48 protein-coding genes and 1 pseudogene are annotated in these 57671 nt (G+C 65.8%); 24 read left to right on the forward strand and 25 right to left on the reverse strand.

From position 1 onward, the window contains the following. The first annotated feature begins 339 nt into the window (after positions 1 to 339). The 4 genes from CV770_RS23780 (at position 340) to CV770_RS23795 (ending at position 4344) form a co-directional block, all read left to right on the forward strand. Complete coding sequence (locus CV770_RS23780) at positions 340 to 2073, forward strand: adenylate/guanylate cyclase domain-containing protein (RefSeq protein ID WP_104464069.1); 1734 nt, start codon at positions 340 to 342, stop codon at positions 2071 to 2073. Positions 2074 to 2414: 341 nt separating this feature from the next. Continuing rightward, positions 2415 to 3614, forward strand: coding sequence for a SorA family sulfite dehydrogenase catalytic subunit (gene sorA, locus CV770_RS23785; protein WP_104464070.1), 1200 nt, complete (start codon positions 2415 to 2417; stop codon positions 3612 to 3614). Positions 3615 to 3626: 12 nt separating this feature from the next. Next, positions 3627 to 3935 (forward strand): SorB family sulfite dehydrogenase c-type cytochrome subunit, encoded by a 309-nt coding sequence (gene sorB, locus CV770_RS23790; RefSeq protein WP_165637415.1) that lies wholly within the window; start codon positions 3627 to 3629, stop codon positions 3933 to 3935. A 208-nt stretch (positions 3936 to 4143) separates the two neighbouring features. Continuing rightward, positions 4144 to 4344 (forward strand): cold-shock protein, encoded by a 201-nt coding sequence (locus CV770_RS23795; protein ID WP_008134691.1) that lies wholly within the window; start codon positions 4144 to 4146, stop codon positions 4342 to 4344. A 169-nt stretch (positions 4345 to 4513) separates the two neighbouring features. Here the strand turns inward: CV770_RS23795 and CV770_RS23800 are convergent, their stop codons facing one another. After that, the gene (locus CV770_RS23800) at positions 4514 to 4975 is read right to left on the reverse strand and encodes an Lrp/AsnC ligand binding domain-containing protein (protein ID WP_018317238.1); all 462 of its coding nucleotides are present in this window, start codon (positions 4973 to 4975) and stop codon (positions 4514 to 4516) included. A 114-nt stretch (positions 4976 to 5089) separates the two neighbouring features. Here CV770_RS23800 and putA point away from each other — a divergent pair, with 114 nt between their 5' ends. The 3 genes from putA (at position 5090) to CV770_RS23815 (ending at position 10527) form a co-directional block, all read left to right on the forward strand. Beyond that, positions 5090 to 8089, forward strand: a complete 3000-nt coding sequence (gene putA / locus CV770_RS23805) for a bifunctional proline dehydrogenase/L-glutamate gamma-semialdehyde dehydrogenase PutA (RefSeq protein ID WP_104464071.1) — start codon at positions 5090 to 5092, stop codon at positions 8087 to 8089. Between the two features lie 327 nt (positions 8090 to 8416). Continuing rightward, positions 8417 to 9622 (forward strand): CaiB/BaiF CoA transferase family protein, encoded by a 1206-nt coding sequence (locus CV770_RS23810; protein WP_091958009.1) that lies wholly within the window; start codon positions 8417 to 8419, stop codon positions 9620 to 9622. 257 nt (positions 9623 to 9879) lie between these two features. Next, positions 9880 to 10527, forward strand: a complete 648-nt coding sequence (locus tag CV770_RS23815) for a glutathione S-transferase family protein (RefSeq protein WP_091958013.1) — start codon at positions 9880 to 9882, stop codon at positions 10525 to 10527. A 4-nt stretch (positions 10528 to 10531) separates the two neighbouring features. Here the strand turns inward: CV770_RS23815 and CV770_RS42730 are convergent, their stop codons facing one another. The 6 genes from CV770_RS42730 to CV770_RS23845 all read right to left on the reverse strand — a co-directional run bounded on the left by CV770_RS42730 (position 10532) and on the right by CV770_RS23845 (position 15923). Further along, positions 10532 to 10696 (reverse strand): hypothetical protein, encoded by a 165-nt coding sequence (locus CV770_RS42730; protein WP_165637416.1) that lies wholly within the window; start codon positions 10694 to 10696, stop codon positions 10532 to 10534. 75 nt (positions 10697 to 10771) lie between these two features. Next, positions 10772 to 12283: a hypothetical protein gene (locus tag CV770_RS23820; protein WP_104464072.1), complete on the reverse strand. Its 1512-nt coding sequence runs from the start codon at positions 12281 to 12283 to the stop codon at positions 10772 to 10774. Positions 12284 to 12375: 92 nt separating this feature from the next. Further along, positions 12376 to 13362 (reverse strand): hypothetical protein, encoded by a 987-nt coding sequence (locus CV770_RS23825; protein WP_201760014.1) that lies wholly within the window; start codon positions 13360 to 13362, stop codon positions 12376 to 12378. Positions 13363 to 13773: 411 nt separating this feature from the next. Then, complete coding sequence (locus CV770_RS23830) at positions 13774 to 14271, reverse strand: TPM domain-containing protein (protein ID WP_104464074.1); 498 nt, start codon at positions 14269 to 14271, stop codon at positions 13774 to 13776. Between the two features lie 5 nt (positions 14272 to 14276). Continuing rightward, positions 14277 to 15176 (reverse strand): TPM domain-containing protein, encoded by a 900-nt coding sequence (locus tag CV770_RS23835; protein WP_201760008.1) that lies wholly within the window; start codon positions 15174 to 15176, stop codon positions 14277 to 14279. Positions 15177 to 15314: 138 nt separating this feature from the next. Then, complete coding sequence (locus CV770_RS23845; protein WP_104464076.1) at positions 15315 to 15923, reverse strand: LemA family protein; 609 nt, start codon at positions 15921 to 15923, stop codon at positions 15315 to 15317. 270 nt (positions 15924 to 16193) lie between these two features. On the opposite strand from CV770_RS23845, the gene CV770_RS23850 reads away from it, so the two are divergent. From CV770_RS23850 to CV770_RS23860, 3 genes are read left to right on the forward strand one after another with little or no spacing between them, the layout of a single operon-like run. After that, on the forward strand, positions 16194 to 17048 hold the full coding sequence (locus CV770_RS23850; protein WP_104464077.1) for an enoyl-CoA hydratase: 855 nt from the start codon (positions 16194 to 16196) through the stop codon (positions 17046 to 17048). Between the two features lie 5 nt (positions 17049 to 17053). Next, positions 17054 to 18193, forward strand: a complete 1140-nt coding sequence (locus CV770_RS23855; RefSeq protein ID WP_104464078.1) for an acyl-CoA dehydrogenase family protein — start codon at positions 17054 to 17056, stop codon at positions 18191 to 18193. 15 nt (positions 18194 to 18208) lie between these two features. Next, positions 18209 to 19405, forward strand: coding sequence for an acyl-CoA dehydrogenase family protein (locus CV770_RS23860; protein WP_104464079.1), 1197 nt, complete (start codon positions 18209 to 18211; stop codon positions 19403 to 19405). Positions 19406 to 19622: 217 nt separating this feature from the next. Here CV770_RS23860 and CV770_RS23865 read toward each other — a convergent pair whose 3' ends face one another. The 3 genes from CV770_RS23865 to CV770_RS23875 form a co-directional block, all read right to left on the reverse strand. Next, positions 19623 to 21947 carry a xanthine dehydrogenase family protein molybdopterin-binding subunit gene (locus CV770_RS23865; protein WP_104464080.1) on the reverse strand — a complete coding sequence of 775 codons (2325 nt, stop codon included), beginning with the start codon at positions 21945 to 21947 and terminating at the stop codon, positions 19623 to 19625. A gap of 306 nt (positions 21948 to 22253) precedes the next feature. After that, complete coding sequence (locus tag CV770_RS23870) at positions 22254 to 23129, reverse strand: dihydrodipicolinate synthase family protein (RefSeq protein ID WP_091958049.1); 876 nt, start codon at positions 23127 to 23129, stop codon at positions 22254 to 22256. A 56-nt stretch (positions 23130 to 23185) separates the two neighbouring features. Next, positions 23186 to 24151, reverse strand: coding sequence for a VOC family protein (locus CV770_RS23875; protein ID WP_104464081.1), 966 nt, complete (start codon positions 24149 to 24151; stop codon positions 23186 to 23188). A 184-nt stretch (positions 24152 to 24335) separates the two neighbouring features. Between CV770_RS23875 and CV770_RS23880 the strand changes: the two genes are divergently transcribed. Beyond that, complete coding sequence (locus CV770_RS23880; RefSeq protein ID WP_104464082.1) at positions 24336 to 25202, forward strand: S1C family serine protease; 867 nt, start codon at positions 24336 to 24338, stop codon at positions 25200 to 25202. Beyond that, positions 25199 to 25570 (forward strand): response regulator transcription factor, encoded by a 372-nt coding sequence (locus tag CV770_RS23885; RefSeq protein WP_104464083.1) that lies wholly within the window; start codon positions 25199 to 25201, stop codon positions 25568 to 25570. Before CV770_RS23880 ends, CV770_RS23885 begins: the two co-directional genes overlap by 4 nt. Here CV770_RS23885 and CV770_RS23890 read toward each other — a convergent pair. The 4 genes from CV770_RS23890 to CV770_RS23905 all read right to left on the reverse strand — a co-directional run bounded on the left by CV770_RS23890 (position 25565) and on the right by CV770_RS23905 (position 30369). After that, a complete protein-coding gene (locus CV770_RS23890) occupies positions 25565 to 26635 on the reverse strand; it encodes a sensor histidine kinase (RefSeq protein ID WP_104464084.1) in 1071 nt (356 codons plus the stop codon). The genes CV770_RS23885 and CV770_RS23890 overlap by 6 nt on opposite strands. Then, complete coding sequence (locus CV770_RS23895; protein WP_104464085.1) at positions 26622 to 27314, reverse strand: response regulator transcription factor; 693 nt, start codon at positions 27312 to 27314, stop codon at positions 26622 to 26624. The genes CV770_RS23890 and CV770_RS23895 overlap by 14 nt, the downstream gene beginning before the upstream one ends. A 100-nt stretch (positions 27315 to 27414) precedes the next feature. Continuing rightward, a complete protein-coding gene (locus CV770_RS23900; RefSeq protein ID WP_091958066.1) occupies positions 27415 to 27873 on the reverse strand; it encodes a hypothetical protein in 459 nt (152 codons plus the stop codon). Between the two features lie 159 nt (positions 27874 to 28032). After that, positions 28033 to 30369, reverse strand: a complete 2337-nt coding sequence (locus CV770_RS23905) for a Tex family protein (RefSeq protein WP_104464086.1) — start codon at positions 30367 to 30369, stop codon at positions 28033 to 28035. Positions 30370 to 30601: 232 nt separating this feature from the next. On the opposite strand from CV770_RS23905, the gene atzD reads away from it, so the two are divergent. Both atzD and CV770_RS23915 read left to right on the forward strand, forming a co-directional pair. Further along, positions 30602 to 31711 carry a cyanuric acid amidohydrolase gene (gene atzD, locus CV770_RS23910; protein WP_104464087.1) on the forward strand — a complete coding sequence of 370 codons (1110 nt, stop codon included), beginning with the start codon at positions 30602 to 30604 and terminating at the stop codon, positions 31709 to 31711. A gap of 129 nt (positions 31712 to 31840) precedes the next feature. Then, positions 31841 to 33310, forward strand: coding sequence for an amidase (locus tag CV770_RS23915; protein ID WP_201760009.1), 1470 nt, complete (start codon positions 31841 to 31843; stop codon positions 33308 to 33310). A gap of 177 nt (positions 33311 to 33487) precedes the next feature. Here CV770_RS23915 and CV770_RS42735 read toward each other — a convergent pair whose 3' ends face one another. Continuing rightward, positions 33488 to 33808 (reverse strand): hypothetical protein, encoded by a 321-nt coding sequence (locus CV770_RS42735; RefSeq protein ID WP_165637419.1) that lies wholly within the window; start codon positions 33806 to 33808, stop codon positions 33488 to 33490. A gap of 117 nt (positions 33809 to 33925) precedes the next feature. Here CV770_RS42735 and CV770_RS23925 point away from each other — a divergent pair, with 117 nt between their 5' ends. Beyond that, the gene (locus CV770_RS23925; RefSeq protein ID WP_104464089.1) at positions 33926 to 34834 is read left to right on the forward strand and encodes a PaaI family thioesterase; all 909 of its coding nucleotides are present in this window, start codon (positions 33926 to 33928) and stop codon (positions 34832 to 34834) included. Between the two features lie 67 nt (positions 34835 to 34901). Next, the gene (locus CV770_RS23930) at positions 34902 to 35267 is read left to right on the forward strand and encodes a hypothetical protein (protein WP_201760010.1); all 366 of its coding nucleotides are present in this window, start codon (positions 34902 to 34904) and stop codon (positions 35265 to 35267) included. Here the strand turns inward: CV770_RS23930 and poxB are convergent. The 3 genes from poxB to CV770_RS23945 form a co-directional block, all read right to left on the reverse strand. Continuing rightward, a complete protein-coding gene (poxB, locus tag CV770_RS23935) occupies positions 35264 to 37000 on the reverse strand; it encodes a ubiquinone-dependent pyruvate dehydrogenase (RefSeq protein ID WP_104464090.1) in 1737 nt (578 codons plus the stop codon). The two genes, CV770_RS23930 and poxB, sit on opposite strands and share 4 nt — an antisense overlap. Positions 37001 to 37109: 109 nt before the next feature. Beyond that, a complete protein-coding gene (locus CV770_RS23940; protein WP_104464091.1) occupies positions 37110 to 37742 on the reverse strand; it encodes a 2-dehydro-3-deoxy-6-phosphogalactonate aldolase in 633 nt (210 codons plus the stop codon). 1 nt (position 37743) lies between these two features. After that, positions 37744 to 38670: a 2-dehydro-3-deoxygalactonokinase gene (locus CV770_RS23945; protein ID WP_104464092.1), complete on the reverse strand. Its 927-nt coding sequence runs from the start codon at positions 38668 to 38670 to the stop codon at positions 37744 to 37746. A gap of 237 nt (positions 38671 to 38907) precedes the next feature. Here CV770_RS23945 and CV770_RS23950 point away from each other — a divergent pair, with 237 nt between their 5' ends. Both CV770_RS23950 and CV770_RS23955 read left to right on the forward strand, forming a co-directional pair. Further along, on the forward strand, positions 38908 to 40005 hold the full coding sequence (locus tag CV770_RS23950; RefSeq protein WP_104464093.1) for an LLM class flavin-dependent oxidoreductase: 1098 nt from the start codon (positions 38908 to 38910) through the stop codon (positions 40003 to 40005). Between the two features lie 58 nt (positions 40006 to 40063). Continuing rightward, on the forward strand, positions 40064 to 40633 hold the full coding sequence (locus CV770_RS23955; RefSeq protein ID WP_201760011.1) for a flavin reductase family protein: 570 nt from the start codon (positions 40064 to 40066) through the stop codon (positions 40631 to 40633). A 230-nt stretch (positions 40634 to 40863) separates the two neighbouring features. Here CV770_RS23955 and CV770_RS23965 read toward each other — a convergent pair whose 3' ends face one another. The 4 genes from CV770_RS23965 to CV770_RS23980 form a co-directional block, all read right to left on the reverse strand. Further along, positions 40864 to 42726 (reverse strand): sigma-54-dependent Fis family transcriptional regulator, encoded by a 1863-nt coding sequence (locus CV770_RS23965; RefSeq protein WP_201760012.1) that lies wholly within the window; start codon positions 42724 to 42726, stop codon positions 40864 to 40866. Between the two features lie 235 nt (positions 42727 to 42961). Then, a complete protein-coding gene (locus CV770_RS23970; RefSeq protein ID WP_201760013.1) occupies positions 42962 to 46267 on the reverse strand; it encodes an acetyl-CoA carboxylase family protein in 3306 nt (1101 codons plus the stop codon). 12 nt (positions 46268 to 46279) lie between these two features. Continuing rightward, positions 46280 to 48001 (reverse strand): AMP-binding protein, encoded by a 1722-nt coding sequence (locus tag CV770_RS23975; RefSeq protein WP_104464096.1) that lies wholly within the window; start codon positions 47999 to 48001, stop codon positions 46280 to 46282. Positions 48002 to 48163: 162 nt separating this feature from the next. Beyond that, a complete protein-coding gene (locus CV770_RS23980) occupies positions 48164 to 49846 on the reverse strand; it encodes a methyl-accepting chemotaxis protein (protein ID WP_104464097.1) in 1683 nt (560 codons plus the stop codon). 286 nt (positions 49847 to 50132) lie between these two features. Here CV770_RS23980 and CV770_RS23985 point away from each other — a divergent pair, with 286 nt between their 5' ends. Further along, on the forward strand, positions 50133 to 50633 hold the full coding sequence (locus CV770_RS23985) for a hypothetical protein (protein WP_104464098.1): 501 nt from the start codon (positions 50133 to 50135) through the stop codon (positions 50631 to 50633). Positions 50634 to 50644: 11 nt separating this feature from the next. After that, positions 50645 to 51105: pseudogene (locus CV770_RS23990) on the forward strand (hypothetical protein). A 60-nt stretch (positions 51106 to 51165) separates the two neighbouring features. Here the strand turns inward: CV770_RS23990 and CV770_RS23995 are convergent. Beyond that, the gene (locus CV770_RS23995) at positions 51166 to 51765 is read right to left on the reverse strand and encodes a TetR/AcrR family transcriptional regulator (RefSeq protein WP_104464099.1); all 600 of its coding nucleotides are present in this window, start codon (positions 51763 to 51765) and stop codon (positions 51166 to 51168) included. Positions 51766 to 51925: 160 nt separating this feature from the next. Between CV770_RS23995 and CV770_RS24000 the strand changes: the two genes are divergently transcribed. Further along, complete coding sequence (locus CV770_RS24000) at positions 51926 to 52303, forward strand: tautomerase family protein (RefSeq protein WP_104464100.1); 378 nt, start codon at positions 51926 to 51928, stop codon at positions 52301 to 52303. 76 nt (positions 52304 to 52379) lie between these two features. Here CV770_RS24000 and CV770_RS24005 read toward each other — a convergent pair whose 3' ends face one another. Further along, on the reverse strand, positions 52380 to 53309 hold the full coding sequence (locus CV770_RS24005; protein WP_104464101.1) for a CobW family GTP-binding protein: 930 nt from the start codon (positions 53307 to 53309) through the stop codon (positions 52380 to 52382). Positions 53310 to 53312: 3 nt separating this feature from the next. Continuing rightward, entirely contained in the window at positions 53313 to 54803 is a 1491-nt protein-coding gene (locus tag CV770_RS24010; protein ID WP_104464102.1) for an amidohydrolase family protein, read from the reverse strand. Between the two features lie 787 nt (positions 54804 to 55590). Between CV770_RS24010 and CV770_RS24015 the strand changes: the two genes are divergently transcribed. The 3 genes from CV770_RS24015 (at position 55591) to CV770_RS24025 (ending at position 57597) form a co-directional block, all read left to right on the forward strand. Next, positions 55591 to 56025: a HigA family addiction module antitoxin gene (locus CV770_RS24015; protein WP_104464103.1), complete on the forward strand. Its 435-nt coding sequence runs from the start codon at positions 55591 to 55593 to the stop codon at positions 56023 to 56025. After that, positions 56016 to 56447 (forward strand): hypothetical protein, encoded by a 432-nt coding sequence (locus tag CV770_RS24020; protein ID WP_104464104.1) that lies wholly within the window; start codon positions 56016 to 56018, stop codon positions 56445 to 56447. The genes CV770_RS24015 and CV770_RS24020 overlap by 10 nt, the downstream gene beginning before the upstream one ends. A 196-nt stretch (positions 56448 to 56643) precedes the next feature. After that, positions 56644 to 57597 carry an alpha/beta hydrolase gene (locus tag CV770_RS24025; protein ID WP_165637424.1) on the forward strand — a complete coding sequence of 318 codons (954 nt, stop codon included), beginning with the start codon at positions 56644 to 56646 and terminating at the stop codon, positions 57595 to 57597. The last annotated feature ends 74 nt before the right edge of the window (positions 57598 to 57671 follow it).

Here is a 57671-nt window from a genome sequence, read left to right on the forward strand (position 1 = left end):
TTCAGGTTGGTAATGGAACGGGCGGGAGACCGAGCCGGCTCACGGCGTCAAGCGCCAAGGACCCAACGGCTTCCCGCCCAACCCCATCCTGACAGACTTCCAAGACACAGGGACCCATAACCACAGGGAGGAGTTTGGCGAAGATTCGGAGTTGCCAGCCCGCCACAAACCACTCCCTGGGGCTATGGGTCCCGGATCGGCGCGCGCCTGAGGGCGCGCTTGTCCGGGACGACAGCGGAGTGTGGCTCCCTTGCCGCGCATGTGATCCCACAGCCTGTCCACGTCGGGAATTAAACGCTACGCTGGCTGTTCTCCTTCATGAACTGATACAACCGAATCATGGCCACCGCTGCTGCATCCATCTCCGAACTCGTCCGCGGGACCAGCGTGCGGCAGGTGCGGCTCGTCTGCGGCGTGATCCTGTTCTGTTATGTGATCAGCCATTTCCTCAACCATGCGCTCGGCAATATTTCGGTCGAGGCCATGGAGGCCGGGGTCTACTACCACACCGTCTTCTGGCAGTTCCTCCCCGTCTCGATCGTGTTCTACACCGCCGCGCTCACGCATATGGGGCTCGGCATCTATGCGCTGTATCAGCGCCGGCAGTTCCGCTGGCGAACGATCGAGCCGCTGCAGCTCGTGCTGGGCCTCAGCATCCCCGCATTGGTCATGGCACACGTGGTCGGGGTGCGACTCGGCTACACGCTGTACGATCACCAGAAGCTCTATCCGCAGGAGCTCTATCTGTTCTTCGTCGCGGCGCCGGGCCGGCTCTGGCAGATGACGATCCTGCTGCTCATCGCCTGGGTGCACGGCTGCATCGGAATTTATTTCTGGCTCCGCCTCAAGCCGTTCTTCGCGCGCGCGGCACCCTATCTGCTCGCCGCTGCGGTGCTGATCCCGACATTGTCGCTGCTCGGCATCTACCAGGGCGGCCGCAGCGTAGCGATCGAGGCCGACGACGGGGAATGGCGCACGCATAATCTCACGCGACGCCAGGTCGGCACGGTCGCGGAAGGCAACACGCTCGATCGCATCACCGGCGCCTTCACCATCACCTATTTTGGGCTGCTTGGCCTGGCGCTGGCCGCACGCGGCGTGCGGGCCTGGCGCGAGCGGCGCGGCGGCATGATCGCGCTGTCCTACGGCAACGGCAGGACGGTGCGGGTTCCCAAGGGCCTCTCCGTGCTGGAAGCGAGCCTGCGGCACAATCTGCCGCATGCCAGCGTCTGCGGCGGCCGCGCTCGCTGCTCGACCTGCCGCATCCGTGTCATCGGCGATCATGGCGTCCTGCCCGAGCCGTCGCAGCGCGAGGCCTTCGTGCTGACCCGCGTCGGCACCAACGACCCCTCGATCAGGCTGGCCTGCCAGCTGCGGCCGACGTCGGATCTCTCCTTCTTCCAGCTGTTCACCCCGCAAACGTCGTCGGCCAACGCGCAGGCCTCGGCGCCGGCGAGGATCGGCCAGGAGCGCTATCTCGTCAGCCTGTTCGTGGACATGCGCGGCTCGACCCAGCTCGCCGAGAAGCGGCTGCCGTTCGACACCGTCTTCATCGTCAACCGCTTCCTCGGCGCGGTCTCGCAGGCCGTGATCGAGAATGGCGGCCAGCCGAACCAGTTCGTCGGCGACGGCATGCTGGCGCTGTTCGGGCTCACGGCCGATCCGCAAACCGCCTGCCGGCAGGCGCTGAAGGCTGCCAGCGGCATCGCCACCCATATCGACGAGCTGAACCAGCTGTTGAGCCACGATCTTCGCCAGCCGATCCGCTTCGGCATCGGAATTCACGGCGGCGAGGTTATCATCGGCGACATCGGCTATCGCGATCACATCGTCTTCACGGCGCTGGGCGATGCCGTCAACGTCGCCGCCCGCCTGCAGGACATGACCAAGACGCTGGCCTGCGAGGCGATCGTCTCGGACGAAATCCGCCGCACCGCGGGCCTCGCCGACGATACGCTGCCGCAACAGGAGGTCGCGATCCGCGGCCGCGACGAGCCGATGGCCGTGCGCGTCGTCGCGGATGCGCGGGAGCTGGCGGAGCTGGTCGATCGAAGCGAGCGCGTCGCGGCTTAAGGTGCGAGCGACGGAGGCGGCGCGCTCCCTCTCCCGCTTGCGGGAGAGGGTGTCTCCGCAACGGGACAATCCCCAAGAGGAGAAAGCCCTCACCCGCGCGCGGGACGATGCTTCGCATCGCCCGGGGCGCGACCTCTTCGCAAGCGGGCGAGGTGCAGCGAGCACGCGGCGGCATTGAGTCAAACAACCAACGTCGTCCCCACGTAACACCGGCGTGCTGCAACGCAGCGGCATGGGCCTGCTGCGAAAGCACGAATTGACTTCGTTCAAATCGTTGCGACAGATGAGCGCGGCTCGCGGTGATGACCGCGAGCCAACGAAAAGCTCCGGGAGGGGACCAGATGTTCGATCGACGCGACCTGCTCAAAGGAGCGGGGCTTGCCACACTTGCGGCCACACTCAATTCCACCAAGGCGCTGGCACTCGATACCGTGACCCTGCCCTTCGCCAATGGCGAACGGCCGCTGGTGAAATACCCGCAGAAGCGAGCGATGATTGGGCTAACCAGCCGGCCGCCGCAGCTCGAGACGCCGTTTGCGATCTTCAACGACGGTCCGATCACGCCGAACAATGCGTTCTTCGTGCGCTATCACCTCTCCGACCTGCCCTACAATCTCGACCCCGACAAGTTCACGCTCGAGGTCAAGGGCAAGGTCGACAAGCCGCTGAAACTTTCACTGAAAGACATCAGGAAGATGAAGGCGACCGAGATCGTCGCCGTCAACCAGTGCTCCGGCAACAGCCGCGGCTTCTTCGAGCCGCGCGTCGCCGGCGGCCAGCTCGCCAACGGCGCGATGGGCAATGCGCGCTGGCGCGGCGTGCCGCTGAAAGCGGTGCTGGAGATGGCCGGCGTGCAGAGCGGCGCCAAGCAGGTCACCTTCAACGGCATGGACGGGCCGGTCAGCGACAAGACGCCTGACTTCGTCAAGGCACTCGATATCGCTCACGCCACCGACGGCGAGGTGATGCTGGCCTATGGCATGAACGGCGAGGACCTGCCGTTCCTCAACGGCTTCCCGCTGCGCCTGATCGTGCCCGGCTATTACGGCACCTACTGGGTCAAGCACCTCAACGAGATCACCGTCATCGACAACGTCTATGACGGCTTCTGGATGAAGTCGGCCTATCGCATTCCCGATACGCCGAACAATTCGGTCGAGCCCGGCACCGCGCCGAAGGCAACGATCCCGATCAACCGCTTCACCATCCGCTCCTTCATCACCAACGTGCCTGATGGCGCCAAGCTGAAGGCGGGACGCACGACGCTGCGCGGCATCGCTTTCGACGGCGGCAAAGGCATCAAGCAGGTCGAAATCTCCACCGACGGCGGCAAGACCTGGACGAGCGCCAAGCTCGGCAAGGATCTCGGCAAATACTCCTTCCGCGAATGGATGCTGCCGGTGAAGCTTGCTTCCGGCCAGTTCGAGCTGAAGGTGCGTGCCACCGGCAATGGCGGCGAGACGCAGCCGGATACGCCGCGCTGGAACCCGGCGGGTTATCTACGCAACGTCGTCGAAACCGTCCGCGTCACCGTGGCCTGAGGGAGAATGATCATGCAGCGCACCGTTCTCCTCGCCGCCTCCCTCGCCCTCACCACCGGACTGACGGCCGTGACCGCGGCGCCCGTCAACTATCAGCTTCCGGACGAGGTCGCCGCCTTCAAGGCGGGGCCCAATCTCGAGGTCGTCCAGGGCAATTGCAGCGCCTGCCACTCGGCCGACTACGTCAAGACGCAACCGCCGATGAAGGACAAGAAAGGCTTCTGGCAGGCCGAGGTGACAAAGATGATCAAGGTCTATGGTGCACCGATCGACGATGCCGATGTCGGCAAGATCGTCGATTACCTGGCCGCGACGTATTGACGGACAGCGCGCAGCACGCGGGCCATTTGACCGCGAAACGGGCAAAACCGGCAAAAACGCCGCGAAGTTGAGCGGAATTCGGCGAAAGGCCGATGTGGTTTGAGCTACCAAGCCGGCCACATTCCGCGTATCCTGTTAGGACCGAACCGGCCGGTTGGCGGGGACTGGCGGTTCGAGATCTCGGAGGAAGACCCGCGGAGAAGTCGTGATGGCTAAAGGTACGGTCAAGTGGTTCAACCCGACGAAGGGTTATGGATTTATCCAGCCTGCGTCGGGCGGCAAGGATGTGTTCGTGCATATCTCGGCAGTGCAGAAAGCCGGTCTGTCGTCCCTGAACGAAGGACAGACGGTGGAATACGAAGAGATCGCAAACCGGGGCAAGACCTCCGCAGAGAACCTCAAAGTATAAGCCCGCCAGCTTCTGCTGCCTCCCGGACCCTTCCGGGAGCCGGGCCAAGAAAATTTTAGAAGACGGCCAGTGCATTCGACGACAGGCGTTGCGACTGCACACGGAGAGCTATTTCCCGCGAGGACCGCTCGTTCAACGCCTCAGCAATGACAATCGCGACGGCACTTCGTCAGCCCACCGGTAACGGTGCGTCGCGCTTGATCTCCTCCATCACCGCATAGGTCCGCGTCTCGCGCACGCCCGGCATCGACAGCAGGGTCTCGCCGAGGAAGCGTCGATACGCCGCCATGTCCGCGAGCCGCGCCTTCACAAGATAGTCGAAGCCGCCGGCAACCATGTGACACTCCAGCACCTCGGGCGCGAGTTTCACGGCGCGTGCAAACCGTTCGAAATTGTCCGGCGTGGTCTTGTCGAGCAGCACCTCGACGAACACCAACAGGCCGAGACCGAGCCGGTGCGGGTTGAGCCGCGCGCCATAGCCTTCGACAAAGCCCTCGCGCTGCAAGCGCTTCAGTCGCTCGCCGATCGAGGTTGGCGACAACCCGATGCGCTCGGCGAGTTCGACATTGGCGATGCGCCCATCCTCCTGCAAAATCGAGAGGATCTTCCGGTCGATTCGATCGAGTTCCATGATTTATCAGGCCAATCTGCTTCTCGTCTTCATTTTCTAAGGCAAATCGCCTAGATTGTCTATCGAACTGCGGTCACGCGGGCCTTATCCTGGATTTTAGCCACAGGACACGCCATGCCGAACATCCCGCCGCCCTTCACCGCCCCCTACGCGCCCGATGATGCCGAGATCGCCGCGCGCCTCTTGCCGACATCGCATCTGTCCCCGCCGCAGGAGGCCCGGATCGACCGCACCGCGACGCGGCTGATCGAGGCGATCCGCAAGCGCGACGACCGGCTTGGCGGGGTCGAGGACATGCTGCGGGAGTTCGCGCTCTCAACCAAGGAGGGGCTGGCACTGATGGTGCTGGCCGAGGCGCTGCTGCGCGTGCCGGATGCGCGCACCGCCGACCAGTTCATCGAGGACAAGCTCGGCGAGGGCGACTTCATCCACCACGAGACCAAGTCCACCGCCTTCCTGGTCAACGCCTCGGCCTGGGCGCTCGGCCTGTCGGCGCGGGTGATCCAGCCCGGAGAGACGCCCGACGGCACCATCGGCCGTCTGGTGAAGCGGCTGGGGGCACCTGCGGTGCGCACCGCCACGCGTCAGGCGATGCGGCTGATGGGCAACCATTTCGTGCTGGGGGAAACCATCGAGCAGGCGCTGGAGCGGGGCAAGCCGCGCTCCGGTGAGAGGCCGCGCTATTCCTTCGACATGCTCGGCGAAGGCGCGCGCACGGCCGCCGATGCCAAGCGTTATTTCGATGCCTATGCCAGGGCGATCGAGACGATCGGCAAGGCTGCGGGCAGCAATCCCCTGCCCGACCGGCCCGGCATCTCGGTCAAGCTCTCGGCGCTGCATCCGCGCTTCGAGGCGATCAGCCGCGAGCGCGTGATGGCCGAACTGGTGCCGCTGCTGCTCGATCTCGCGCAGCGCGCCAAGGCGCATAACCTCAACTTCACCGTCGATGCCGAGGAAGCCGACCGGCTGGAGCTGTCACTCGAAATGATCGCGGCAACGCTCGCCGATCCCTCGCTGGCCGGCTGGGACGGATTTGGCCTCGCGATCCAGGCCTATCAGAAGCGCGCCAGCGCGGTGATCGATTACGTCGATTCGCTCGCGCGCGCGCATGACCGCAAGTTGATGGTGCGGCTCGTCAAGGGCGCCTATTGGGACACCGAGATCAAGCGCGCGCAGGAGCGCGGGCTCGACGGCTATCCCGTGTTCACGCGCAAGGCGATGACGGATCTGAACTACGTCGCCTGCGCGACGAAGCTTTTGAGTCTTCGGCCGCGCATCTTCCCGCAATTCGCCACCCACAACGCGCTGACCGTCGCGACCGTGCTGGAGCTCGCCGGAAAGAGCGGCGGGTTCGAATTCCAGCGCCTGCACGGCATGGGCGAAGCGCTCTACGAGCAGCTCGCCAAGGATCATCCCGAGACCGCCTACCGCACCTATGCCCCGGTCGGCAGCCATCGCGACCTGCTCGCCTATCTGGTGCGGCGTCTCCTGGAGAATGGCGCCAACTCGTCGTTCGTGGCGCAGGCCGCCGATTATCGCGTTCCGGTGCCGGCGCTGTTGCAGCGTCCGGCGGATGCCATTGTCCGGCCGCAAGCGGCGGCGCATCCCAAAATCCCGTTGCCTGGTGATCTCTACGCGCCGGAGCGGCGCAATTCGCGCGGCGTCGAGTTCGGCGCACGCGTCGCGCTCGATCATTTGCTCGCTGACGTCAAAGCCGAGGCGACCGATCTCGAGCCGATTGCGGATGCCACTCCGGATCAAGCCAATGCGGCGGTGGCCGCGGTACGCGCCGGCTTCGCCGCCTGGACCCGGACACCGGCGACCACGCGCGCGGCGGCGCTGGAGCAGGCCGCGCATCTCCTGGAGAGCCGCAGCGCCCGCTTCATCGCGCTGCTGCAAATCGAGGGCGGCAAGACGCTCGACGACGCGCTGTCGGAGCTGCGCGAGGCCGCCGATTTCTGCCGCTATTATGCTGCGCAAGGCCGCAAGCTGTTTGGCGTTGATGCGGCAATGCCAGGCCCGACCGGCGAAAGCAACGCGCTCGCGATGCGTGGCCGCGGCATCTTCGTCGCAATCTCGCCGTGGAATTTTCCGCTGGCGATTTTCCTCGGCCAGGTCACGGCGGCGCTGATGGCTGGCAACAGCGTGGTGGCAAAGCCCGCCGAGCAGACCCCGCGCATCGCGCGCGAAGCTGTCGCCCTGCTGCACGAGGCCGGCATCCCGAAAGATGCGCTGCATCTCGTTGTCGGCGACGGCAAGTTCGGTGCGTTGCTGACGGCACATCCCGATATCGCCGGCGTCGTCTTCACCGGCTCTACCGAAGTTGCGCGGGCGATCAACCGGACGCTGGCCGCCAAGGACGGGCCGATCGTGCCGCTGATCGCGGAGACCGGCGGCATCAACGCCATGATCGCGGATGCCACCGCGCTGCCCGAGCAGGTCGCCGACGACGTCGTGACCTCCGCGTTCCGCTCCGCCGGCCAGCGTTGCTCGGCGCTGCGGCTGCTGTTCGTGCAGGAAGACGTCGCCGACCGCATGATCGAGATGATCGCGGGCGCGGCACGCGAGTTGAAGATCGGCGATCCCCGTGACGTCGCGACCCATGTCGGCCCGGTGATCGACCTGGAGGCGAAGCAGCGGCTGGACGCCCATATCGCGCGGATGAAGAGTGAGGCAAAACTGCAGTTTGCCGGCACGACGCCGCAAGGCTGCTTCGTCGCGCCGCATATCTTCGAGCTCAGGGACGCCGGCCAGCTCACCGAGGAAGTGTTCGGCCCGATCCTGCACGTCGTGCGCTATCGCGCCGAAAACCTCGAACGCGTGCTGCGGGCGATCGAGCGCACCGGCTACGGCCTCACCCTCGGCGTCCATTCCCGCATCGACGACACCATCGAAGCCATCATCGATCGCGTGCAGGTCGGCAACATCTACGTCAACCGCAACATGATCGGCGCCGTGGTCGGTGTGCAGCCGTTCGGCGGCAACGGCCTGTCCGGAACCGGCCCCAAGGCCGGCGGCCCGCACTACCTCGCGCGCTTTGCGACGGAGCAGACCGTGACGATCAATACGGCCGCAGCCGGCGGCAACGCGGCGTTGCTTGCGGGGGAGGAGTGAGCGGCAAGTCCGGATCTCACAGCATCGCAATATCAGTTCCGTCATCCTGAGGCGCGAGTGGCGCGATGCCAGGCATCGCGCCGGGAGCGTCGAAGGATGGACGGCCCGATACAGCCGGACCGTCGCCCTTCGAGGGCCGCTGAAGAAGCGGCCACCTCAGGGTGACGGGGATGGAATTCGCGCCCACCGGACGTACGCCGACCGCCGCAATGGGCCCTGCGCCGAGCGCCGTTGCGTCCCGGCAAAACATCAGTCTAATTGCTCCATCACCTGCCCGCGCCAATTCCAGCGCGCGGGAAACGACAAGAGCGAGGGAGCAACGCCGCGATGGAAAAAGGCATCTTTTCGGGCCTGAAGGTTCTGGACTGCGCGAGCTTCATCGCAGCGCCCGCGGCCGCGACCGTGCTGTCGGATTTCGGCGCCGACGTCATCAAGATCGAGCCGCCCGGCGCCGGGGATCCCTACCGCAACCTGCCGAACCTGCCGGGCTACCCGACCGGCGAGCACAATTTCGCCTGGCTGCTGGAGGCCCGCAACAAGAAGAGCATCGCGCTCGACCTTGCCAAGCCGGAGGCGCAGGCCGTGCTCTACAAGCTGGTGGAAGAGGCCGATGTCTTCATCACCAACATGCCGCCGCCGGTGCGCGCCAAGCTCGGCATCACCCATGATCACCTCGCCCATCTCAACGACCGGCTGATCTACGCCTCCTTCACCGGCTATGGCGAGAAGGGCGAGGAGGCCAACAAGCCCGGCTTCGACAGCAACGCCTATTGGGCGCGCTCCGGCCTGATGGACCTCGTCCGCGCCGACACTGACACCACGCCGGCCCGCTCGGTCGCCGGCATGGGCGACCACCCCTGCGCGATGGCGTTCTACGGCGCCATCGTCACCGCGCTCTATCAGCGCGAGAAGACCGGCAAGGGCTCGCACGTCGCCTCCAATCTGATGGCGAACGGCGTGTGGGCCGCGAGCGTGCTGGCGCAGGCAAAACTCTGCGGCGCCAAGTTCGGCGAGCGGCGTCCGCGCGAGCGTGCGCTGAACGCAGTCGCCAACCACTATCAATGCAAGGACGGCCGCTGGCTGATCCTGTCGCTGCTTAGCGAGGAGAAGCAGTTTCCAACGCTGGCGAAGTGCCTGGGGCGCGAAGACCTCATCACCGATCCGCGCTTCGCCACCAAACCCGACCGTCACGCCCGCTCGGTGGAGCTGATCAAGATCTTCGACGAAACCTTCGCGACCAGGGATCTTGCCGAATGGCGCAAGATTCTCGACGGCAACGGCCTCGTGTTCGGCGTCGTCGCCATTCTAGATGACATCCCCAACGACAAGCAGATGCTCGACAACGAGGTGCTGGTGCCGTTCGAGAACGACACTATGCTGACCATCTCCAGCCCGATCTGGATCGACGGCACCAAGAAGGTGCAGCCGCGCAAGCCGCCCGCTGTGGGCGAGCACAGTGACGAGATTTTGCGCGAGGCGGGATACGACGAGACCGCGATCAAGCAACTGCGGTCGTCGGGGGCGGTGGGCTGAGGCTGCACCACACGCTCCGCCGTCGTCCCGGGGCGCGCATAGCGCGAACCCGGGACCCATAACCCACAGGGAGCAGTTTGGCGAAGACTCGTCGTTCGGGACTTCTACCGCACTACGACCGATAGATTCCGCGGTATGGGTCCGGCGTTCGCCGGGACGACACTGAGCAAGACGCATTGCTGGATTGCTTCGCTGCGCTCGCAATGACGACGCGAGACGATGTAACTTCACCGTCAATATCCCCCTCGCGAGGTCCCATGCCCAGCTACCGCCTGCACTACTTCCCCGAATCCGGCAACAGCTACAAGCTGGCGCTGATGCTGACGCTTTGCGGCGAGAGGTTCGAGCCGGTGTGGACCGATTTCGGCGGCGGCGTCACGCGCACGGCGGAATGGCGCAAGGCCGTCAACGAGATGGGCGAAATCCCGGTGCTTGAAGTCGACGGCGTGAAGATGACGCAGACCGCGCCGCTCCTCTTGAAGCTCGCCGAGCAATATGGGCGCTTCGGCGCCGCAACGGAGGACGAAAAGTTCGAGCTGCTGCGCTGGCTGTTCTGGGACAACCACAAGCTCACCGGCTACATGGCAACCTATCGCTTCATGCGCGCCTTCACCGAGAAGAACGACCCGCAGGTGCTGAAACACTTTCGCCGCCGGCTCGAGGATTTCCTCGGCATCCTCGACGGGCATCTCCAGCACAACGAATTCGCGATCGGTGCAAAGCCGACGGTCGCGGACATCTCGATGATGGCCTATCTGCATTATCCGAGCGACGAACACGGCTTCGATTTCGCGGCGAGCCATCCCGCCATCCACGCCTGGCTCGGCCGCATGGCCGCACTGCCCGGCTGGAAGCCGGCGTATGAGCTGCTGCCGGGCAAGCGGATGACGAACTACGCGAAGTGAGAAACTACCGCAGCGACAGCCAGCCGAGCGTGAACAGGATGCCGCCGACGATGACGGCCATCGCGATCGCCCAGATGCTGACCCGGGCGCTGCCGGTGACCTGCTTGACTTCCTCATTGCGCGCAATCTCGCGATTGCGCTCCTTGTTGGCTTCGCCAGTATTCGTCATGAATCATCCAAATCGCTTTGTCGTTTTGCGCATGATCTTGTCGGAAAACCGCTACACACTTTTCCGGATCATGCGCTAACGCGTCTTGATGAAGCACATGCCGATGCGGCGCGAGGCCGCGGCAGCCTGACAGGTGAGACCGTTAGCACAGCTCCATGACGTAAAACTCTCATCTCGCGTTCCCGATCCCGCATCTTGCAGGGAGCAATGCGCGCCCCAGCCGTCCTGATATTCGCTCCCGGCGAGCTCCCGGCTGCCGCGGGTCTGCGGTCGGCCGGCAAATCCGCGTGAGAAATCAGGACGTTTGCCGGTGGCGAACGTGGTCAGGATGTCGCGGCGGCGGGGCTGGTCGCCGAGAAAGTGCGGCGAGGCCGGCACGATGCTCGCATTGGACGACCTGTCCGCCAGCCAATCGACGCCCGGAAAGTGAAAGCCGCCGATGCCGCGGGTCTGGTGGCAGCCTGAGCAGGTGACGTCGTTGAGACGGCGCTGAAAGCCCGCGACCGAGCGGATGTTTTGCACGTCGCCGCGCGCGACCGCCTGCTTCAACGCACCGACCACGTCGTTATCGGCGAAGACCGCTTTGCCCTCCCCTTCAGCCTGCATCATGCCGAATTCCGGCTGCAGCGCCGAAGCATCGAGGCCGGCCGGCGTCGGCACCACCGCACTTCTGGCCAGGAATTTCTCGGGGATCAGCACGGTGCCGCGATCGAACTCGCGAAGATGCTCGGGTGCGAGCAGCCAATCCTTGAAGTCGCGCCGAAGCGCATCGTCCGACATGATCCGGTCGCGGTCGATCTGGTTCTCCAGCGTCGATTCCTCGAAGGCCTTCGTGGCGGAATTGTACTTGAACACCTTGAGCAGATAGTCGGAGCGGAAATCGTGCAGCGCCGACTTCGCCGCGACCGAGAGCTGGATGTTGGTCTCGATGCGATCGAGCATGGCGTCGTCTCGACTGCCGATCAGCTCTTGCCAATTGCCATTGTCGAGCCAGCGCCGCGCGAGCTCGGCGCAACTGATCGGCTTGCCCTCTGCGTCCGTCTGGCGCGCATCCCGCGCCTTCATCACCAGATTGAGCGTCATCGGCAACCGCGTCGCGGTTTTGCCGTCGAAACGCGCCAGCCGGTAGATCAGCCGGATCTCGCCGCAGGAATCCTCCGACGCATAGGCGCGGTCCATGCGGTTGACGATGCCGGCCAGCACGAAGCGCGTGTCGCGGGATTTCAGCACGGCCCGATCGAACAGCTGCACGTCAAAGCCCTCGCCGACGCCGATGGTCTCGGTCGGATAGGCCGCCTTCTGCCTGATGATGTAGCGGTCGAACTCCGCGTCGATCGCCGGCGGGATGTCCTTGAGCTGGGACAGCTCTGAAAACAGCAGGTCGGTCGTCAGCGGACCATCCGCCTTGCGCTCCGGCGACAACAGGCGCGAGATCGTGAGAGCGTCGCCCTCGTCGAGCTTGCGCAGCAGATCGGGATCGGTGATGGCCGTGCCACGCGTCAGCGGCGCGGTCTCCGCTGCCGATAGCGCGGCAGTACCGCCGAACAACACGGCGGCAGCAAGGAGAATTCGCAACGCACGGCTCATGCCTGAGGTAACACCGCGGCGGTCCGCCTATTCAAGCAAAAAGGCGCTTCACATGGTGGTGAAGCGCCCTTCGAAAGTCGTATCTGAGCCGCTCAGCGCGAGACGATCAGCCCCTTGCTGGTGACGACGACCCAGCGGCCGTCCTGGCGGCGGATCGCATCGACGCGGCCGAGGCCGGGGATGGGATCGCCGGGATAGACCTCGTAGAGCCCGTCGCGGCCCTCGATCAGCGCACCGCCATTGGCGGCGTTGCGCAGCCGCCAGCCTTCGACCGTCGGCAGGCGGCCGACCTCGGTCTTGGGCGCGGCAGCCACTGGGGCCGGTGCGGCGGCGGCGGTCGCAACCTGGGTCGGCGCGATCGAGCCGGTGGTCTCCTTGGGCACCGCTGCTGCGGCCTGCGCGGGGGCGGCGGGAGGCGTGGCGCGGAGCTTGTCGACGGTCTCGGACAGCTTTGCGATTTTGGCCATCGGCTCGGCCTGCGCCTTCTCGAGCTTGTCGAGGCGGTCGTTGGCCCGGTTGAACTGGGTGACGCCGGTTTTCGAGCTGTGCTCGACATTGGCCTTGAGCGCGACGAGGTCGGCATCGATCCGGGCGACCGAAGCATCGAGCGCGCTGGTGTCGGCGACCTGCACCGGCGCCTGGGCCGGGGCGGCGAAATGCATCATGCCCGCGGTCGCGAGCGCGCCGCTGATGGCGCCGACGCCGGCGGCGATCGCCACCACCGCGGCCATCGCCGACAGGCGGCGCTTGCCGCCAGTCTCGCGCGGCTCCTCCGCCTTCACATGCGGGGCAAAATCCTCACGGTCCCAAGAGCCGTCCCAAGACCGCTCCGACGGCGCCATCACGATCAGCTTGCCGGGCTTCGGCTCGGGCTTGGTTTCGGCTTTGGCTTCGAGCTTCGGCACGTCGATCCGGGATGCCTCAATCTTTGGCGGCTCGACCTTGATCGGATCAGGTTTGGGCGGTGCCTCATGGTCCGGGGCAATCGAGGGAGCCTCGATCCCAGCGGCCTCGACGGCCTGCGGCGCGGTCGCAGCAGCCTCGACGACGCCGGTGTCCTGGGCAGCCTGCTCGGGCATTGGTTCGCTCACGGCTCAAATACTCCAGTCTGGGTTGACCTTTTGGTAACTTTCATTGCTTGCGAAATCCTTACCTGCGGACCCGCTTACCGAAATTTTAGGAAGTTATCCGGGGCCGAATTTGGCCGGGAAAGTGGAACCGGTGTGGCGGGCGTGAAACAAATTGTAATCGGGCGAAGATGAACGGCGGAGCAACGGGAGACTCACGGCGCGATCTCCAACCCGTCATCCCCGCGCAACGGCGAAGCCGTTGTCGCTGGAGGTGCGAGTGGCGCGGTGCGTAGTACCGCGCCAGGAGCCTCGAAGGATGAACGGCCGAGCTGCTGCAGCCGGGCCGTCGCCCTCCGAGGCTCGCTGCGCTCGCACCTCAGGGTGACGGGGAGAGAGTTGAGCGCGGCCGCCTCCGCACCGTCACATCACGACCGGCGCGTCCGGCAGCTCGTTCGCATGCAATGCACCCGGCGGAAAATGCTGCGCCAGTTCGCGCGACACCGCCGCAATGCCGTCGATCACGCCGCGCTCGAACTGGCCCGACCTGAACTGCGTCTCCATTGCGCGGCAGATGCTCTCCCAGCCTTCGGCACCGACCTTGGCGTGGATGCCGCGGTCGGCGACGATCTCGACATCGCGGTCGGCGAGCAGGAGATAGATCAGGACGCCGTTGTTATGCGCGGTGTCCCAGATGCGCAGATGCGCGAACACGTCGAGCGCGCGCTCGCGGGCCGGCTGGTTGCGGAACAGGGGACGGCCGTCGAGTGCGCCTTCGACCACGAAGCGGACCTGGCCGGAATGGGTGATCTCGCCCTGCTTGATCGCCTGCTCGATGCGGGCGAGCACGGCCAGCGGAAAGATCTGCTTTGCCCGCCAATGATGCTGCACGAGATGTCTGGCAATGCGCTTGATGCTCATGACCGCTACCAGCTCCCCGAGGCGCCGCCGCCGCCAAAACTGCCGCCACCGCCGCTGAAGCTGCCGCTGTCACTGCTGCTCGACGATCCGCTGCTCCAGCCACCCGACGAGGAGCCGCTCGACCACGAGCCGCCGCGCGAACGGCCAGTGCCCGGCGTGATCGCCGAAAACAGATCGGCGACGAATCCGATGATGAAGCCGAGCGCTCCGACCGCCATGGCGAGCGCGAAGGAGCCAAGAATGAGCCAGGTCAGCCCTGCGATGATGCCGCCGGTCACCAGGGATCCAAGCAGCCGCCCCAGCATGGCCCGGAAGAACCCGCCGACCCCGATCGAGGCGAACAGCGTCACGATGAAGATCGGCGCGAGATCGTCCAGATTGCCGAAGTTGACGGTGGGAGAAGGAACCGGCAACGGCTCGCCGTCGATGACGCGGATCATGCGATCGACGCCATCCGCGATGCCGCCGCCGAAATCGCCCGTCCGGAATTTCGGTGTGATGATCTCGTCGATGATGCGTCGCGAGGTGACGTCGGTGAGCGCGCCTTCGAGGCCGTAGCCGACCTCGATGCGCAAATGCCGGTCGTTCTTGGCGACGACGAGGATCGCGCCGTCGTCGACCCTCTTGCGGCCGATCTTCCAGGCCTCCGCAACGCGGATCGAGAATTGCTCGATCGTCTCCGGCTGCGTGCTCGGCACGATCAGGACGGCGATCTGGCTGCCCTTGCGCGTTTCGAACTCGCGCAGCTTTTGCGACAGCGAGGCGAGGTCGCTGCTGGACAGCATGCCAGTCTGGTCGACCACGCGGCCGGTGAGCTGCGGCACGGCGACGTCGGCTGAGGCGGAGGATGCGAAGGCGAAAAGGAGTGCCGCAATGAAAACCGCGCGCCACACACTCAGTGTCATCGCCCGGCTTGACCGGGCGATCCAGTATTCCAGAGACGCCAGCGAGATACGGAGAGGCTGCGGCGTACTGGATTCCCCGCTTTCGCGGGGAATGACAGTGGTGGGTGGAATTAAGACCATTCGCAAAACGGCGCGCGCTTACTTCGACGGTGCCGGCGACGGGTTGAAATCGACCTTCGGCGCGGTCGAGATTTCCTTCTCGTTTGCGACCGAGAAGTTCGGCTTCTCCTTGTAGCCGAACATCATCGCGGTGAGGTTGCTCGGGAAGGAGCGGATGGTGACGTTATAATCCTGCACCGCCTTGATGTAGCGGTTGCGCGCCACCGTGATGCGGTTCTCGGTGCCCTCGAGCTGCGACATCAGATCCTTGAACAGCGCGTCCGACTTGAGCTGCGGGTAGTTCTCGGTGACGACCAGCAGCCGCGACAGCGCGCTGGAGAGCTCGCCCTGCGCGGCCTGGAACTTCTGGAAGGCGGCCGGATCGTTCAGCACCTCGGGCGTCGCCTGGATGCTGCCGACCTTGGCGCGCGCATTGGTGACGCCGAGCAGAACGTCCTTCTCCTGCTGGGCAAAGCCCTTCACCGAGTTGACGAGATTGGGCACGAGGTCGGCGCGGCGCTGATACTGGTTCACGACCTCGGACCAGTTGGACTTGATCTGCTCGTCCTCGCTCTGGATCGCGTTGTAGCCGCAATTGGTGAGGCTCAGCGAGGCCAGCGCCGCCAGCACGGTCAGGATCTTGCGCATTAAATTTCTCCCGGTGGAATCCCGTAACTCAATATCAGATAGCGATAACGCGGTGCCAGCTTTTCGGGTTCATTCCGGGGCGCGAAGCGAGCTATGGTGCGCCCTTGCGCACCTGAAAATCTCGAGATTCCGGGTCTGGTCCTTCGGACCATCCCGGCATGGCTGCGCTGGATGAGCGCCCCCCAGCCGACTGACGCAAGCCTCTTGCCTATCCCTGACCGACATAGTCAACTCGAGGAAACAATAAGACAGAGCACCGGGGGGAACGCGATGACCTCGTTCGAGACCATCCTCGTGGAGAGGCCGGATCCTGACATCACCCGGATCGTGATGAACCGGCCGGAGGCGCGCAACGCGCAGAACCTGCAAATGACCTACGACCTCAACGCCGCCTTCGACGCGGCGGTGCAGGACGATGCGGTCAAGGTGATCATCCTCGCCGGCAACGGTCCGCACTTCTCCTCCGGCCATGACCTGCGTCCCGGCGGCAAGAACACCGCCGGTGTCGATTTTACACCGATCGGAAATTGGGGCGGTTTTGCTGAACCGAATGCCCATGGCCGCTTCGCGCGCGAGCAGGAAATCTACCTCCAGATCACCCGGCGCTGGCGCAACCTCGCCAAGCCGACCATTGCCGAGGTGCACGGCAAGTGCATCGCCGGCGGGCTGATGCTGGCCTGGGCCTGCGACCTCATCATGGCCAGCGACGACGCGCAGTTCTGCGATCCCGTGGTGACCATGGGCGTCTGCGGCGTCGAATGGTTCGTGCACCCCTGGGAGCTCGGTGCGCGCAAGGCCAAGGAGTTCCTGTTCACCGCCGACAACTGGAGCGCCGAGGTGGCGCACCAGCTCGGCATGGTCAATCAGGTCGTGCCGCGCGCGGAGCTTTCTGCGCGCACGCTGGAGCTGGCGCGCAGGATTGCGGCAAAGCCGGCCTTCGCGCTGAAGATGACCAAGGAAGCGGTGAACCGCTCGGTCGACGTGATGGGCCAGCCCGCCGCGATCGACCAGGCCTTTGCGCTGCATCAGCTTTGCCATGCCCACAATCTTCAGGAGTTCGGCATGATCGTCGATCCCTCAGGCCTGCATCCCTCCGTGCGCAAGCCGCCGGCGGCCGCGGAGTAATTGCGATGGATCTTAATCTCAGCGACGAACAGCGGCTGCTGCGCGAGAGCGCGGAGCGCTTCGTGGCCGGAAGCTACGATGCCGATCACCGCCGCAAGATGGCGAACGATCCGCTCGGCTTCAGCCCGGCGGTGTGGAAGCAGTTCGCCGAGCTCGGCTGGCTGGCGCTGCCGATTGCGGAAGAGTTCGGCGGCCTTGGCGGCGGCGCGGTCGAGATAGGCATCCTGATGGAGGCGTTCGGTCGTGGGCTGGTATCGGAGCCCTATGTCGCGACCGTGGTGCTGGGAGCCGCACTGATCGCCAAATGCGGCACAAATGAGCAGAAGCAGGAGAGCCTGCTGAAGATCGCGGATGGATCATTGAAGCTTGCGTTGGCGCATTCCGAGCGCGCGGCAAGGTTCGATCTCGCCAGGGTCGCAACCGCCGCCGACCGGACCGCGCAGGGCTGGCGCCTTGCCGGCAGCAAGATCGCCGTGCTCGACGGTCATGCCGCCGACGAGTTCATCGTCTCCGCGCACATTCATGATCATCAGAGGCCTTCGGGACGGATCGACCTGTTCCTCGTGCCGGCGACAACGCCTGGCCTCGTCGTCAGCGACTATCCGCGCCTCGGCGGCGGTCGCGCCTGCAACATCGAGCTGTCCGACGTGCATCTGCCGGAGGACGCCCTGCTCGGTGACGGTCACGACGCGCTGCCGGCCATCGAATGGGCTATTGACTGCGCCATGGCGGCGCTCGGTGCGGAGGCCGTCGGCATCATGCAGACGCTGCTGGACACCACGCTCGAATACACCAAGATCCGAAAGCAGTTCGGACGGCCGCTGTCGGCCAACCAGGTGATCCGCCATCGCCTCGCCGACATGGCGATGCAGGTCGACGAGTCTCGCTCGATGGCACTGCGCGCTGCGCTCAAGGCAGATGCCGCGCCGGTCGAGCGGGCACGGGCCGCGTCCGGCGCGAAAGCCAAGATCGGCAAATGCGCGCGCTTCGTCGGCGAGCAGTCGATCCAGCTCCACGGCGGCATGGGCGTCACCGAGGAGCTCGAGGTCGGCGCCTATTTCAAGCGCCTCGTCGCCTTCGACACGCTGTTCGGCGGCAGCGCGCACCACTATGCCCGCCATGCCGAACTTGGCCGCAAGGCCTGATACCGGGAGAGCCTCATGGACCTGTCGTTCAATGCCGAGGAGCGCGCCTTCCAGGACGAGGTGCGCGGCTTCATCGCCAAGAATCTCACCGAGGAGATGAAGCGCGCGACCGCGCTGACGCCGTCGGTATTCTCCGACCCTGATATCGGCATGGCCTGGCAGCGCGCGCTACACAGGCAGGGCTGGGGCGCGCCGGGCTGGCCGGTCGAACATGGCGGGCCGGCCTGGACGCCGGCGCAGCGCTGGATCTTCGAGACGGAGTCCGCGCGCGCCGGCGTGCCCAATGTGAATGTCATGGGCGTGAAGATGGTCGGGCCGGTCATCATCGGTTTCGGCTCGCCCGAGCAGAAGAACTTCTACCTGCCGCGGATTCTCTCCGGCGAGGATTATTGGTGCCAGGGTTATTCCGAGCCGGGCTCCGGCTCCGACCTCTCCTCGCTGAAGACGCGCGCGGTGCGCGACGGCGACGACTACATCATCAACGGCACCAAGATCTGGACCACCCATGCGCATCACGCCAATCGCATGTTCGCGCTGGTGCGCACCAGCGACGGGCCGCGGCAGCAGGACGGCATCAGTTTTATCTTGATCGACATGAAGACGCCGGGGATCACGACACGCCCGATCCTGACGATCGGCGGCGACCACGAGGTCAACCAGGTGTTCTTCGACGACGTCCGCGTGCCCGTGGCCAACCGCGTCGGCGAGGAAGGCAAGGGCTGGACCTACGGCAAATATCTGCTCGAGTTCGAGCGCGGCTCGGGCATCGCCTCGGCCAAGCTGCGCGAGGGGCTGAAGGCGATTTCGGATCTCGCCGAGTCGGACCTGACCGGCCGCGCCATCGACAGTCCCGATATCGCGGCGCGCATCTCGGAGGTGGAAGTCGATATCGACGCGCTTGAAATGACCGAGCTGCGCGTGCTCTCCGCGCTGCAGACCGGACAGAATCCCGGCGCAGTGTCGTCGATCCTGAAGCTGCGCAACAGCGAAATCCGCCAGGCCGTGACGCGGCTCGGGGTCGACGTGATCGGCCACGACGCCCTCGCCGTCGAGCCCATGCGGCCGCTCTACAAGCTCAACCACGAGCCCGCGACGCCGGAGGAGATGCTGACAATAGTGCCGGAATATCTCAACGGCCGCGCCTACACGATCTTCGGCGGCACCTCGGAGATCCAGCGCGATATTATTGCGAAGACGATGCTGGGGATTTGAGGGGCCAGGAATTTAGCTCGAGTTGGCGCGGCATTCTCCGCTGTCGTCCCCGCGAAGGCGGGGACCCATAACCACAGGGAGATGTGGTTGCGGGGACTCGGAGTTACCAGCTCGCGCCAAACTCCTCCCTGTGGCTATGGGTCCCGGGTTCGCGCTTTGCGCGCCCCGGGACGACAGTTGAGTTTGTCGCGACAGCCACCACAACAACGCGTTGCGCCTAACCCGCCACCTTCGCATCCCTGATCGCCTGCCAGATCTTCTGCGGCGTCAGCGGCGTATTCAGCTGGGTGATGCCGAGCTCGGCGAGTGCGTCCATCACACCATTAGTGACGCAGGGCGGGCCGCCGATGGCACCGGATTCGCCGCAGCCCTTGGCGCCGAGCGGATTGGTGCGGCAGGGCGCGGAACCATCGAGCGTCACCACGATCGGCGGCACGTCGTCGGCGCGCGGGATGCAATAGTCCTGGTAGCTGGCGGTAAGGAGCTGGCCATCGGCGTCATACGAGACGCCTTCATAGAGCGCCTGGCCGATGCCCTGCGCGACACCGCCATGGATCTGGCCGGTGACCAGCATCGGGTTCACGGCAACGCCGACGTCGTCGACCGTGGTGTAGCGCACGACCTTGGAGACGCCGGTCTCGGGATCGATCTCGACCTCGCAGATATGCGTGCCGTTCGGCCAGCTCGGACCGTCGACTTCGCCTTCGGAATCGACGCTGAGCTTGGCCTCGCTCTCCTTCTCGGCGATGTCGAACAGGCTGATGCGGCGATCGGTGCCGACCACGGTGAGCATGCCGCCCTGATATTCGATGTCCTCGACGGAGGTTTCGAGCACGTTCGCCGCCTTCTCGCGCGCCTTCTGGATGAGGTCATTCGAGGAGACCGCCACGGCCGTGCCACCGACGAACAGCGACCGCGAGCCGACGCTGCCAAAGCCCATCGCCAGATCAGTGTCGCCTTGCACGACATCGATCTTGTCCATGGCAATGCCGAGCGTGTCGGAGATCATCTGGGTGTAGGTGGTCTGCAGCCCCTGCCCCATCGCCATGGTGCCGGAATGCAGCACGACGCGCCCTTGCGAGGTCGCGTGCAGGCTGACCTTCTCGGTGTGGGCGCGGCCGCCGGTCCATTCGATGTAGGAGGTGAGACCGCGTCCGTAGAGCAGGCCCTTCTTCTTCGCCGCCTTCTTGCGCGCGGCAAAGCCGTCCCAGTCCGCCAACTTCACGGCGCGGTCGAGCATGTGCGCGAAGGCACCGGAGTCATAAACCTGGCCCGCCGCATTGGTGTAGGGCAGCTGACCCGGCTTGATGTAATTGGCTTTGCGGATCGCGCGCGGATCGATGCCGATTTTTCGCGCGGCGGCGTCGAACAGGCGCTCGACGATGAAGACCGCTTCGGGCCGGCCTGCGCCGCGATAGGCACCGACGGGCGCGGTGTGGGTCATCACCGACTTCACCTCGAAATGCACCAGCGGCAGGTCGTAGACGCCGGTCTGCACGAACGGGCCGAGCACCAGCGGGATGATGTTCGCCGCGCCCGAGGAATAGGCGCCGGTGCAGCCGATCGACTTGACGCGATAGGCCAGCACCTTGCCCTTCTCGTCCAGCGCGAAGGAGGCAGTCGAGGTGAGATCGCGGCCGTGGGTGCCACCGACGAATTCGTCGGTGCGATCGCCGCGCCAGCGGATCTTCTTGCTCAGCTTGGTCGCGGCATAAGCGACGATGCCGTCCTCGGGATAGAGGTTGGTCTTCTGGCCAAAGCCGCCGCCAATATCGCCGACCAGCACGCGGACGCTGTCCTTGGGACGCTTCAGCACGGCCTCGGCGAGCACGTCGCGGGTGGAGGCCGGGGTCTGCGACTGCACATGCAGCAGCAGACGGCCGGTCTTCTTGTCGATCTCGGCAATGGTCGAGCGCGGCTCCATCGCCGACGGCACGAGGCGCTGGCTGACGAGATCGAGCTCGACGCTGTGCGCGGCTTTGGCAAACGCCTCGTCCACTTTGGCGGCATCGCCGTAAGCCATCGCGCCGACGATGTTGTCGGGCGCCTCCGGCCACACCACGGGCGCGCCGGGCTTGACGGCCTCGACCGGATCGACCACCGCAGGCTGCACGTCGTACTCGACCACGATCGCTTCGGCCGCGCTCTGCGCCTCGACGCGGGACGACGCCACGACGGCAGCCACGGCTTCACCCGCGTAGCGCACGACCTCATGGGCGAGCAGCCGGCGCGGCGGCACCGTCATCGGCTTGCCGTCCGGGCGCTTGAAGATGCTCAACGTCGGGATGCTGCCGACATCGTCCTTGACGAGGTCGGCGCCGGTGTAGATCGCGGTCACGCCCGGCATCGCGGCGGCTGCACTGGTGTCGATCGAGACGATCTTGGCGTGGGCATGCGGCGAGCGCAGCACGTAGAGCCACAGGGCGCCGTCGCCCGGCTTGTCGTCGATGAATTGCCCCTTCCCGGTCAGCAGCCGCTGGTCTTCCAAACGCTTGACGGGCTGCCCCGCTCCGAAACGCAAATTGCCGGGAAGAATGTTCATTCCGTGGGGTCCTCAGGGTCGCTTGAAATGCGGCAGCCTTTTAGCGGATCGAGGCATGCGAGGCCAGCCGCGGTTTTGGGCGGGATATCCACGATTTCGGCATGCCAATCGAGTTTTGTCATTCCGGGGCGTCCGAAGGACGAACCCGGAATCTCGAGATTCTCGGGTGCGCAAGGGCGCACCCTAGTTCGATGCTACGCATCGCCCCGGAATGACGGCTACTGAGAGCGGCTTGCGCCGTGCCCACGATCTCTTTGACGTCGAGAAAAGTCGTGGGCACGCTTCGCTTTGCCCACCCTACGGAAGCTACGCAAGCTCCCTGAGCGCCGCCTCCACCACCTTGCGCGCCTCGGCGGTCAGTGCGGCCTGCGGCGGGACGGGGTCGCCGACGTCGTAGCCCTGGATCGAAAGCCCCGCCTTGATGCAGGCGGCGAGGTTGAAGCGGGCGAAAGCTTCGTTGATGCGCCACAGCCGGCGCTGGAGCGCCATGGCCTCGTCCCAGCGGCCGGCCTTGCAGAGGTCGTAGAGCGCGACACTCTGGCGCGGGATGATGCAGGCCGGTCCCGCCATCCAGCCAAGCCCGCCGATCAGCATCACCGCGGCCGGGATGTGGGCGGAGGCCGAGAACACCCGCAAGGCATCGCCGCAGCGGTTCATGATCGAGAGCAGCCGGCCGGTGTTGGTCGAGGCGTCCTTGATGTAGCCGATGCGCGGGTGCTCGGCGAGGCGCGCGATGATGTCGAGGGTGAGGTCGGAGCGCTGGAATTGCGGATTGGTGTAGATCACGACGGGAATGTCGACGGCATCCGCGATGGCGCGGAAGTAGGATTCGACCTGGGCATCACTGAGCGGGAAATACGCCTCCAGGATCGCCAGGATGCCGTCGGCCCCACACTTCTGGTACGCCCTCGCCTGCGCCACCGCATCCGCCGTCGAGGTCGAGGCGACGCCCGCGATCACGGGCACCCGGCCCTTCGCCGCCTCGATCGTGGTCTGCACGACCGCCGTGCGTTGCGCGGCACTGAGATAGGCGAACTCACCGGTCGAACCCAGCGGTGTCAGCCCGTGCACGCCCGCGCCGATCAGATCGTCGCAGAGCTTTGCGAGGACGTTCGTCCGCACTGTGCCGTCGGCATCGACGGGCGAGACGAGATAGGGAAAGACGCCGTGGAATTCGGACATGTCGGGGGCTCCGGAAGCTGGCACCCGACGGGTATTAGCAATGCCCGCCCCCGCGATCAAACCTTGAGCAAGCGTACTCGCGTGCCCCAGGGATCGATCGCCTCCACGCCGTCGGCAAGCGCCGTGACCTTCGCACCGCCTTTGCGCAGGCGCTCTTCCTGCGCGGCGAGCAGCTCCGGCTTGGCCATGACCAGCGAGAACCAGGCGAGACCCGTCATCTGATCGTCGCGCTGACCGGCGCCCTGGCTCTGCCAGACGTTCATGCCGAGGTGATGATGATAGCGGCCCGACGACAGGAACGCCGCGCCGTTGCGGCTGCGGGTCGGATCGAGGCCAATCGCGCCATGATAGAAGCCTCCGGCCTGCGCGAGATCGCCGACCCGCAGATGCATGTGGCCGATGCGCATTCCGTCCGGTGCCCTGGCGTAATCAGGCACGCGCGTATTGGTCAGCGACAGGAGATCGGGAATGTTGAGCTCGTCGGACGCCATCTTCACGCTGCCCTCGCTCCATTGCCATTGCGAGGGATCGCGGTCGGCATAGACCTCGATGCCGTTGCCTTCGGGGTCATCGAGATAGACGGATTCGCTGACGAGATGATCGGCGAAGCCCGACAGCTTCACGCGGTGCGAGGCCGCGTGAACCAGCCAGCGCGCCAGATCCTTGCGGGTCGGCATCAGGAAGGCGGTGTGATAGAGGCCGGCGGCATTGCGCGGCTCGATTTCCGCATCGGGGTGGGCCTCCAGCACCAGCAGTGTGACGCCGGCCGTACCAAGCTTCGCCCCAGTCGCCGAGCGCTCCATCACCGTGAGGCCGATCACATCGCGGTAATAGTCGGCGACCTTGTCGAGATTCTTCACCCGCAGCGTCACCATGCCGACCCGCATCGGCGTGCGGCTGGCATAGGTCGGCCCGACGCCCTGCGGCGTGCCCTCGGCCCGTGCGGCAGCTGCGGCGGCCATGGCAAGCGAGGTCGCGCCGGCGAGTTGCAGCAGGGTGCGGCGGGTGAGGTCGATGGTCATCAGTCAGGGCTCGCTGAAACTGGTTGAGGCCGTGCGGCGCAATGTCGGTCCGATTGCTACACGTTCCCGTGAGCGGCTCCCAATCACATGTTCGTCGGCCGTAACAGGCGGTGTCCTGACCACCCGGCCAGTTTCGCGATTCCCCGCGACATCCCAGATTGAGGGCAGCTTACAGGAGCCAGCCATGACTGACCCAACTCCCCTGTCCTCACTGTCATCCGCCCTTGCGGATGTGGTGGCGCGCGCTGCGCCCTCAATCGTCTCGGTGCATTCGCATCGCTCCCGTGCCACCGGCTTTGCGTGGAGGCCAGGCCTGATCGTCACCGCCGACGAGGCGCTGGCCGACGAGGGCGAGGTCGAGATCGGCTTGCCCGACGGCAGCCGGGCGGCCGCCACGATCGTGGGCCGAGACCACACCACCGACATCGCGCTGCTGCGCACTGAGGCCGCGGTCGCCCCGGTCAAGCTCGCCGCAACCGTCCCGCCCCTCGGCGCGTTGTCGATCGTGGTGGCCACCAACCGCGAGACGCCGAGTGCCGCGCTGGGGATGGTATCGGCGTCCGGCAGCGGCTGGCGCTCCTTGCGCGGCGGCGAGATCGATGCGCGGATCGAGCTTGATGTCCGCCTGCGCGGCAGCCAGCAGGGCGGCCTCGCGCTCGATGCATCGGGCGAAGCTTTCGGCATGGCCGTGCTCGGCCCGCGCCGCGTGCTGGTGATCCCGACCGCGACGATCGAGCGCGTCGCGGCGCAACTCGAGACGCGCGGCCGCATCGCGCGCGGATATCTCGGCCTCGGGCTCCAGCCGGTGCGGCTCGACGACGGAATCGGCGCGATGGTGATGAACGTCGACAGGGCCGGTCCTTCGGCCGCGGCCGGCATCCGCCAGGGCGACGTGATCGTCGCGGTCAACGACCAGAAGCTGTCAGGCGTGCGCGCGCTGTCGCGAACGCTGGGTCCTTCGAGCGTCGGCGCGGTGGTCGACGTCGCGGCGCGCCGCGGCGGCGAGCCGATCAGCTTCAAGGTCACGGTCGGCGAGAGGCCGGAGGCGTGAGCGAGGACCGGACGCCGGAGATCGTGCTTGCCCTGGAGATTGACGATCCCGCCCTCGCCGATCGCCTGGCGGCCTTGCTCGGCAGCGTCGCCGGGCTTCGCCTTGCCGCGCCCGGCGCGGCCGCCACGGCGACCGTTGTCGCCCGTGATCCGCGCATGATGCCCGCCGACATCGCGCTGACGCAGCGCGAGCTCGACGTGCTGGCGCTGATGGCCGAGGGTGCCTCCAACAAGATGATCGCCCGCCGGCTCGGCATCTCCGTGCACACCGTCAAATTCCATGTCGGCTCGTTGCTCGACAAGCTGGATGCCACCGGCCGCACCGATGCGGTGGCGCATGCGGCGCGCCGCGGCGTGATCGAGCTATGAGGCCGCCGGAAAGCTGAGCTCGACCGTCAGGCCCGGCGCATTGTCATGCAGCGCTATTCCCGCGCCGTGAAGGCGCGCGACCGCGGCGACGAGACTGAGGCCAAGCCCGTTGCCCGGCGTGTAGCGGCTCTGCTCGAGCCGGTAGAAGCGCTTGAAGACGTGATCGCGCTCCTCCGTGGGAATGCCCGGACCATCGTCGGCGATGGCGATCACCGAGCCGCCATCGGCGCTGCGGCACGTCACGGTCACCTGCCCGCCTTTGCAGCCGTGCTTGATCGAATTGTCGACGAGATTGGCGATGGCATCGAACAGCAGGTCGCGATCGCCGGTGATTGGCACCTCGCGGTCTCCGGCGAGGCTGAGGCGCGTTGAGACCTGCTCGGCGGCGGCGTCGTAGAGCTCGACGACCTCGCCGGCGATCTCGGCGAGGTCGAGCGCGCGGAAGGCGCCGGTGCGGGCGCGGGTCTCGATCTCGGAGATCCGGGTGATGGAGGCGAACATGCCGAGCACGGCGTCGAGATCGGCGATGGTGTCGCCGATCAGCGCGGCATCCGCCTCGCTGTTGCGTTCGTGGTGATAGGCCTTTTCCAGCCGGCCGCGCATCCGCGTCAGCGGCGTGCGCAGATCGTGGGCGACGTTGTCGCTGACCTGCTTGACCTCGCCCATCAGCGTCTCGATGCGGTCGAGCATCTGGTTGAGGTTCTCGGCGACGCGGTCCCATTCGTCATGGCTGCCGCGCAAAGGAATGCGCTGGTCGAGGCCTGAGAGCATGATGGCGCGGCTGGTGGCGTTGATCTCCTCGATCCGCCCGACCGTGCGCCGCGTCACCAGCACGGCGGCGAGCCCGGCGAGCACCAGGAGCAGCACGGCAACCGCCGCCATCGCAAGCTCGATCATCGCGGTGAAGCCGCTGTGATCGCCGGCGTCGCCGACCCGGCTCCGCACATAGGCGATCGTGCCGAAATAGACATAGGCCATGATCGCCGCGACGATCAGCCCGAACGCCGCGATCGCGATCAGCGCCAGCCGGAAGGTCGAGGAGCGGAGCGTCTTAACCAGGAGCACGGAGGCAATATCCGATGCCGCGGATGGTGTGGATGAGCGGATAGGCCTGGGCATCGTCGACCTTGCGGCGGACGCGCCCGACATAGACGTCGATGATGTTGGTGGAGGGATCGAAATGCAGGTCCCAGACGTGCTGGAGCAGCATCGCACGGGAGACGACGCGACCCTCGTTGCGGACGAGATATTCGAGCAGCTGGAATTCGCGCGGCAACAGCGGGATCTTGCGGCCACGGCGGCTGGCGTTGCGTGCGATCAGGTCGATGGCGAGATCGCCGACCCGCAGCAGCGTCTCCTTGGCGATGGTGTCGCTGCGGCGGCCGAGCGCCTCGAGCCGCGCCAGCAATTCGGTGAAGGAGAAGGGCTTGACCAGATAGTCGTCGCCGCCGGCGCGCAGGCCGCGGACGCGATCATCGACCTCGCCGAGCGCGGAGATGATCAGGAACGGCGCGGCGACGCCGTCGTCGCGCAATTGGCGCATCACGCTGATGCCGTCGATATCGGGCAGCATGCGGTCGATCGTGATCACGGCATAATCGCGCGCGGCGCCGTGGCTGATGGCTTCGCGCCCGCTGGCTGCGAGATCGACGTCGTAGCCGGAGGTCGTCAATTCCTCGACGAGCTGGCCTGCGGTTTCCGGATCGTCCTCGACGACCAGGATGCGACGGTGACCTCCGGTCATGCAAAACTCCGCGCGACAATCGCCACCAGACTATCCCGTTCCGGGGCTGGACGGAACCGCCCGGTGGCGATCGCGACAATGGTGCGGTACGGCGATGCGACTACCAATAGTCTCCGCACACATTGACCCATTGCCATCCATAGGGCGTCCAGCTCCTGCGCCAGCAGCCGTCATTGTAGCCGGCGTAAATGAAGGGCGCGCCGAAGACGGCGAAACGACGGAAATGATGATGGTGGAAGCCGCGGTGGCCGTGCCAGCCGGCACCGGCGAAACGCGGCCCGATCCCCGCATGCGCGAAGCGTGCGCCGCCAAAGGCGGGACCGCCGACATGGGCGAAGCGCGCACCGCCCATCCCGCCGGCGCGCATGCCACCGAAGCCGCCTGCGTGCATGCCGCCGCCGAAATGCCCGCCACCGCCGAAATGACCGCCACCGCCGAAATGACCACCACCGCCGAAGCCGCCGTGTCCGCCGCCGCCACGGGCGAGCACTGGTGAAGCTGCCGCCATCGCTGCGGCGACCGTCACCGCGGTGAGGCTTTTGAGAAGCCTGTTGTTCATCGAAGCATCCTCCTTGCAGTGCGGCGGTCTTAACGCCGCACGAGGATGATCAGATGAGAGCAAGGGGTCGGCGCCTTCAACTTACAAACGCGCCAGATTCTGACGCGGGTGTTAGGGAGAGGGCGTCCAACTCTCTCCCCGTCATTGCGAGGAGCTCTTTCACGCCCCCTTGCCGTTATTCTTCTCCGCGGCGCGGCGCAGCGCTTCGGCGAGGGCGCCGCCGCCGGACGATTCCTGCTTTCGCGGTGCGGACGACGTCATGCGTGACGGGTTGCGCGAGCTGTTGTCGCGCTGCATGCCGGGGGCGTCCTTCTTGGCGCCAACCTCGTCGTCGAGACGCAAGGTCAGCGAGATGCGCTTGCGGGCGACCTCGAAGTCCAGCACCTTCACCTTGACGATGTCGCCGGGCTTCACCACCTCACGCGGGTCCTTGATATAGGTCTTGGACATCGCGGAGATGTGCACGAGGCCGTCCTGGTGCACGCCGATGTCGACGAAGGCGCCGAACGCGGCGACGTTGGTCACGGTGCCCTCGAGGATCATGCCCTTCTGGAGATGCTTGATCTCCTCGACGCCTTCCTTGAACACGGCGGCCTTGAACGCCGGACGCGGATCGCGGCCGGGCTTCTCCAATTCCTTCAAGATGTCGGTGACGGTCGGCAGACCGAAGGTCTCGTCGACGAAATCCTTCGGCTTCAAGGTGCGCACGATCTCGCTGCTGCCGATCAGCGCCTTGATGTCGCTCTTGGTGGCGCTGAGGATCCGGCGCACCACCGGATAGGCTTCCGGATGCACGCCGGAGGCGTCGAGCGGGTCCTCGCCGCCGAGGATGCGCAGGAAGCCGGCGCACTGCTCGAACGCCTTCGGCCCGAGCCGCGGCACCTCCTTGAGCGCCTTGCGCGACTTGAACGGACCGTTGGCGTCACGATGCGCCACGATGCTCTGCGCCAGACCTGAGCCGACACCCGACACGCGGGCGAGCAGCGGTGCGGAGGCGGTGTTGACGTCGACACCGACGGCGTTCACGCAGTCCTCGACCACGGCATCCAGCGATTTTGCGAGCTTGGCCTGGCCGAGATCGTGCTGATACTGGCCGACGCCGATCGCCTTGGGCTCGATCTTGACGAGCTCGGCGAGCGGATCCTGCAGCCGCCGCGCGATCGAGACCGCGCCGCGCAGCGTGACGTCGAGACCCGGCAATTCCTCCGAGGCGAAAGCCGAGGCCGAATAGACCGACGCGCCGGCTTCCGACACCACGATCTTGGTCATCTTCAGCTCGGCCAGACCCTTGACGAGATCGCCTGCGAGCTTGTCGGTCTCGCGCGAGGCGGTGCCGTTGCCGATCGCGATCAGCTCGACACGATGCTTCAGTGCGAGCTTGCCGAGGGTCGCGAGCGACTCGTTCCACTGCCGCTGCGGCTCGTGCGGATAGATCACGGCGGTATCGACCACCTTGCCGGTCGCATCGGTGACGGCGACCTTGACGCCGGTGCGATAGCCGGGATCGAGCCCCATGGTGACGCGGGTGCCGGCCGGCGCGGCCAGCAGGAGATCGCGCAAATTGGAGGCGAACACGCGCACGGCCTCGGTCTCGGCTGCGTTCCACAGCCGCATGCGCAGGTCGATATTGAGATGCACCTGGATCTTGGTGCGCCAGGCCCAGCGCACGGTGTCGATCAGCCAGCGGTCGCCGGGGCGCTTGAGGTCGGCGATGCCGAACCGCTTCATGATCTTCAGTTCATAGGCGCTGGGCACGCCCGGCGGCGGCGCCTCGGCCTCGGCCTGGATCTGCAGGTCGAGGATCTCCTCCTTCTCGCCGCGGAACATCGCGAGGATGCGGTGCGAGGGCAGCTTGGTCAGCGGCTCGGAGAACTCGAAATAGTCGGCGAACTTCTCGCCCTCGGTCTTCTTGCCGTCGCGCACCTTGGAGGCCATGCGCGCATTGGTCCACATTTCCTCGCGAAGCGCGCCGATCAGGTCGGCGTCCTCGTCGAAGCGTTCGACCAGGACGGCGCGGGCACCGTCCAGCGCGGCGGCGGCATCCGCAACGCCCTTCTCGGCGTTGATGAAGCCTTCGGCCACGGCCTTCGGATCGTTGGTCGGCTCCGCCATCAGCTGGTTGGCGAGCGGCTCGAGGCCGGCCTCCTTGGCGATCTCCGCCTTGGTGCGGCGCTTCGGCTTGAACGGCAGATAGATGTCTTCGAGACGGGCTTTGCTGTCGGCGGCGAGAATGGAGGCCTCGAGCGCGGCATCGAGCTTGCCCTGCTCGCGGACTGATTCGAGGATGGCCTTGCGGCGGTCCTCGAGCTCGCGGAGGTAACCCAGGCGCTCCTCCAGGGTGCGCAATTGCGCGTCGTCGAGCGCACCGGTCGCTTCCTTGCGGTAGCGGGCGATGAAGGGAACCGTGGCGCCGCCATCGAGCAGCGTCACCGTCGCCTCGACCTGCTCCGCCCGAACCCCAAGCTCCTGCGCAATTTTCTGGTTGATATTTGCCACGCGAGATTCCCTTTATCCAAGCCCGCTGTGCGGCGGCGAACCACCGGCCACGGGACGCCGCTTATGGACCAACCGGGGCTGATTCATCAAGGTACGGCCTAGCATCGTCGACAGAGGATTTTTTGTCGAGATGATGCGATCTCGCCACATTCGTAAGCGCGCGACGGCTTGACATCGGCCCCGCGTTCCGCACCTCCTTCTCTGCCGGGCTACCGAATTCCAAGGACTAATCATGCGTACGACATCGGTCGGCGTCTTCAGGATCGCCACCATCGGCCCCGGCGACGTCTCCGGCCTCATGAACCTGATTGGCTCCTGCACGATCGATCCCAGGTCGATCCTCGCCATTCTCGGCAAGACCGAAGGCAATGGCGGCGTCAATGATTTCACGCGGGAGTACGCTGTAAGCGCGCTGTGCACGGCGCTGGCGCCCCAGCTCGGCCTGTCGCCGGAGGCAGTCGAGCAACGCATCGCCTTCGTGATGTCCGGCGGCACCGAGGGCGTGCTCAGCCCGCATCTTACGGTGTTCACGCGCAGCAAGGTCGAGCGCCCGGCAGGCCCGTCCGACAAGCGCCTGTGCATCGGCATGGCGCACACGCGGGACTTCCTGCCCGAAGAGCTCGGCCGCTCCGCGCAGATCACCGAGACGGCCAAGGCCGTTCAAGTCGCGATGACGGATGCCGGCATCACTGATCCCGCCGACGTCCATTTCGTGCAGATCAAGTGCCCGCTGCTGACCAGCGAGCGTGTCGCGGCGGCAAACGCGCGCGGCAACAAGACGGTGACGACGAGCTCTTACAGCTCAATGGCCTATTCGCGCGGCGCCTCCGCGCTGGGCGTTGCGGCCGCACTCGGCGAGATCGGCTCCGATGTCCGCGACGAGGATGTGCTGCGACGCTACGATCTATTCTCCAAGGTGGCCTCGACCTCATCGGGGATCGAGCTGATGCATAATGTTGTCATCGTGCTCGGCAAATCGACGTCGTCGGCCAGCGAGTTCGTGATCGGGCATGCCGTGATGGAGGATGCCATCGACGCCGCGGCGGTGGTATCGGCGTTGAACAGCGTCGGGCTTGGCTTGGCCCCGCAGAGCATCGCGGACCGCGAGCTCGTGAACATCTTCGCCAAGGCGGAGGCCTCGCCTGATGGCAGCGTGCGCGGCTTCCGCCACACCATGCTCGAAGACACCGACATCAGCTCGACACGCCATGCCCGCGCCGCCGTTGGTGGCCTGATCGCGGGCCTTGCCGGTACCGGCGCGGTCTACGTGTCTGGTGGCGCCGAGCATCAGGGACCGGCCGGCGGCGGACCGGTTGCAGTGATCGCGCGACTGTCGGATTGATAGGACCGGCATCCCGAATCCTCGCGACCCCTCCGCCCGGCGCAACCCTGCCCCTCGCGCCGACTCAGTTGATTCACGCCGTCCCATGCGAAAAAGGTGGCCTCAAGTATCTGAGGAGATTTGGACTTCATGACTTTGCCGATGAGCTGGACTGAATGGGCGCAGCACGATGGCGTCGCGCTGGCGGGGCGCGTCCGCAAGGGCGAGCTGTCGGCGAAGGAATTGGCGCGCCAGGCCGCCGCGGGTGTCGCCAAGGTCAATCCGGCGCTGTCGGGCGTGGTCGAGCTGTTCGAGGACGTGATCGCCGATCCCGCCAAGGACGGCGCCAATCTCGCAGGTCCGTTCGCCGGCCTGCCCTTCCTGATGAAGGACCTCGGGCCGACCATGAAGGGCCGGCTGCAGGAAATGGGCTCGCTGTTGATGCGCGGCAATCGCGCCGCGGCCGATACGTTCCTCACCGGCAAATTCCGCCAGGCCGGCCTTAACCTGATCGGACGCACCACGACGCCGGAATTCGGCGTGTGCTCTTCGGCCGACAATCCCGCCGTCTACGTCACCCGCAATCCCTGGAATACCGACTACACCACCTGCGGCTCCTCGGCGGGCAGCGCCGCGATGGTCGCCGCCGGCGTGGTGCCGATCGCGCATGCGACCGACGGCGGCGGCTCGATCCGCATTCCCGCCGGCGTCAACGGCAATATCGGGCTGAAAGTCTCGCGCGGCGTGTTCTCGCTCGCCCCCCACATGTCCGATCTCACCGGCCTCGTCTCGATCCAGGGCTGCCAGTCGCGCAGCGTGCGCGACACCGCCGCCTTCGTCGATCATGCCCGCGGGCCTGCGCCCGGCGAGTTCATGCCGTTCTGGACCACGGCGCAGCCTTATTCCGAGATGATCAAGCGCGATCCCTCGAAGCTGCGTATCGCGTTGTCCCATACGTGGGGCAACTACACCGCGACGCCCGAGATCGCAGCCGAGCTGGAGAAGGCCGGACGCTTCCTCGAAGGCCTCGGCCATCACGTCGACTATGCGCTGCCGGAGATCGACCTTCCCGCTGCATTCGAGGCGCAGACCACGTGCTACATTTCGAATTTCGCGGTGGTGATCTCCAACATGCTCGCCACCCGCGGGCTGGAAAAGCCGCCGGAAGATCTGATCGAGCCGATGAACATCCGGATCTGGGAAGCCGGCCGGCACACCAGCTTCGCCGAGCGTGCCAAGATGCAGGGCGTGTTCAACACCACATCGCGCGGCTTCGGCGCCTTCTTCGAGCAGTGGGACGTGATCCTGACGCCGATCACCGCGCTGCCGACGCCGAAGGTCGGCACCAGGGAGTATCTCACCATCTCAGACAATCCTGATGTGCGCGACTGGTTCGACAATCTCTGGGGCTTCTTCGCCTTCACGCCGCTGGCCAATCTCTGCGGCATGCCCGCGATCTCGATGCCGATGGCCAGCCAAGACCACGGCCTGCCGCTGGGCATCCAGGCCATCGCCAAGCAGGCCAATGACGGGCTGCTGCTGCAACTCGCCGCCCAGATCGAGCGCGCGCTCGACGGCAAGTGGAACGGCGGCAAGAAGCCGAAGGTGCATGTGGGCTGAGGCTTGGCTGTTCGTTTCGGCCTTGCGCTTGCGGCCATCCTTAGAGACGCCCCGCCGTTGGCGGGCTCCTCAGGATGAGGTCTGATTTCGCAGCGATATCTTAGACCCTCATGGTGAGGAGCGCCGCCTTGCGGCGCGTCTCGAACCATGAAGGCCGACGCAGTCGCACCACCAGCCTCAATTCTTCACCGTCGGGATCTCCTCCGTCACCGGCTGCTGCTGGCCCTGCCGGTACATCGCCAGCGCCTTGTCGAGGGCTTCGCGCAGCGCCAGCGCCGCGGCCACGCTGCAGCGCAGGTGCGCGGTCTGGATCACGTCGACCCTGACGGCGGCACCAACCGGCATCAGGAGGTTCGCGGCGAGCTCGATCTGGATCGCGCCGTTGTGATGGCCGAAGCAGGACGCGCCGTCGAAATAGATGATCGGCGCTCGCTCCGAGCTGGAGCTCGAAATGGTGACGGGCCCCTGATTGTTGGCGGGCGTTTCGGGGTCGGCCATGGGCGCTCCTTGCGGCTAGTCGGCGAACGAAGCGCCCACCATCGGTGCTTCGGCCTGCTCTGTCGAGGCCAATTCGGGGTTTTGCGCCGCGCCCGACACTGGTCTAAAACGTCCCCCATGAGCACCATACCGACCACGCTCCCGTTCGAGGAACTCGCCGACGCCATCAAGGGCCGCCGCTCCGATTACGGCCATATCAGCGGGCTCCAGCTCGACCGCTTTGCGCCCGCCGAGGCCTGGTCGAGCCTGCCCTATCGTCCCGTCTTCGTCGGCGACACCGAGACCGGCGTGCTGCATGGCGGCGTCGTCACCGCGATGCTGGACGAGAGCTGCGGCATGGCGGTGCAGCTTGCACTCGACGGCACGCGCGCGATCGCAACCCTCGACCTGCGCATCGACTATCAGAAGCCGGCGACGCCCGGCCTCGACATCAAGGCGCATTCGGTCTGCTACCGCACCACGCGCTCGATCGCCTTCGTGCGCTCCACCGCCTATCAGGAGTCCGAGGACGATCCGGTAGCGACTGCGACCGCCTGCTTCATGATCGGCGCCAACCGCACCAACATGCTCGCCGACCGCAGGATGGATGCGCGCAGCATCCCGGTGCTGGAGGCGCCGGAAGATCCGGATGGCCCCTTCGCGCGCAGCCCGTTCGCGCGCGCTCTCGGCATCCGCGTCAATGACGACGGCACGCTGACGATGCCGTTCTCGCCAAAAATCATCGGCAACCCGATCCTGCCTGCGATCCATGGCGGCATGACCGGCGCCTTCCTCGAGACCACCGCGATCATCGGCGTCGCGCGCGAGCTCGGCGCCGCCGCGCCGCCCAAGCCGATCGGGCTCACCGTCAACTATCTGCGCTCCGGCCGTGCGCTCGACACGTTTGCCAACGTCTCGATCGTGAAGCAGGGCCGGCGCATCGTCGCCTTCGAGGCGCGCGCCTGGCAGGATGACGCGGCCAAGCCGATCGCCACCGCCTTCGGCCATTTCATGCTGCGCCCGACGCCCGGAAGTGACGAGGAATAAGCGCATTTTGACTTGACGGCCGCAGCTCCGGCCACAACGATAGCACGTCCCCGCGAGAGGTATTGGATTGCGGCATCCGCTCGACATCGTCGCCATGTTCGCCGCACTCTGGCTGCTGGCCTCGATGATGCTCGACGCGTTGACGCCGAAGGAGCTGACCGCGATCATGATCGGCGTTGCGATCGGGCCCGCGATCGTCATCACCGCCGTGTTCTACTACCTGCGCTGCCCGCGAACGGACTTTGCGGTGATATTCGCAGCGCTCTGGCTGATCTCGGACATCGCCATCGCCTTCGTCTCGTCGAAGGAGCTGCCGCACTTCCTGATCGTGCTCGGCTTCGTGCCGGCCCTGCTGATCGGCTCCGTGATGCACTGGCACCGCTTCCAGAACCGACACGAGCGGCTGCCCGCGCCATCGGTGAAGCGGGGCTAACGCGGCAATAGGTTCGTCTTCGCGAGATCGAGCACCTCGTCGCCGCGGCCGTTCATCACCGCGCGTAGGACCCAGAGGCTGAAACCCTTGATCTGCTCGGGCGTGATGGTCGGCGGCATCGACAGCTCCTGCTTGGCGGTGACGACGTCGAGCAGCGCCGGCCCGTTATGGGCGAGCATCTCCTTGACAGCACCGGGGAGCTCGCCGGGGTCCTCGACGCGCTTGGCGAAGATGCCCATTGCGCGCGCCATCGCCGCGAAATCGGGATTCTCCAGGTCGACATTGGTGTCGACGAAGCCCGCCGCCTTCATCTCCAGCGCGACGAAGCCGAGCACGCCGTTGTTGAAGATCACGACCTTCACCGGCAGCTTCTCTTGCGTCAGCGTGATCAGATCGCCCATCATCATGGTGAAGCCGCCGTCGCCGGAGAGCGAGATGACCTGGCGGCCCGGCTGGGCGGCCTGCGCGCCGATCGCCTGCGGCATCGCGTTGGCCATCGAGCCGTGCACGAAGGAGCCGACCAGCCGGCGGCGGCCGTTCATGTCGAGATAGCGCGCGGCCCACACCGTGGGCGTGCCGACATCGGCGGTGAAGACCGCGTCGTCGGACGCGTGGTCGCTGATGACTTTTGCGAGATATTGCGGATGGATCGGCTTGCTGCCCGGCGTGCCCTTGGCGAGCGAGTCCAAACCCTCGCGCGCCTTCTTGTAATGCGCGACGGCGTCGTCCAGATGCTTGCGCTGCGTCTTCGCTTTCAGCAGCGGCAGCAGCGCTTCGATGGTGAGCTTGACGTCGCCGACGAGGCCGAGATCGATCTTGCAGCGTCGTCCCAGATTTTCCGGGCGGATGTCGATCTGCGCGATCTTCGCATCAACAGGGAAGAACTGCTTGTAGGGAAAATCGGTGCCGAGCATCACCAGGGCGTCGCAGGCATGCATGGCGGCATAGCCCGAGGAGAAGCCGATGAAGCCGGTCATGCCGACATCATAGGGGTTGTCGTACTCGACATGCTCCTTGCCGCCGAGCGCATGGACGATCGGGCTCTTCAGCGCTTCGGCCAGTTGCATCAAGGGCGCATGCGCGCCGGCGCAGCCGCGGCCGCAGAACAGGGTAACGCGCTCGGTGCCGTCGAGGAGATCGGCCAGCGCCTTCAGCTCATCCGCCTGCGGCACCACATTCGGCGCCGACAGCGCGAGTCCGCGTGTGGTCGACAGCGCGCGCTTGGGCGGGCTGCGGAACGCGACGTCGCCAGGCATGGCGACGACGGCGACGCCGCGCAGGCCCACCGCCGCGCGGATGGCATTCTCCAGCACGTAAGGAAGCTGGCTCGGGTCGGAGACCAGCTCGCAATAATGGCTGCATTCGCGGAACAGGTTCTGCGGATGGGTCTCCTGGAAATAGCCGCCGCCGATCTCGGCGGTCGGGATCTGCGCGGCGATCGCCAGCACGGGAACGCGGCTGCGATGCGCGTCGAACAGGCCGTTGATCAGATGCAGATTGCCGGGACCGCAGGAGCCCGCGCACACCGCAAGGCTTCCGGTCATCTCGGCTTCGCCGGCGGCGGCGAACGCGGCGACCTCCTCGTGGCGGACATGGATCCATTCGATGGTGCCGCGGCGGCGCAGCGCCTCGGTCAGGGCGTTCAGGCTGTCGCCGACGATGCCGTAGATGCGCTTGACGCCGGCCTGTTCGAGCGTTGCCACGAACAGATCGGCCACGTTGTTGATCGCCATGTCGGTCTCCTGATTTCAGCCAGTCACATCACACGATGCGCAAATGCGAGCATCGCGGCTCCATGTGGCACAATAGGCTATGTCAGGATCACGGCTAGTTATTGTCCGTTCAATCTTTCTGAATTGCCCGATCGTAAGCCGCGATCGTCGCCTTCGCGCGCTCCGCGACATCGGCTGCGCTCATGCCGGGCTTGTAGAGGCTGGAGCCGAGCCCGAAGGCGGTGACGCCGCCCTTGATGTACTCCGCAAAATTCTGATCGGAGACGCCGCCGACGGCCGCGATCATGACGCCCGATGGCAGCACGGCGCGGATCGCGGCGATGCCGGAGGCACCTAACACGCTGGCCGGAAAGAACTTCAGACCCGATGCGCCCGAGCGCGCCGCGAGCAGCGCCTCGGTCGGCGAAAACACGCCGGGTAGCGTGACCATGGCATATTGATGCGCACGCACGAGCACCTGCGTGTCCACATTCGGCGAGACCATCAGCTTGCCGCCGACGTCGTTGAGACGATCGACATCCGCGGTCGCCAGCACCGTGCCGGCACCGATCAGCACCCCCGGAGGTGCCTGCTTCACGGCCATTGCGATGGAGCGGAACGGATCGGGCGAGTTCAGGGGAATCTCGATCGCCGTCATGCCGGCTTCGATCAGCACGGCGACGATGGCCTCGGTCTCCTCGGGCTTGACGCCGCGCAGGATCGCAACCAACGGCCGCTTCATCGGCGGAAAGGGAACGCTCATCTCAAAAATCCTTTGATTTCGTCCAGATCGCGGCAGCCGCCATCGACAGGCCGCGGCGGACGGCTTCATCCGCATCGACCGGAGTTGCGTTGACCGACAGCGCCTCAAACGCCAGCCGGTACAGCATCGCAAGCCGCCCCGACGCGATCAGCTTGACGCCCGCTTGCGGCACGGTGCCGGAGAGCCCTGCCGCAAGCTCGACGCCGATCAACGTGCCCGATAGCGTCTCGCGCGCCGCGGCCGGCGTGCCGCCGAACAGCAACTGGCGCGACCGCGCGCCGAACAAGAGATTGGCGGCGAAGGCCGGCGCCTCATACGCGGCTTTCACCGCCGCCTTGAAGCTCGCGACATCCTCGGCCTCATCGGCGCCGGCGACCGCCAACGACAGGATGGTCTCGCGCGAGATGGCGCCGAAGAGCTCGCCAGTCATGAACGTGGAAAATCTTTCGACGATGCCGCCCTTCACGCACACCCATTTCGAATGCGTGCCGGGCATGCAAACCAGCGCCTCGCCCGCGGCATCCAGGCCGAGTGTGCCGAGCAGCTGCGTTTCCTCGCCGCGCATGACGTCCGGCGCGGCTGCATCGCGCTGCGCGATGCCCGGCAGGATGCGAATGTCGCGCGCTTCGCCGGGGACGCGCACGGCCTGTTTCAGGACGGCCGAGAGTGGCGCCGGCGTGTCGACATAGCCCGCTTCGACCCAACCGTTCCTGGCACCGGCCATGCCGCAGACGAGAACCGGCAGATGATCCGGCGCCTCAATCGCCGCAAGATGTGATTGCAGCACGGCGGGAAAGCCAGTCTTCGCCGCCGCCAGCATGCCCTCGCCGCTGCGCCGCTCAGTCAGCACCTCGCCGGCATGATCGACCAGCCACAGCCGGAAACTGCTGGTGCCCCAGTCCACCGCGACATAAGCGGGTTCGGTCATTCGAAACTGTCCTCGTCTCACGTCTGGGACTCCGTCTCGCGACAATGAGACGACGTCTTGCGGGTCTGTGCCGAGATACCGGCTATTGTGCGAGCAAACCAGCCCTTTCTCGTCGATTTGAAGCTGCACCGCGCTGGCACACCGCTTGCTGAAGCGCTGGCACACCGCTTGCTGAAGCTTGGTTGTTCAACTCCGTCAACGCGCGACAAGACGCGTCAACATCAGATGAGGAAACCCATGGAGATCGGCTATTTCACGATGCCTTCGCATCCGCCGGAGTGCGGCCTGAAGGAAGGGAACGACTGGGACCTGCAGGTCATGCGCTGGCTGGACGAGCTCGGCTATCAGGAGGCCTGGGTCGGCGAGCACCACACCGCGCCCTGGGAACCCAATCCCACGCCAGACCTCCTGATCGCGCAGGCCTTGATGCAGACCAAGAAGCTTCGCATCGGGCCGGGCGGCTTTCTGCTGCCCTATCACCACCCGGCCGAGCTCGCCAATCGCGTGGCGATGCTCGACCATCTCTCCGAGGGAAGGCTCAATTTCGGCGTCGCGGCCTCCGGCCTGCCGAGCGACTGGGCGATGTTCAACGTCGACGGCATGAGCGGGCAGAACCGCGACATGACGCGCGAGGCGCTGGAGATCATCCTGAAGCCGTGGACGGAGCCGGCGCCCTTCACCCACAAGGGCAAGTTCTGGACGGTGACCAAGCCGGACACGATGTTCGACTTCCTCAAGCCCCACATCAAGCCCTTGCAGGCGCCGCATCCGCCGATCGGCGTTGCCGGGCTGTCGAAGAACTCGGACACGCTAAAACTCGCCGGCGAGCGCGGCTTCATTCCGATGAGCCTCAACCTCAACCCGGCCTATGTCTCGAGCCATTGGGACTCCGTCGAGATCGGCGCCGCCAAGACCGGGCGCAAACCGAACCGTGCGGACTGGCGTCTGGTGCGCGAGGTGTTCGTCGCCGACACCGACGAGGAAGCCTGGAAGCTCTCGACGGGTGACATGATGGGCCGGATGATGAGCGAGTATTTCCTGCCGCTGCTCGGCCATTTCGGCTTCAAGGATTATCTCAAGCACGCGCCCGATGTCCCCGACAGCGACGTCACCGTCGAATATTGCGCCAAGCGGAACTGGATCGTCGGCTCGCCCGCAACCGTCGCCGAAAAGATCGAAAAGATCTACGACGAGGTCGGCGGCTTCGGCGTGCTGCTGGTGTTCGGCTTCGACTACAAGCACAAGGCGGAAGCCTGGCACCACTCGCTCTCGCTGCTGAAGAACGAGGTGATGCCGCGCGTTGCGCATCTCGGCTCCGCGAAGAAGGCGGCTTGACGCTCAGCGGGTGCGGCGCGAACGTGCCGCACCCGCTTCTATTTTCGGAGATTTCCGCGTGACGGTCGACGCCAATCCTCTCGACGTAAAGGATTTCAAGCAGGCGATGCGCCAATGTGCCGGCGCCGTCGCGCTGGTCACGGTCGGCGCCGAGCACGGCAAGCGTACGGGATTGACGGTGACGTCGGCCTGCTCGCTGTCGGATAGCCCGCCCTCGCTGATCGTCTGCGTCAACCGCAACGCCAGCGCCCATGCGCGCATCCGCGAGGAAGGCGCCTTCGCGATCAACTTCCTGCACGAGGACCACGCCCTGCTCGCGCTCACCTTCAGCGGCCAGAAGGGCGTCAACGGCGACGACCGTTTTGCGTTCGGGCAATGGACGCGCGGCGCGACCGGCGCCCCGGTGCTGACGGATGCGGTCGCCGCATTCGACTGCGTGCTGGCGCAGGAGTTCGAGACGACGACGCATTCGATCTTCGTCGGCGAAGTGCGCGGCGTGTCGCATTTGGCGTCCGCCGCGCCGCTGGTGTACCTGCGCAGCAGTTTTTACACGCCGCAGGAGATGCGCGAAACGGTGACGGTCGGCGACCTCGATTCACGGCATCTGAGCTGGACAGATTTTTCGTAGGGATAGCGGCGCTAGCCTCGGTGCCTCTTCCTTCTACCCTTATGAGAGAAGGTTGCGCGAAGCGTTCTCGCCGCGAACGCAGTATCGTAGGGTGGGCAAAGCGAAGCGTGCCCACGTCCTGCCTATTGGTGAGACGACGTGGACACGGCGCAAGCGCGCCTTTGCCCACCCTACGATTCCGGACTCGCGGAGAGAGACCCCTCACGCGTCTCGCCGCATGCAGCCAAGCCCTACTGCGCCGTTTCGATCTTCAGCAGCTTGATCTTCCGATAGAGCGTCGCGCGGCTCAGCTTCAGGGCCCGTGCCGCTTCCGTGACGCGACCGCCATGCTTGCGAAGGGCCTCGACAATCGTGGCGCGCTCGGCCGCTTCGAGGTCCGGCTCCGCTTTTCCGAACGGCGGCAGGTCGAGGTCCGCATCGGTGATGACCCCGTTCTCCGCGGTGCAGCCGGCGAGCCGCAGCACGTGGCGAAGCTGGCGCATGTTGCCGGGATAGGAATAGGCCGAGAGTTGCGACCACGCTTGGTCCGAAAGCCTGCAGTTCGGCGCCTCCTCGCGCGCGATCTGGCGGATGACGTCGTCCCGGTCGGCACGTTCGCGCAAGGCCGGCAGCCGCACCTCGAGGCCGCGCAGGCGGAAATAGAGATCGGCGCGGAAGCCGCCTTCTTCGGCCATGCGGCCGAGATCGCGGTGGGTGGCGCTGATGAGGCGGATGTCGACGGCGACAGGCTTGAGCGCGCCGAGCGGCCAGACCTCGCGGTTTTCCAACACGCGTAGCAACCGCGTCTGCAGCGCGATCGGCATGTCGCCGATCTCGTCGAGGAACAGCGTGCCGCCGTCGGCCTGCACGATCAGGCCCTTCGAGCCGTCGCGCCGCGCGCCGGTGAAGGCGCCGGCCTCGTAGCCGAACAGCTCGGCGTCGATCAGGCTCTCCGGCATCGCCGCGCAGTTCAGCGCCACATAATTGCTGCGCGCGCGGTTGCTGGCGGCGTGAATAGCGCGCGCGAACACGTCCTTGCCGACGCCGGTCTCGCCATGGAGCAGCACCGGCAAATTGTGATCGCCTATGCTTCGGAGCCGCTTCACGCTTCTGATCAGCCCGGGATCGCGGCCGGCGAGCCGATGCAGCGCGTCGAAGCGATCGACGGGCTCATCGCGGCGCGGCGCATGCGGACGCACCGATGATCTCGCCCGCAGCGGCGGCGCAACATGCCCCTGCCCCAACCCACTGCCATCGGCGCGGCGCAGCTCAACGACACCGTCCGCGCCGCGGGCGGCATGATGATCGAACTTGACGTAGCGCGACAGATCGATGCCGGACGCGATCAAGCCGTCGGTGAGACCCAGCAATGCGCGCGCCGAACGGCAGGCGCCGACGATGCGGCGATCGTCGTCATAGGCGAGCAGACCGCTGCCGCCGTCGCCCGGCACGGTCGCGATCCAGGCGTTGCGGAAATGACCGCGGAAGATTGCGCCCTCCATGCGCCGCGTCGCCTCCATCGTCACCGCGAGCGCGAGCTGATGCGCCATGCGCCCGAGATCCTCGCGGCAAGAGGTGATGTTCACGGCGCCGGCGAGGCGACCGGCCTGATCGAACAGCGGCGCCACGGCGCAGGAGAACATGTGCCACTGCGCGCGAAAATGCTCGTCACGATGGACCAGGATCGGCTTCCGCTCCGCAAGTGCGGTGCCGAGCCCGTTGGTGCCTTCAAAAGCCTCGGAAAAATTCGAGCCGGTGTAGACCTTCCAGCGCATGAATATTTCAGTATCGGCCGGGCCGGGCAGCCGGCTCCACAGCATCGTGGCGCTGGGGTCGGCGAGATTGACGCAATAGCCGGCCTCGCGCAGCACCCGCGCGAGGTCTTCGAGCTCCGGCGTCGCCAGCCGGATCAGCTGCTCCATGGGTTCGGCGACATGCCGGACCTCGGCCTCGGTCAGCGTCTGCGGCGGGCCCTGGCGGGCGGGGTCGAGCTTGTGGCCGATCAGGCAGCGCCGCCAGGAATCGGCAATGCGCGAAGAGGCATCGACGTCGGCCAATTGATTGGCGACGGACAAGACACGGGCGACATGGTTCGAGGCCGACAGGCTGGCCATCGCGGACGTCTCCACCCTGTATTATTGTGCAAAGTCTGGCACCACAGGCGGGGATGTCAATCGGGAACCGGGAACGAGGATGAAGGCACACTGCCTCAGCGCCGTCATGGCCGGGCTTGTCCCGGCCATCCACGCGTTACCGCGGATGCGAAGGAACGTGGATGCCCGGGACAAGCCCGGGCATGACAATGTGGATACAGATAGCCTTAAGCGACTCGTGCTTGCTGCACCGCCCTCACCACGTATCGATGCAGGGCCGCTTCTTCCCGGCCCTGGCCGGCGGCTTCGGCACCGAACGGACTCCGGCCATGATCCAGCGGCGCGTCTCGGCGGGATCGATGACGTTGTCGATCTCGAACACCGAGGCGATCGAGACCGCCTTGCCGTTGGCGTAGAGCTCGGCGACCTTGTTGCGGTAATAGGTCTCGCGCTCCTCGGGATCAGTGATCGCCTCCATCTCCTTGCGGAAGCCGAGGCGGACATAACCTTCCAGCCCCATGCCGCCGAACTCGCCGGTCGGCCAGGCCGCGGTGAAGAAGGAGGCGTGGAAGCCGCCGCCGATCATCGACTGTGCCCCTAAGCCATAACCCTTGCGCAGCACGATGCCGAACAGCGGCACGGTGAGGCTCGCGCCCGTGACGAACATGCGCGAGACGTGGCGCACGATCGCGGTCTTCTCCGCTTCCGGGCCGACCATGAAGCCGGGCGTGTCGCAGAGCGAGACGACGGGCAAGTCGAACGCGTCGCAGAGCTGGAGGAAGCGCGCGGCCTTGTCGCCGGCATCGGCATCGATCGCACCGCCAAGGTGACGCGGATTGTTGGCGATTAGGCCGAACGGTTTTCCCTCGATGCGGATCAGCGCGGTGATCATGCCGACGCCGTAGTCGCGGCGCAGCTCCAGCACGGAATCCTTGTCGGCAACGAGATCGATGACGCTGCGGATGTCGTAGACGCGCAGCCGGTTCTCGGGGATGGCGCGGCGGAGCAGGCGCTGGTCGGCGGCCTCCCACTCCGTCACCGAGCCCTGGAAATAGGACAGATACTTTTGCGCGACGGATGTCGCCTCCTCCTCGTCATCGACCAGGATGTCGATGACGCCGTTCGGCGACTGGAACGAAACAGGGCCGACCTCGGCCGGATGATAGACGCCGAGGCCGCCGCCTTCGATCATCGCAGGGCCGCCCATGCCGATCGAGGCGTTCTTGGTGGCGATGATCACGTCGCAGCAGCCGAGCATCGCGGCGTTGCCGGCGAAGCAATAGCCGGAGACGACACCAATCACGGGCACGAGGCCGGAGAGCCTTGCGAATTGCACGAAGGACGGACCGTCGAGCCCGGTCATACCGAGCCGGTCGGTGTCGCCGGGCCGGCCGCCGCCACCTTCGGCATAGAACACCAGGGGCACGCGCCAGTCTTCCGCTAGGGTCAGCATGCGGTCGATCTTCTTGTGGTTCATGTGGCCCTGCGTGCCCGCGAGCACGGTGTAGTCATAGGCTACGACGATGCAGCGCGCACCCTCGGGCCCGAACTTCTCGCCATTCACCGTGGCGACGCCCATGACGAGGCCGTCAGCCGGCGTGTTCTTGATGAGATCGTCGAGCTTGCGGCGGCGGCGCTGCGCCGCGATGGCGAGGCTGCCATATTCCATGAACGAGCCTTCGTCGACGAGCTGGGCGACGTTCTCGCGCGCGGTGCGCTGATTGGTGTTGCGGCGGCGCTCGACCGAGGCGGGGCGATTCGCATCCAGCGTGTTCGCCTGGCGCGCTATCAGCTCTGCAAGATCGGGACGGATGTGGTCGAGATCGATGTCGGCTTCAGCCGTTGTGCTGTCGGCCGCAACATCAAGCGGCTCCAGATAGAGGATCGCCTCGCCATGCATTAGCGTGGCACCGTCGCCGGCGGCGAGCGTCATGACACGGCCGCCCTGCTCGGCCATCACCAGATGCTCCATCTTCATGGATTCGATCACGGCGAGCTGCTGGCCGGGGCGCACGATCTCGCCTTCCTTCACCTGAATGGTGACGATGGTTCCCTGCAAGGGTGCTGCGACCATCACCGTGCCTTCAGGCACCACTTGCGCGACATGGGTCTCCGCGCCGTGAACGCCACTTCCTTCCGCCGGCGCAAAGTAAAGCGGCTTAGCCGCACCGTCGGCGGCATCGACGAGCTTGGCGATATTGCGATCGATGAAATCGGTCGCGATGCGGTTGGTCCTGAAATCGGGATGCGCCAGCACCGCCTGCAGGAAGGCGATATTGGTGACGACGCCGTCGATCCGGAATTCGCGCAGGGCACGCGAGGCTTTGGCAACCACGTCGTGCCAGGCTTCGCCCGGCGTATGCACGATGACTTTTGCGAGTAGCGAGTCGAAGGCCGCGCTGGTCTTGTAGCCGGCGTAGCCGAAACTATCGACGCGGACGCCGGGGCCCGACGGCGGCTCGAACAATGCGAGCACGCCGCCGGTCGGATGCGTGGCGCCCGTCTCGTCCAGAGTTTCCATGTTGACGCGAAGCTGCATGGCATGGCCGCGCGGCTTCGGGATCGACCCCTGCGCAAGGCCGAGCGAGGCCAGCGAAGCGCCCGCCGCGACCGCAAGCTGGGCACGGACGAGGTCGAGCCCGAGCACCTCTTCGGTCACGGTGTGCTCGACCTGGAGCCGCGGATTGGCCTCGATGAAGGCAAAACTGTCCTCGGCCGTGCCGTCGACCAGGAACTCGAACGTGCCGAGATTGTCGTAAGAGGCCGCCGTCGCAAGCTGCTTCGCCGCCTCGATGATGCGGCCGCGCAAGGGATCGTTCAGCGACGGGCTCGGCGCGACCTCGATCAGCTTCTGGTGCCGGCGCTGGATGGTGCATTCGCGCTCCCAGAGATGAGAGATCGCGCCGTGACGATCGCCGATGATCTGCACCTCGATATGCCGCGCCTGCCGGATCAGCCGCTCGGCATAGACGCCGTCGAGGCCGAAGGCAGCCTTGGCCTCGGACTGGCAGCGCGCATAGGCCTCCGCGAGATCGGATGCGTTCTCGACCACGCGCATGCCGCGCCCGCCACCGCCGGCCATTGCCTTGATCACGATCGCAGCATTGCTGCCGAGGGAAGCAAAGAACGCCGTGATCTCCTCCAGCGAGGACGGCCCGCTGGTGCCGGCAATGATCGGCACGCCGCAACGCTTTGCCAGTTGCCGTGCCGCAACCTTGTCGCCGAACAGCTCGAGCGCCGCCGGTTTCGGCCCGACGAACGTCAGGCCTGCGTCCGCGCACGCCTTGGCGAATGCCGCATTCTCGCTGAGGAAGCCGTAGCCGGGATGCACGGCATCGGAGCCGACGCTTTTGGCCGCCTTCACCACCGCCTCGATGTCGAGATAGGCCCGGGCGCCGCGACCGGGGATTTCGACCGCCTCGTCGGCAACGCGCACGTGCAGCGACAGCGCATCGTCGGTGGGATGGATCGCAACGGTCGCGATGCCGGCGTCGGCCGCCGCGCGCGCGATGCGGATGGCGATCTCGCCGCGATTGGCGATCAGGAGCTTCTTGAACGACATCGTCTCTCTCACTCAGACAGCAGCAGGACTATTCGGATCGAGATCCTGCTTCTTCACCTTGCCCGTCGCCGTCAGCGGCAGGGCATCGATAATACGCACTTCCGGGATCTTGTAGACGGCCATGCGCTCGGCGCACCAGGCGCGCAGATCTTCCGCAGAGATGGTGCCGACCGCCTCCGGCTTGAGCTGGATATAGGCCACCGGCACCTGCCCCTTGTCAGGATCGTCGCGCCCGACCACGCCTGAGCCCAGCACCTTCGGGTGCTGGCCCAGCAGCGCCTCGATCTCCGGCGGGAACACGCTCATGCCCTTGACCTTCAGCATCTCCTTGCGGCGGCCGAGGAAGTGCAGAAAGCCGTCCTTGTCGATGTTGCCGATGTCGCCGGTGCGCAGCCAACCGTCGACGAGCGACTCGGCGGTCGCCTCCGGCTTGTTCCAGTAGCTCTTGAGCAGCGAGGGCGTCCGCACGCGGATCTCGCCTTCCGCGCCGAGCGGCAGCAATGCGCCGGTCTCGAAATCGGTAATCTTGAACTCGGCGCCGGGGACCGGCAGGCCGACGAAGATCGGCTGATTGTTGAGGTCGAAATCGTCGTCCTGGAATCCTGCCGTGAACGTGTTGGAGGTGTGGGTCTCCGTCATGCCCCACGCCGCCTCCATCAGGATCGTGCCGGTGAGATCCTTCCAGCGCTTGCGATAATCGGCGTTGAGCTTCTTGACGAAGGAGACGACGCGGACCTGCTGCAACGATGACAGATCGAACTCGCTCCAGCGCGGATGGTCCATCAGCTCGACGGCGCCGTCGACCGGCATCGCAGTGATCGTGACCTTGTATTTGTCGATCGCGGCCATCGCGCCGACGGCATCCCAGCGCGCGAGCAGGACCAGCGTGGCGCCGCAGAACAGCGGGAAGATCAGGCCAGAGTTCTCGCCCGCAATCCAGAACTCCGGGAAGAACGACAGGAACACGCTGCTCTCGCCGGGCGGCATCGAGATGCCGTAATTGGCCGCCGCCGTGTAGACCATGTCGCGGTGGGTATGGACGCAGCCCTTGGGCATGCCGGTGGTCCCGCCGGTGTAGTTGAGCGCGGCAACATCATCGAGTCCGGGCGGCGGCAGCGGCGTCGGCGCAGGCATCGCCGCAAGCGCGGGCAACAGATCGGTCGCGCCCGGCACCGCAACGCGCGGCGTGCGGATCGAGTCCGGAACGGGGAACGCGGGCGTTGTCGGCACGACGTCGGCGAAGCTGGTGACGATGATCTCGCGCAGGCGCACCTCGCCCCTCACCTGCTCGACGACGGGGATGAGCTGGTCAAGGGCGACGATCACCTCGGCCTGGCTGTCGTTGAGCGCGTAGGACAGCTCGAACGCGCGCGACAGCGGGCTGACGGGGACGTGGATCGCGCCGAGCTTCAAAATGCCGAAAAACACGATATGGAATTGCGGGCAATTCGGCAGGAACACGGCGACGCGGTCACCCTTGCCGACGCCCTTGGCCCGCAGCAGCGCCGCAAAACGGTCGCTCTGCCGGTCAAGCTCCGCATAGGTGGTGACGTGGCCGTAGAAGATGATCGCGGGCCGCTCCGGACTGCGCTTCGCCCAGGCGCGCAGATATTCCGTCAAGGGAACTTCGCCGTGCAGATAATTCGGCGAACGCGGCATGCCTTTGGGCCAGGCCTTGTCCCACAGGCCACGCAAGGTGGCGAGATAATCCTTCTCGTTGAGACCCGCGCTCATGACGTCTTTCCCGTGTTGCTTTTCTTTTCGAGGGCACGCACGTGCCGTCAATCGACATCGCTACACGTCGAGCACGGCAGAGGTCATGTCAAGAAAAACAGCATACGTGTCGCGGCCGATGCCGCGACGCGGAAAAAGAAAGTCGTCTCGAAGCGCTTTTCGTTACGCCGCGCGCACGCCCGCGACGAAGGTGCTGACCTCGTTCTCGAGCGATTGCAGCTTCTGCGTCAGCCGGCCGCTCGATTGCAGCACGAGGCCTGCGGCCTGGCCGGTTTCCGCGGTCGCGTCGGTGACGCCGGAGATGTTCTGCGAGACCTGGTCGGTGCCGGAGGCTGCCTCCTGCACGCTGTGTGCGATGGCCTGCGTCGCGGCGCCCTGCTCCTCGACCGCGGCGGCGATCGATGAGGAGATCTCGTTGACCTCCATGATGGTGGCACGGATGCTCTCGATGTTGCCGACGACCTGATTGGTCTCGGCCTGGATCGCGGTGATCTGCGCGCCGATCTCGTCGGTCGCCTTCGCGGTCTGGCTCGCCAGTGACTTCACTTCGCTCGCGACCACCGCAAAGCCCTTGCCGGCTTCGCCCGCCCGCGCCGCCTCGATCGTGGCGTTGAGCGCGAGCAGATTGGTCTGCGAGGCGATCTGGTTGATGAGGTCGATGACCTCGCCGATCTTGTGCGCGGCCGCTGCCAATCCCTGCACGGTGTCGTTGGTGCGCTGGCCGTCGGCGGCGGCCTTGTCGGCCACCGTCGCGGCCTGTGCGACGCGCTGGCTGATCTCCGAGATCGAGGACGACAGCTGGCCGGCGGCGGAGGCCACCGTCTGCACGTTGCTCGAGGCCTGCTGGCAGGCGGAAGCGACGAAGCTTGCGCGGTCGGTCGCCTTGTCCGCGGTTTCCGACATGCCCTGCGCGGCCTGCTGCATCGCGCGCGCCTCGTTGAAGACGTCGCGGACGACGGCCTGAACGCTCGCCTCGAACTTGCCGGCGAGGTCAGTCATGGCCTTGCGCTTCTCGCCGTCGGCCCGCTGCTTCAGCTCCTGCTGCTCGGCATGCATCCGCCCGACGGCCGACGCATTGTCCTTGAACACGGCCAGCGCCTTGGCGAGCCCGCCGACCTCGTTGTTGCGGTCGGTATAGGGCACCTCGAACGCGCTGTCGCCGGCGGCGAGCCGCTCGGTCAGCGCGGTGATTTTTGCCAGTGGCCGGGTCACGCTGCGGCCGATCAGGAAGGAGGCGCCGAGGACCACGACCAGCACGGCGAGGCAGACATAGCCGAACGTCGTCGCGGCCTGGCGGAAGACGGCGTCGACATCGTCGAGATAGATGCCGGTACCGATGATCCAGCCCCAGGGCGCAAAGCCCTTCACATAGGAGATTTTCCCGACCGGCTGGTCGAAGCCGGGCTTCGGCCAGAGGTAGCCGTAGAAGCCCGCGCCCTGCTTCTTGACGACGTCGACGAAGCCCATGAACAGCGCGTTGCCGGCGGGATCCTTCATCCCGGAGAGATCCTTGCCGTCGAGCTCCGGCTTGATCGGATGCATGACCATCTTGGGGGCCATGTCGTTGATCCAGAAATACTCGACCTTGTCGTAGCGCAGGCTCTTGATCTCGGCGATCGCGGCGGCCTGGGCCTGCTCGCGCGGGAGTTTTCCGTCGCTCTCGAGCTTCTGATAATGGGCGAGGATGCCGTAGCCGACATCGACCATCTGCTGCGTCTTGGCCTGGCGATCGGCGACCATCTGCGTGCGCAGGGTCGACAGCGCAATCGGCGCCAGGGCGATCATGCCGAGGAGGCTGATGCCGACAATCAGGACCAGCTTGAAACTGATGCGGGAGAAAATCATCGGAGCTCACGAAATTTGGCGGGACAGACATGCCAGTTTATCCCGATCTTCTTAGCAAAGCTTTAAGCATTCGGGTTCCCCAACGGCGCCGCCGAGGCCCAGCGGCCGCGCACGGCTTTCGCACCCTCGCGGCGCCGCGCCCGTCTTCGAATATATACCTCTTCAAAACTAGAAGACCTCGATATCGCCCCTGCGAGCGTTGACTTGGAGAGGGCTCCGGCAGAACGATCGGTGCAGACGATCAGCGCCAGCTGTGGCGTGAGCGCAGCCAAGGGCCAGAGGTATCATGCATCAATCGACATCATCAGGGTCTGTCGACCTTCCCGCGCTCAGTGCGGCGGAACGGCTCTTCATCTGGGGATTCCGGGCCAAGGCACGCAGCGGAGGCGCCGTTCCGACCGCAGCCGATATTCAGGAGGTGTACGACCATTTCCGCGTGGGCGATGCCGTGCTCTCGCTGGAATCCATCATCGAGGTCTTCGCCTGCACGGCCCATACCGCGATCGAAGTGCACTGCCCGACCTGTCCGCGCATGTCGGACAGCGAGCAAGGGATTCTGCAGGCCATCGCCGCGGCACAACAGGATCGCATCGACATCGTGCGCGAACGGTTCGAGACCTGGCTGCCGCCGGTCGGCGCCGATTGGGCGCTGGCGCCCGTGCGGGGCCTCGCCACGATCTTCCGCATGGCAGGGCTCATCCTGCCCGATCGACAGGTGCGGTCGTTCGACCATGACCGGACCATGGCGATGAAGAGCTGGCTGGTCGGAAGCCCGACATTGCACTGACGAGATCAGTCATGACCCCAGCTATTTGCGGTTCTATACCGGATGCCGGCCAATCGCGGCTCTGTCCGCTCCAGGCCGCGCTTGCGGCGCGCCCCTGCGCTACGACGATTTCTGCCGCGTCGCGCTGTCGCTGTTCCGCTTCATCGGAGCGGCCTACACCACCGGCGCCTCTGATTGCTGGGAAGCCGCCTATCGCTTTGCCGACGAGGCGCCTGGCATTGCCGACAGTCCGCTGCTGGTCGCGCGCGTGGCTGCGCTGGTCAGGATCCTGCGCAGCGGCCGGCCATGCGAGCTGTGCTTCATGCCGCCGTCCTGTCGTCGCCTGTCGAAGGACGAGACGGAATTGATGCGGCTGCTGGCGGTCGCGCGGCGTAAGCAGCCGGGCGAGCTCGAATCCATCGTCTGCGAGTTCGTCGACTCGGGCAAGGAAGCTGCGGCAACGCGGGCGGTCAACGCGCTTGCCTTGTGGTGAGGGTTGTTGTTTGCGCATGATCTTTCCGGAAAACCGCTTCACACTTTTCCGGATCATGCGCTAGCCGCCCTTCCTGCCGAGCAGGAGATCGATGGTGTGCGCGGCGATCTTGCGCAATTGCGGCTCGTCGCCGAAGGCACGTTCGAGCACGGCGAGGCCGCGCGTCACGGTGACGATGTGCAGCGCCGCGGCCGCGGCATTGCCGTTGAACTCGCCGCGCTCGGCACCTGCCGACAACGTGTCCTGAACCAGTGCAGTGATGCGCGAGATAAGGCCCGCAAGAGCCTGGCGCGCTTCTTCGTCCAATCCCTCGCCTTCCGCGGCGCCGAGCTCCATCAGGCCGCGCGTGGTCGGACATCCGCGCGGCGGCGTGCCCGAGCGGAAATTGGTGATGGTCAGATCGAAGAACGCGGTGAGGCGCTTGCGCAGGTTGCCCGTCCCGAGCGCCTTCTGCAGCGCGAGGAGATAATCCCCGGCATAGCGTTCATAGGCCTGCAGGAACAGCGCTTCCTTGCTGCCGAAGGCGTTGTAGAGGCTGCCGCGCTGAACGCCGGCATCGCGCGCGATGTCCGACAGCGAGGTGCCGCGCACGCCCTTGCGCCAGAACTGGTCGAACGCAATGCGCAGGACATCGTCATGGTCGAATTCGCGCGGCCGCAAGCTCGGCTCCTTTTAGAAATATTTGACACGACGTCAAGAACATGCTTTCTCGACATCGTGTCAAAAACCAACTGGAATTGATAGCCCGTTTCAACACTGGGCCGAACAGCGGCGTACGCATTCGCCCTGCTGGCCGGGCCCGCATGCAAAGGGACGCGCGATGCCTCTGCTCCACATCTCGATGCGCGCCGGCAAGCCGCAAGCCTACCGGCAGGCGATTCTCGACGGCCTCTACCGCGCCCTGCGCGAGGCGCTGAACGTGCCCGTGGACGACGCGTTCATGGCCATCACGGAGCATGAGCCGGCGAATTTCCGCTGCGGCAATGCCTACGGCGTCGAGCGCAGCGACGATGCGGTGCTGATCCAGATCACGGTGTTCGCCTCGCGCACTCCCGAGCAGAAGAAGGCATTGTATCGCCGGATCGCGGATCTTCTCGGCGAAAGCCCGGGTATCCGGCCCGAGGACGTGTTCGTGAACGTGCTCGATGCCCCCAAGGAGAACTGGTCCGTCGGAAACGGGCTGGCGCAATTCGCGTGAGCTGGGCGGATTTGCCGGTGCCCTGCCGATCGAGAATTGAGGCGCCTGATACGCCCTGCGATCAGCGCGGATCGCGCTAGCCACCTGCAACGCACGCATCCATGATGCCGTCGAGCTCGGCTTTCGACAGCACCCCGAGCTCGGCGATGAACACGATCCGCGTCCGCGGCACGCCCGCCGCCGGCGCATCGCCCGGGGCGAGCGTGGCGCGGCCGGCGGCAAATTGAAACACCATCTGGCGGCCGGGCTGCTCGACGGTCTCGAACAGGCCTTTTGCGCGGGCGAGTTTTGGCGCGAGACGGCCGATGGCCTGCTGCAGGCGGGGCAGCGAGATCGGCCGGTCCGAGGTCCAGCTCAGCGTCTCGAAGCGCTCCTCTGCCGGTCGTTTCGGGCCCGGATCGCGCGGCGCGGGCGCACGCTCGACGTTCGCGGGGAACAGGAGCGCGGACGGAATCTCGCCATGCCGCGCATCGACCACCACGGCGGGAAGGCGCAAGGCGCGGATGGCCTGACGCATCCGCGCACCCGCGCCCTCGTCCGCCAGATCCAGCTTGGTCAAAGCCACGATATCGGCGACGCGCAATTGCGATCGCTGGAGCGAGTCCTCCAGCGCGGTCGGCGGCGTCGCGGCGTCGATGACGCACAGCACCGTCTCCAGCGGCGCCTCGCGCAGGATCACGGGGTCCATCAGATTACGCACGATGTCGGCGGGATCGGCAACGCCGCTTGTCTCGATGACGATATGTTCGGGCTTCGGATCTCGCCGCAGCAGCGTCGAGAGCGTGCGCAGCAGATCGCCTTCGAGCGAGCAGCAGATGCAGCCATTGGCGAGACTGACCACACCGTCGCTGGCGCCCGCGATCAACTCCGCATCGATGTTGATGGCGCCGAAATCGTTGACGATCGCGGCGATCCGCCGTCCCTCCGCATGCGCGAGGAGATGGTTCACGACCGTGGTCTTGCCCGCCCCCAGAAAGCCCGTCACCAGGAGAATGGGGACCGGCATGGGTCAGCCCCCGACGACGGGGCGGCGCACCGGCTTACCCGGCCGCGCCGCGAGGTCCAGCACGCCGTCGCTGATCAGCACCTGGCCGCTGACCACGAGATGGCGGACGCCTTCGGAGGGACGGTTCATCGCCGTGAAGGTCGCGCGGTCCGAGAGTTTTTCATAGTCGAACACGACGATGTCGGCGTCGGCATCCTTTGTCAGCCGGCCCTTGGCGCGCATCGCCGGCGTGCTCTGCGACAGGATTTCCGCCGGGATCAGCGCGCATTTGCGCACACCTTCCAGCAGCGACACGGTCTTGCGCTCTCGCACCCATTCGCGGATGAAGCGGGTGAAGCAGCCGGCCGAGCGCGGATGCGAGGTAGCATCGTCAGGCAACGGCCAGGCATCGCCGGTGTAGGTCTTGCCGTCCGACGTCGTCCACGGCATCGCATCGGACGCAATCGCACCGCCGGGATACAGCACCGACATGTCGAGCAGGTCGCGGTGATGCGAATTGTTCTCGATGTCGAGGATGTGCCAGAGCACCAGCGAGGACGGCTCTTCGGCCTGCGCCTTCAGGAGCTCCTCGCGGTCGTGGAAGCGATAGCCGTCGGTCACGCGCTGCACGGAATCGTAGCCGGTGCCGTTGCGTTCGACGAATTCGGGGTCGCTGAAGAAGGCGGCGGCCAGCACGGTCGAGCCGGTGCCGTAAGGGTAGGCCTCGACCGTGATCGGCAGGCCCTGCGCCTGCGCCTTCGCGATCAGCACGCGGCAACGCTCGACGTCGGTCTTGCTCGACGAGTTGAAATGGCAGATGTGCATATGCGCGCCGGTCGCGCCGGCGTAACCGATCAGGCGGATATAGGCTTCCACCGCGCTCTCGGGGTCGATGCGCGACATGAAGGCGACATGGGTGAAGGTCGGCACGTCCTTGGCGGCGGCGAGCTGGCAGACCGCGGTCAGCTCCTGCACGCCGGCGCCCGGCGCATAGGCATTGAGGATGCCGATGCCGATGCCGCCTTCATCGAGGCCGCGCCCGAGACGCTCGAGAACGCCGGCGACCTCCGCATCACTCGCCACGTTGTCCATCCAGCGGCGGTCGCGCATGGCGTTGCCGAACGCCTCCAGCGAGCTCTCCGCATTGGAGCCGGTCATCGCGCCGATGCGCGCAAACGCCCAGTTGGTGGCGGCGCCGTAGTTCAGCACGCGGCCCTTTCTCGCCTGGCGCTCATACCAGGACCCGACCGGCAGCACGCCGGCCTCGAGATCGAGCGTGGTCGTCACCCCATCGAACGCCTGCATGCGGTCCGCCGGGATCGATTGGCCATGGGCGTGCAGGTCGATGAAGCCGGGGGCGACCACGAGCCCGGTCGCGTCGATCACCCGCTCGGCGCCGCCGAGGCCCGTGCCGACCGCGGCGACCTTGCCGTCCACCACCGCCACGTCGCCGACAGCGTCCATCCCACTCGCGGGATCTACCACCCGGCCGCCAGAGATCACCAAGCCGTTCATTTCGTCACTCCCTCCACGTCGAAATCGCATCAAGGCAGATTCCGGCAGCGACGACCACCTCCACTGAAGCCGACGCAGCATGCTCGCACGGAAGGTCATTTGGCAGGCAACCCGCGGACGCGCGCTCGCGTCCTCGCGGCATGTTTTGCCCGAGTGATGCTGCTCTCCTCACCCTCTCGAAAGAAAGGGCGCAGGGAAGGCCGGGCGTCGGCTGGCACCCGTAAAGACCCCCGTGCTGAACAGATTGCACACGCAATGCACAGGGGAGACACAGGGCAGCCGAAACCAGGCCTTCCCTGCGCGATGGTCTGACGGCCAATATGCCGCGCTCTCCCCGGAGACGAGTTCCTTCTTGCCTCCGTCACCTCCGCGAAATTCAGGCCATCACGCCGGTTGACGCGATGATGCCTTCGCGAAAGGCTTGACCGTAGCAACGACGGCCAGGACCACACGGTTTTGCCGTACGCAGGCTTTCCTGCGTCGCCCCGGGCTTCTTGGCCCAAAGGGGTTCGCAAGACATTGAGCGTCGTCCGTCTTCGCGGTCCGTAGCGCGCTCACGAGGTTCTCTCGCCCTGCACGCAACGAGCCCGCCTTTAACGCCGCCCGCGTCCACCGCAACTCCCAGCCCGCGCTCGAAACGACGTACGACCGCCCCTTTGGTGGGCTGGGATGGCCGACACATACGACAAATCCGAATTTCGGTAAAGTGGAATATTTTTGGCGGGAGGGGTTGACAGCACGTTGGCCTGTTTCGCTTGGGCACTGATCGACCTGTGGCGCGCCTCGAATGCATGGTCCCGTCTTGAGAAGCAAGCGGCCGCCGAGTAACCTCCGTGGTCTCCGGTCGGCCGCCTGTGGCCGACGAAAAGGAGTTCGCAGATGGCAGGGGAAACTTCCGCCGATTCATCCCGGCGAAATCCTGCGCGAAGAATTTCTCGTTCCGCTCAAGCTGACGCCCCATGCGGTCGCGGCGGCTCTGAACGTGCCGCGCACTCGGATCGCGCGCATTGCGCCCGAAGAAAAGCCCGTCACGGCCGACGCCGCGCTGCGGCTCGGAAAATTCTTCAAGACAGGCGCCGCGTTCTGGATAAACATTCAGACCGCTTCGACATCGAAACGGCGGAAGACGTGCTCGCACCTCAGATCGAGAAGATCGCGCCTTACGAGACGGTTTGAGTGTGCTGCAGTTACGATGAGATCCAGCAAAACCCAATGCCCGTGAAGTTCGGAGACATCATCCAAGCCTTCGAGTTCGCCAACACCAACGGCGACATGGGGGAATTCCGCACCTTCGTCTGCAGGCAAACCGGGAAGATCTACTATCAAACGGATTTTCTTGACGCAGCGGAGTTCAACGACGAACTGCCTGATGACATCGACGACGAGGAGAAATATCTCGCGGTTCCCGACAAGCGCGAGCTCGGCCTGGGCAAGCCGCTGGTGCTCGATTTTGCCCGCGAGTTCCTGCGAGACGATTTCAACGACATCCGCTATTTCTTCAGCAAACGGGGCGCCTATCCGAAGTTCAAGTCCCTGCTCGCCAGGCGAGGCGCCATTGAGCGCTGGCATGCCTTCGAGAATGAGGCCACTAAGCGAGCGCTCCGCGAGTGGTGCACGCTTCATGCGATCGAAATCATCGGCTGATCTGCCGCTCGTTTCGGACGCCATGACGTGACCGCGAACCGGCTCCGCCGTCTTCTCGCCTGCATTGTCATTCAGTGAGCTAGGCGGGGCGGCGTGAGGTGGGCAAAGTTCCCAAAGGTTCCCAGTGATCGTCCGACGTCCTCAGCACCGCGACTCCCGTCATTCCGTTTCGCGCCGCGCTTTCCTCGGCGGACTTATGTCGGCAGGAAGTGCCCTCACACTCGGCGGATGCGCCGGCCTGGGTGCGACCGGCGCGCGCTTCGATGCGTCGTCCCTCTCCGTTGACCCGACAGTGCTTGTCACCACCACGCGCAAGCCCGTCAACGGCGCTCGTGCCAAACCCTGGTTTGGGCCGGAGCGCGCGACAACCATGACGGTCGCGCGGGCCAAGCTGGCGGCGCCGGACGAGAGCCGTCTTTCCCTCGCCTCCGTTGGACTTGGCGATTGGCGCCTTGATCGGGTGGAACCGGTGCCGGCCGACGCCGGCGATCTCGCTGCGCAGGCCGGGACAGGAGACGTGCTGATCTATGTGCACGGCTTCAAGCAGACATTCGAGACGGCCGTGCTCGATGCCGCCCACCTGTCCGATGGGATCAGGTTCCGCGGCCGGACGATGGCGTTCTCCTGGCCTTCCAAGGCCGGACTGTTCGACTATGCCTATGACCGCGACAGCGCGATGTGGTCTCGCGACGATTTCGAACGCGTGCTCTCCGCGCTGGTGTCGGCGCCAAGCGCCGGCCGCGTGCACATCGTTGCCCACAGCATGGGAACCATGCTGACGCTCGAAAGCCTGCGTCAGCTCCATGCGCGATATGGCGACACCGTGACGAGCAAGATCGGCGCGGTCGTGTTTGCCGCGCCTGATATCGACATGGACGTGTTCTCGTCGGCGATTCAGCGCATCGGTCCGCTGGCCGGCAAGATCACCGTGATCGCCGCGACGAACGACCGCGCACTCGCGCTGTCCGGACAAATCGCAGGTGGAATGACCAGGGTCGGCGCCGCCGAAAAGGCCGTCATCGCGCGGCTCGGCGTGCGCGTGGTCGATGCCTCCCAGGAAGGCTGGGGCATCATCAACCACGACCTTTTCCTGTCGAATTCGGAGGTGCAGAAGGTGATCCGGCGGTCCATCGACGGCACGACGGCGTGAGGGAGAGGCTGTGCCGAGCCATGCGCAAAGCTTGCCCCTGCGCACGCTCGCTGCGGCCCGAGGGACGGCCGGCT

The organism is Bradyrhizobium sp. AC87j1 (assembly GCF_002936975.1).
In the GTDB taxonomy this organism is placed as follows: Bacteria; Pseudomonadota; Alphaproteobacteria; order Rhizobiales; family Xanthobacteraceae; genus Bradyrhizobium; species Bradyrhizobium shewense.

Coding starts and splice junctions, on each gene's coding strand:
- CV770_RS23965 (WP_201760012.1), bottom strand. CDS start 42,726: ATGGCCAGCCTGTCGGCCTCGAACCATGTCGCCCGTGTCTTGTCCGTC.
- CV770_RS23865 (WP_104464080.1), bottom strand. CDS start 21,947: ATGAACATTCTTCCCGGCAATTTGCGTTTCGGAGCGGGGCAGCCCGTC.
- CV770_RS23875 (WP_104464081.1), bottom strand. CDS start 24,151: ATGACCATCGACCTCACCCGCCGCACCCTGCTGCAACTCGCCGGCGCG.
- CV770_RS23980 (WP_104464097.1), bottom strand. CDS start 49,846: ATGATTTTCTCCCGCATCAGTTTCAAGCTGGTCCTGATTGTCGGCATC.
- CV770_RS23850 (WP_104464077.1), top strand. CDS start 16,194: ATGACCTCGTTCGAGACCATCCTCGTGGAGAGGCCGGATCCTGACATC.
- CV770_RS23970 (WP_201760013.1), bottom strand. CDS start 46,267: ATGTCGTTCAAGAAGCTCCTGATCGCCAATCGCGGCGAGATCGCCATC.
- sorA (WP_104464070.1), top strand. CDS start 2,415: ATGTTCGATCGACGCGACCTGCTCAAAGGAGCGGGGCTTGCCACACTT.
- CV770_RS24010 (WP_104464102.1), bottom strand. CDS start 54,803: ATGAACGGCTTGGTGATCTCTGGCGGCCGGGTGGTAGATCCCGCGAGT.
- CV770_RS23835 (WP_201760008.1), bottom strand. CDS start 15,176: ATGACACTGAGTGTGTGGCGCGCGGTTTTCATTGCGGCACTCCTTTTC.
- CV770_RS23825 (WP_201760014.1), bottom strand. CDS start 13,362: ATGCCCGAGCAGGCTGCCCAGGACACCGGCGTCGTCGAGGCTGCTGCG.
- CV770_RS23940 (WP_104464091.1), bottom strand. CDS start 37,742: ATGAGCGTTCCCTTTCCGCCGATGAAGCGGCCGTTGGTTGCGATCCTG.
- putA (WP_104464071.1), top strand. CDS start 5,090: ATGCCGAACATCCCGCCGCCCTTCACCGCCCCCTACGCGCCCGATGAT.
- sorB (WP_165637415.1), top strand. CDS start 3,627: ATGCAGCGCACCGTTCTCCTCGCCGCCTCCCTCGCCCTCACCACCGGA.
- poxB (WP_104464090.1), bottom strand. CDS start 37,000: ATGGCGATCAACAACGTGGCCGATCTGTTCGTGGCAACGCTCGAACAG.
- CV770_RS23950 (WP_104464093.1), top strand. CDS start 38,908: ATGGAGATCGGCTATTTCACGATGCCTTCGCATCCGCCGGAGTGCGGC.
- CV770_RS23810 (WP_091958009.1), top strand. CDS start 8,417: ATGGAAAAAGGCATCTTTTCGGGCCTGAAGGTTCTGGACTGCGCGAGC.
- CV770_RS23945 (WP_104464092.1), bottom strand. CDS start 38,670: ATGACCGAACCCGCTTATGTCGCGGTGGACTGGGGCACCAGCAGTTTC.
- CV770_RS23915 (WP_201760009.1), top strand. CDS start 31,841: ATGACTTTGCCGATGAGCTGGACTGAATGGGCGCAGCACGATGGCGTC.
- CV770_RS23815 (WP_091958013.1), top strand. CDS start 9,880: ATGCCCAGCTACCGCCTGCACTACTTCCCCGAATCCGGCAACAGCTAC.
- CV770_RS23860 (WP_104464079.1), top strand. CDS start 18,209: ATGGACCTGTCGTTCAATGCCGAGGAGCGCGCCTTCCAGGACGAGGTG.
- CV770_RS24020 (WP_104464104.1), top strand. CDS start 56,016: ATGCCCGTGAAGTTCGGAGACATCATCCAAGCCTTCGAGTTCGCCAAC.
- CV770_RS23895 (WP_104464085.1), bottom strand. CDS start 27,314: ATGACCGGAGGTCACCGTCGCATCCTGGTCGTCGAGGACGATCCGGAA.
- CV770_RS24005 (WP_104464101.1), bottom strand. CDS start 53,309: ATGCCGGTCCCCATTCTCCTGGTGACGGGCTTTCTGGGGGCGGGCAAG.
- CV770_RS23975 (WP_104464096.1), bottom strand. CDS start 48,001: ATGAGCGCGGGTCTCAACGAGAAGGATTATCTCGCCACCTTGCGTGGC.
- CV770_RS23780 (WP_104464069.1), top strand. CDS start 340: ATGGCCACCGCTGCTGCATCCATCTCCGAACTCGTCCGCGGGACCAGC.
- CV770_RS23795 (WP_008134691.1), top strand. CDS start 4,144: ATGGCTAAAGGTACGGTCAAGTGGTTCAACCCGACGAAGGGTTATGGA.
- CV770_RS23855 (WP_104464078.1), top strand. CDS start 17,054: ATGGATCTTAATCTCAGCGACGAACAGCGGCTGCTGCGCGAGAGCGCG.
- CV770_RS42735 (WP_165637419.1), bottom strand. CDS start 33,808: ATGGCCGACCCCGAAACGCCCGCCAACAATCAGGGGCCCGTCACCATT.
- CV770_RS23870 (WP_091958049.1), bottom strand. CDS start 23,129: ATGTCCGAATTCCACGGCGTCTTTCCCTATCTCGTCTCGCCCGTCGAT.
- CV770_RS42730 (WP_165637416.1), bottom strand. CDS start 10,696: ATGACGAATACTGGCGAAGCCAACAAGGAGCGCAATCGCGAGATTGCG.
- CV770_RS23925 (WP_104464089.1), top strand. CDS start 33,926: ATGAGCACCATACCGACCACGCTCCCGTTCGAGGAACTCGCCGACGCC.
- CV770_RS24025 (WP_165637424.1), top strand. CDS start 56,644: ATGTCGGCAGGAAGTGCCCTCACACTCGGCGGATGCGCCGGCCTGGGT.
- CV770_RS23830 (WP_104464074.1), bottom strand. CDS start 14,271: ATGAGCATCAAGCGCATTGCCAGACATCTCGTGCAGCATCATTGGCGG.
- CV770_RS24000 (WP_104464100.1), top strand. CDS start 51,926: ATGCCTCTGCTCCACATCTCGATGCGCGCCGGCAAGCCGCAAGCCTAC.
- CV770_RS23985 (WP_104464098.1), top strand. CDS start 50,133: ATGCATCAATCGACATCATCAGGGTCTGTCGACCTTCCCGCGCTCAGT.
- CV770_RS23900 (WP_091958066.1), bottom strand. CDS start 27,873: ATGAACAACAGGCTTCTCAAAAGCCTCACCGCGGTGACGGTCGCCGCA.
- atzD (WP_104464087.1), top strand. CDS start 30,602: ATGCGTACGACATCGGTCGGCGTCTTCAGGATCGCCACCATCGGCCCC.
- CV770_RS23845 (WP_104464076.1), bottom strand. CDS start 15,923: ATGCGCAAGATCCTGACCGTGCTGGCGGCGCTGGCCTCGCTGAGCCTC.
- CV770_RS24015 (WP_104464103.1), top strand. CDS start 55,591: ATGCATGGTCCCGTCTTGAGAAGCAAGCGGCCGCCGAGTAACCTCCGT.
- CV770_RS23820 (WP_104464072.1), bottom strand. CDS start 12,283: ATGAGCCGTGCGTTGCGAATTCTCCTTGCTGCCGCCGTGTTGTTCGGC.
- CV770_RS23800 (WP_018317238.1), bottom strand. CDS start 4,975: ATGGAACTCGATCGAATCGACCGGAAGATCCTCTCGATTTTGCAGGAG.
- CV770_RS23880 (WP_104464082.1), top strand. CDS start 24,336: ATGACTGACCCAACTCCCCTGTCCTCACTGTCATCCGCCCTTGCGGAT.